The sequence below is a fragment of the Clostridium sp. OM05-6BH genome (assembly GCF_003481635.1).
Taxonomy (GTDB): Bacteria; Bacillota; Clostridia; order Lachnospirales; family Lachnospiraceae; genus Butyribacter.
The window spans coordinates 1-57,671 of the sequence record NZ_QULH01000014.1 but is presented as its reverse complement, the minus strand read 5'-3'; the positions used below and the strand labels follow the sequence as shown (position 1 = coordinate 57,671).

Sequence of the window (57,671 nt, the reverse complement as noted above, 5' to 3'; positions counted from 1 at the left end):
CCGTCTCTCATCAACTCGCAAAAACTTTCCAACGGATTACCATTTGCATGATCCTGCGTTGCCATACCGCCATCCCCATCCATGACATTCCCAGAGGATCCCGCCTTTCTAACCGATCGCTTATTTGCTTCCGCAAACTGTCCATCTTCCCCATCAAACCTCCTATTTTCCCCGGCAAACTGACTGTCTGCCTTATCAGACTGTTTCTTTCTTTTAGGCGATGTTTTTTCCGGATCATCCATCTCCCCTTTCTCATACTTTTCGGTCTGCTCCAATGATTTTGACCACGCCGTGGTACCCTCTCGAAAAAGATCACGCAAACTATCTACTCCCACCTTTGAGTTTGTGGAATCGCCCTTTGTAAATAACCGATCCAAAACATCTTCTACCGTTTCACTTGCTAAATACAACTTAATCTGACGATACAACTCCTCGCGGTCTGCCACACTCTTTATGTCCGCAATTGTGCAGGAAATGTCATGGATACGATATAAGTCAATATTTGCGGAAGACGCTGCCTTATCCTGCTGTCCCAAAGCTATCTGCAACTGCCTTTCGATATTTCGCGACAATTCATCCTGATTCTTCTGACTATATCCTCCATAACCAAACAACCCATAATCTTCATACAATTCTCGATTGTATTCTCCAAACACTGCATATAAAGCTCCTTTGGCCGAAAGTCTGGCATAACTTTCCCCTGTCAAAAAACGTACGTTCTCAATTGTGACTAGAACTAATGACAAGATCATCCCAAACAGCAGCGTCATAAATACGGTAATTGCACCTTTCACAAAACACATCCCTCCTCTCACTTCCGGTTCCCTGCAAAATACATCCACCTTCACCCTTTCCGGATTTCTTCAGAAAACTTCCTCTCACTTCCACACCTCAAACTCATGCTCTACTTCTTTTTGATCGATATCCCTGTATTGATCTTACTTGCACCGGAATTAATCTGTTGAAATGCATTTGTCACAATCGCCGTAATCTGCTCTCTGAAAATAACAACCAGCATGATCAACACAACCAAAATCAATATGATCTCTACAACTCCGATTCCCGATTCGTCTTTCCAAAATTGTTTCCATCTGTTCTTCATATTCTTTCCTTTCTGCTACATGGAGCGAAATGCTGCATATAAAATCATCACAAACACAATCAGCAGCATTAACATCATAGGAAACAGCATTTTTGTTCCTGCCTTTTCTCCTGCCTCCTTAGCCTGTTCCTTGCGTTTTTGAAACGCATCCTGTGCTTCCTGTTCCAAAAGGCGCAACATATCTGCTGAACCTTTCCGAAGATTTTGTGTCAAAAGTGCACTGAATTTCATATAGCAAAGAATGCCTGTCCGCTTTGCAAATAATTCATAGGCACGTTCTTCACCCATTCCATTCTGCATCTCACGTTCTGTCACACTCATCTCCTCATACAAATAACGTTTTGCTTGCTTTCTATCCAGACCCGATTGATAATCGTCTGTCATTTTGATCCATGCGCTCTTGATCGTCATGCCGGCCCCCACTAACAGAACAAACTGTTCCACCATTTCCGGGTAATCCTTACATAGTTCCTCATCCCGTTTACGGACATTTTGCTGCATCTGACTATTGTAAAGCAGCATTCCTGCAATCGCTGCCAAGATCATCCCCACCACGCATGGCACCAAATAAGAATCTGTTTTATCGCGATAAGTAATCTCTCGTCCCTCCACCCTTGTCGGAAGAAAGATTCTTTTATCGCTTGCAGTATCCTCAAGCCGCTTATTAAATGCAGCCTCCCATTTTTGAAGCCACTGTTCAAACTTTGTCCGTTGTGGCGGCTGTATGGTTAATTCTAAAACGACACTCTCCTGCGTATCTTCACAAGACAACTCTGCAGTGATTTCTGTTTTATACGGCTTAATAATCTCAGCCCATACAATCTCGCCATTATCTGTAATCAATCCCTCCTTATCTAACTGCCATGCTACTTGCACCATTGTATCCGGAACTGTTTCTATCAGATTTAATGAAGATGTGATATTATCCGCCGAATTATTTTCACCAAGATATAACTTTTGCACCTTTTCTCTCGCGATCGCAAATTGCTCCTTGATCTCATGCTTTGTCAATTTACGTGCAGGAAGTTTAACCGTATAATCCTGCTTACCATCCTCTGTCTCAATCTGCATTTCAATGGTCTTATCCCTGCCACCAGCCTCAGAACGCTCCATCATATTTCCATGCCAAATCTCATGCTTTTTTGATGAAGATATAACAAACAATGCACATAACACTCCTGCGAACACCATTCCGGTCAATGCATACCTGGCACTCTTTCGAAGAAATATTACAAACAATTCCTCCGTTCCTTTACCAACATACAACTTAGATAACGATGTCAACTGTTTCTCGCAAAACCTTGAACGCAGCCACGATATGATAACTGAAAATGAATGTTCCAATTTGTTTGATCTTCCCTGATAATTCATATCTCAATACGACTGATGCGATCGATCCAATATGCTGCTGCCAGATAAACAAGTAAAAGAACTGCCATAACAGGGCGTCCTTCCCAACGATATAACGGATCTAAAAATCCCGGAGAGAACACCCAGAAATACAATATAATGGCTAACGGCATCAGTTTCATAATCTGTGCCTCCATTTGTTTTCCCGCGATCATCACCAATATTTCCCGTTTGACCTCCATTTTTTCACTAATCCTATCTGCAGTCATTCTTGTAATCGCTATCAAATCTCCTCCTGTTCTCTTTGCAATATGTAAGACTTGCGCAAAACGCATAACGTCCTCCACTTGCGTCAATTGCCCAAACCGATAAAAAACCTCTTCTATCGGTTGATTTAACTGCAATTCATATGACATCCTCTGCATCTGTGGCACCAAAACGGAATGTTCCCCGTAAAGCAATACCAGATCTTTTTGTGATTCTTCCAAAGCATTTTCCATAGAATAACCGGCCTGTAATGCGGCTGCGATTCCCTGTAATCCTTCACGAAACTCGATACTGATCTGGTTTTGCCAGCGTCTTTTGGCTCGTTTCTTCTCTGTGATCACGCCATAGATCGCAGTCGCCAAACTCACAAGTACACACAACCATAGACTTCGAAAGAAAAGTAAAACAATTCCAGCCCCCTGTATGCTCCATATTCCAAAGCATTTGATGAGTTCGAAATATCTGCTGCGTCCTTTCACCAAATCACCCCTTTTGTCGAAATGTACTGTTGCATTCCCTCCATCAGATCTCCTGCCTATGAAAATATTACGATTTTTCCATCATCTTCCCCTATCCACAAGGAACTTTTACACCTGCTAATTCTAATTTTGTGGTTTGACTTAATTTAGCGCCCGTCCACTGCAGATTTCCTACGACAGTTCCATCCTCTGCTTCCCCTCGTTCCTGAAATTGAAATATGTCCCGCAGAACAATATGCCCTTCTTGCATCCCTGCGACCTCGGCTATCGTTAAGACTTTCCGGCTGCGATCACGCAACCGCCCCAATTGCACCACAATATCAATTGCAGAAGCTATCTGGCTGCGTACTGCTTCAAGGGGAATGTCCATCCCCATAAGTACCAATGTCTCCAATCTGTTCAACATATCCTGTGGACTATTGGCATGCCCTGTAGACAAACTTCCATCATGTCCGGTATTCATTGCTGTCAGCAACTCACACGCTGCCGCATCTCTCACCTCTCCCAAAATGATTCGATCCGGCCGCATGCGCAATGCTGATCGCAACAAATCCCGAATAGATACTGCATTCTTCCCCTCCAAATTAGCCTCCCTGGCTTCCAGTCTGACTAAATTGGCAATTCCCTGTATCTGCAGCTCCGCAGAATCCTCTACGGTGATCAAACGTTCCGTCTCCGGAATGAAGCATGACAGTGCATTTAAGAAGGTAGTCTTTCCGCTGCCGGTACCTCCACTTATAAATATGTTGTATCCGGCTATAACAAGACTTTTTAGGAATTCTGCCGCCTCTCGTGTTATCGAGCCAATCTCGATCAATGTTTGGATCGTGATCGGCTGATTCGGAAATTTACGAATTGTCAAAATAGGTCCATTGATCGCAACCGGAGGTAATACCACATTTACACGTGATCCATCCTCCAGCCTGACATCCACAATCGGACTTGCCTCATTGACAACACGATTCATTCTGCTGACAATCTGTTGAATAACATCCTCTAATTTCGACTGACTGGAAAAACTATGTGGATAGCGGTATAGTCTTCCCGCCTTTTCGATAAAGATTGTCTGATAGCCATTCACCATGATCTCTGTGACATCATCTTGTTCCAGAATTTCCTGTAAAATATCCAATTTACGCAGTGAATTAAAAATCCCCTGTATCATTTCCTGTTTCTGAGTAACGGAAAAATACATTTCATGCCCCAGATCAAGCACCCGCTGCTGGATCATGTCCTTGATTTCTTCATCAGAAACAACACGTTCGCGATTCATGCATCGGATAATATCTTCCCTGATACACTCCTTGATCTTTGTCAGATCCTGCCGCGATTGACTGCCACATACTGCATCTTTGCCAGACACTCCTCCAATCCCTCCTTTTTAAGCAATGCCTCCCAGGATTTACACTTGCATTGCTGAGATCTCGTCGCAGGCTGCGGCACGAATAACTTATCCATGCATTTCAACAATTCCATCGAACCATCCCCGAAAAATCCAATATCAAAGACAACTTTTTCATACTCTGTATCTTCTGCCAATACGAGCAGCAGTCGTTCCAAGTCTTTCGCAGATAATTCATACAGATCCCTGTAATCCTCCACTGCAGCAATCCCTTCTATTGTTCCAATGCGACGAATAAGCGACTGTAACTTGACCGCTGTTTTCTCCTGTCTCTGCCGCAGAAAAAAGATCAGGTCTGACATTCCTCTGCACATATTGGCATTCCATATGTCATGATTGCGCTCATCATCTATCAGAACCTTTCCATCAAACACTTCAAAGTTCAGATAAAGACAACGGGTCTGTGCACTATACTTTTGAGCCAATTGTAGTGCCATCGATGTCACACCAGCTCCACCATACGGTGCAAATACTCCGACAAACTCCGTCCCCTTCATCTGCTTTTTGGGAAGGGGAACCTTAAGTTCCTCATCGTCAGCCACGATCGCCAGTACCTCCTGCAACATACTTTCCGCAGATTGATACTTAAACAACACGGCCTGTCCATTGTCTTCTCTGACACATTGTCCATCGGACAGCAATATTAAGCGGTGAATACCATGGTTGATCCCGCGAAACAGTTCCCAGTCCCGCTCTCCGGTAATCAACAGCTCCGTTCCCTGTCCTATCAAAAATTTGCGCAGGCTCTCTTCACTTGTAAACAACCGGACATCAAACAAATTCTTTTGATGCTGACAAAAGTAGTCAGCCAAACGTCTCGTATAACCTTCCTCATCATACATTGCTACAACGATCTTCTTCACCTACACACCTCCCATTTACAACTTGACAGTAAGATTACAGTTCCCATTCGTATCTTCACCGTCTCCGTCCCTATTCGCTATCCCAAGCTTTCCGGCTGCAGGTACTCCCAACATGCCTTTGCACTCCTGCAGACATCAGCTTGGTGAAGCGTGCCGCAACTATAGCACCCCACTTCCGGCCCTGTCAACTGGTACAATTTTTGTGCAAATATGCCAAATCTATATCTAGACTATTAGTAAAATCCAACGAAAACAGTATAAAAGGAACACCCCTGCCAACCCGAAAAATGCCGAAATTGTCAGGCTGATTTCGTTAATATTGACGATAAGATTTTCGTTCAGATAACACATAAAAAAATTGCAGACATATAGAACAATAAGGCCTGACAGACATCGGAGCAACACTTCCGAAAGGTACTGCATCCAGGACAAAGCCCCATACCCAATTACCTTGACCACCAAAAACGCAATTACCACAATCAACATGGCAAACATAGCAATCTACCCCTTTCTTTCTGTCATTTTTTTCAGATAACACTATATATTTATTCGTTTTATTCTTTTTTAGGACAGGAATAAATTAACAGTATTTGGTCTATACTATTACAAAAGATGGAGGTAGAAAGGATGAATGTAGCCATGAGATTATTGGAAAAGAAAAAGGAACTTCCCAAAAAAGAAAAGTTCCTTAAAAAATCATTATTAGAAGCACAAAAAAATCTGACAGATGCGTATGCCGGGCTGGATTCTGTGCAGGAGCCTGACTTGATCGACAGTTACATCTATCAATTGAACGCTGCCTATCTGCGTTACCGCGTACTTTTGCGCGATGTAAAAGCACTTACTTCGGACGAAGTGCATCAAACACCCCATATAGATTCAGAAATCCATATCCCCACATTCGATTTGGAAACTCGCGCCCTGTCCGATCTGTCCCCCGGATCAAATACTTTTTAATAGTTGTCGTATCCATGGACAAGTCGTTGCGTTTCACAATTCCCCATTCTGCCAGTAGGGCTACTGTGCCCGCCGTCAAAGCTGCAGCAATGCTGGAACCATTTCGCATACCATAACGTGCCTCTTCCGCTCGCTGTCTCTGCGTATCTGCCGGCGTCATTCCGGTAAATGCAATTGGTCCTAAAACCTGAATGCCCGGTGCCGCCACGTCCGGCTTGATGTAATCATCACGACTGTAACCACGGCTGGAATCAACTGCAATGCCGCGCGTTGTTGAATCATAATAAGCCACTGTAATAACTCCAAGATTATTCGCCGGATCACAGATTGTCGTATTGGGATCTGAACGCAAAAATCGTGTATCTCCCGGAAGTAATTCGTACATCGGCAGCCATATATGAAATCTGCCCGGCATATTTTGTTCATTAAAAACACGAATTTTCCAAACACCTTCCTGCGGCTGCAAAAAACGCAGCAAAATGCATTCGTCCCCGTTTTCCTGATCGATCAAAAGATTCTGAATTTCCACGACTGTATTTTCAAATAGGAAAGAAATCACTCGCTTTTCTGCCTGTCTCGGCACCGTTTTTCCGCTATATTCGCCGCTTGGTGAGATCAAACCTATCGAAAATACCTGCGTTGCATCGCTCCACAGCTCCATCACAAATCCGTCTCTTCCCTCGGCAACCTCTAACTCAACCTCTTCGCTGCCTCCCTGCAAAATAACGCCACTTTCATAGTGTCTCGCTGTGTTCGCCTCATTCCCTGCTGCCGTTACCACAAAAGTACCGCGATAATCCCCATAATCCCGCAGTAATTCTCCAATCACACCGCCACGGACATGACCTCCCAAATTCGTACCAACACCAAGGCACAACACAAGAGGCATTCGCATTTGCACTGCTTGCCGCCAGAGGTAACAAACGCCCAAAATCAAATCTGCTTCACTAAAACAAGTAATTTCCGAGGATATCTGATAATAATCTCTTAAATTTTGTTTTGCCTGCTTACATTTCACAACACAGATTGCTGCAGAAGGTGCCACTCCTGAAAATTGCCCATCTTCCGTCTCGTTTCCACAGGCAACTCCTGCCATAAATGTTCCATGCCCCTCCGTATCTCGGCTCGGAACGATCTCATAAGGATTGCTCGCCGAGATTGCTTCATTGATCTGTTCATTGCTATACTCACAGCCATACGCAAAACCTTTCGGCTTCTTCTCACCACCTTCTATCGTTTGATCCCATATACTTAAGATCCTGCTAGTCCCGTCTGCATTCATAAACGCCGGGTGCGTATAATCGATCCCCGTGTCGACAAACCCTACCAATACACCATTTCCAAACAATTCGAGTGCCGGAAGTCTTCTGACTGCCGACACTCCTATTTCGTTCAATATTTGTTCCGAGGAGAGCAGACCGTAGCAACGCGGCCTTTGTAGAAAACGTGCACGAATTCCCGCATCCTCAACTGTTGCCGCTTGATAGATCACTGCAAACCTCCGGCTGGCGAATTGTACACAATCCGTACCATACCACTGCTTGATCAATGCTTCGTCACCAGTGTGTTCTATCAAATAATCCTGATATTCATTGGAATAAATCTGCTGTTCACAGTCGGTCATAGGTATTTCACCTCACAAGGAAATACAATCACTTCTATATATATGCTCACCGTGATCATATTATTCTTGTCGTTGTGTCAATAATTTTGCTTCTCCGCTTTCCCGCATTTCAATACGAGGCGCCCCCTCATGATTAATATAATCTTCCGTGATCGTCACGCGACCGATCAGATCATCTTTCGGGATCTCATACATAATATCCAGCATGAATTTCTCAATGATCGCACGCAAAGCACGCGCGCCTGTCTTTTTCTCTGCCGCCTGCTTAGCAATCGCACGGATTGCACCATCATCAAATTGCAGATCCACCTCATCTAAAGCAAGTAGTTTCTGATATTGCTTCAAAATCGCATTTTTAGGCTGTGTAAGTACTTGTGCCAGCATATCCTCCGTCATTGCCTGGAGCGTAAACACCACCGGAAGACGTCCCAAAAACTCCGGAATCATACCAAATTCCCGCAAATCCTCTGTTGTCACCTGCTCCAAAATATTGGCATCATCATCATATTTGTCTTTGAGTTCTGACATAAAACCAATTGCGGACTGTTTGGTCAAACGATTTTTGATCGTTTTATCCAGCTCCGGAAATGCGCCACCGCAGATAAACAATATATTTCTCGTATTAATTGTTGTCATTGGCACCATGGCATTTTTATTCGTTGCGCCTACCGGCACTTCCACATCGGCACCCTCTAACAGCTTCAACATTCCCTGCTGTACTGACTCGCCGCTGACATCTCGACTCTTGGAATTCTGCTTCTTGGCGATCTTATCAATCTCGTCGATAAAAACAATGCCTCGCTCTGCTTTTTCCACGTCATTGTCTGCCGCAGCAAGCAATTTCGACAAAACACTTTCCACGTCATCACCAATATATCCCGCCTCAGTCAAGGACGTTGCATCTGTGATCGCTAACGGCACCTGCAACAGCCTTGCAAGTGTTTTCACCAGATATGTTTTACCACAGCCGGTTGGTCCGATCATCAGCATATTGGACTTCTCAATCTCAATATCGTCCATAGTATCCGTCAGCACGCGTTTATAATGATTATAGACCGCAACCGACATTACTTTCTTGGCATATTCCTGACCGACTACATATTCATCCAGTCTTCCTTTGATCACATGCGGTGCCGGCAAATGCTGAATATCAAAAACCTCTTCTCCCTCTGCAGCTTTTTTCTTCTCTTTGGGTTTCTTCTTTTTGAGCTTTTGACGTTCCGGAATATCCTCATACTGTGGCGGCTGTGCCATATTAAACATATCCATATACGGCATTCCCATATTCGGAAGTCCCGTCATGGAGTCAAAGGTCTTCTGCATACAATCATTACAAATACAGATTCCCTGTGGCAAACGCATCATTTTACCGGCCTTACTCTCCGGTCTTCTGCATACGTAGCATATATCTTCGTATTCATTATTTTTATCTTTATTGTTGTTCTCTTCTGCCATACTGTTCACTCATGTCCTTTCTATTGTAGCACTGCTCAATCTGCTTTGCATTTCTTGACGCACTCCCTGCACTATGCTAAAATTAGTGCTGTGTGCTCTCATAGTTAAATGGATATAACAGCCCCCTCCTAAGGGGCAGTTGTAGGTTCGATTCCTACTGGGAGTGCTTTTCTTTTCGCATAAAGTGGCTTGTTACAGTATAGCACATTCGGATACGTTTCTTAAACCACTTTATACAAATTTAAGAAGTTCTTACTTTTTTGATATTTGCGTCTCCGCGTACTTTGCGCAAATATTGTTCCACCGCTGTTATTACAGTGGCTTATCTTAAGAGGTGCGCAGAACGGAGGAAAACGTTGAAGCTAAAACGAACGGTTGCTTTGCTGCTTTGTGGTGTCATGCTGCTAACCGGTACCGGAATCACAACCTTAACCATCCCTGCCAACGCTGCAACGGCTCAGGCGACACAGACCAAATGGCCATCCGGACCAAAAAAGAACTCTTTGTCCAGTGATTCGGCAATTGTTATGGAATTGTCAACGGGCACAATATTATATGAAAAAAACTCTCACAAAAAACATTATCCGGCAAGTATTACTAAGATCCTGACATCCATGCTCTTAGCAGAAAATACTTCCATGAATGAAACCGTAACAGTCTCATCAACTGCTGCATATGGTATCGAAACCGGCAGCTCCACTATTTTTTCCGAGCCCGGCGAAAAGTTATCAGTAGAGCAATGCTTGAATGCGATCATGTTGGAATCTGCCAATGAAGTATGTCTGGCAGTTGCCGAACACATTTCCGGCAGTATCAGTAACTTTGTCGGATTAATGAATAAACGCGTAAAAGATCTTGGATTAAAGGATACACACTTTAACAATCCAAATGGCTTGCCTGATCCGAAGCACTACACAACCGCTTATGATATGGCAGTGATCGCCCGACAGGCAATGAAATCTTCCGCCTTTCGCAAAGCCTGTGGTACAAGACGATATGTCTGTGCCAAAACAAATAAGCACAAACAGGAACGCACATGGCAAAATCATCATCAGATGATCAATGGATGGCGGTATCCTAAATACGAATACAAGTATGCCATTGGCGGCAAGACAGGTTACACCCACGTTGCTCAAAACACATTGGTCACTTATGGTGAAAAAAATGGAATGGAACTTGTCTGCGTCATCATGAAAGCTGCCGGACCAAAACAGGGCGAGCCAAACGAATACACGGACACGACCAAATTGTTGAATTATGGGTTTGAAAAGTATCAAAAATACACCGTAAATCAGGAAAATGAGCAGATCAATGCCGATCTGTTTAACAACTATGGCAGTTACTTTAATGCAGACGAGTCTCCGGTCCGCCTGGCGGATGGTGCCTGTGTTGTTCTCCCAAAGGGAATACCACTTTCTGCTGCAAAGCAATCGATCACCTACAATAAAAATGTGAAACTTCATGATGGTGACAATGTGATCGGCCAGATTACTTATACGTATGGCAATAAAACTGTTGGAGCTTCTAACATTATATATACGAACTCTGATTCGACAAAACACTTAGATGAAGCTTCACGAAATCTGGTGAACGCCAAGATTGCAAATATGGAAGCCAATAATTCCAAGCATAAAATACAAAAAAAACTGTTCCGCAATATTGCAGATGCTGCGAATCAGTTGTCCCGCAAGGTAGGAAGCGTTTTTCACAATCAACTTTTAGGAAGTGTGATCATTATCATCATCGCATTGTTATTGATCATCATTATCGCGGTACTGTTGCGCAACCTGACACCAAGCCACAGACGCCGAGGACGCAAACGAAGCGGTGGCTACCAAAGTCGTGGCGGTCGACGTCATCATGCGAAGCAGAAAAAAAACCGCAGCCGCGACGATTTTGCTCCAAGATCAGAACGTCGAAACCACAGCAAGCATTATGAGAAACATACTCCTCGAAAAGAAAATACTAAAAAACGCAAAAAAGGAGTACAGTATCATAAACGACATAAGCGAACCAAGGAAAGTTTCGGCAAAAACTTCTTTGATTTCTAACTACAAACATCATAAGATAAGCTTTTCAAAATAACGATCCAACGCTTATCCTGCAATAATAAAGAACAACAAAACAGCGCCTCCTCTGAAGTTAATAGAGGAAGCGCTGTTTAATTTGTTTTTACGGTATTTTAATTATATGATGATATTGAACTTTTGACATCTTGATCATTATATATGATCAACCAAGGATTCTGCGGGCACAGCATGGAGTACGATAAAATGCATTAGCTGTCACAATACCCCATTTCTTACCGGCTGCATGAACAATACGTCCCCCACCAATATACATAGCCACATGGCCAATGCTGCTGCCATGTTTGTAAAACAACAAATCTCCAGGCTGCAAGCTGCTCATACTTACGCTGCGTCCATATCCGGCCTGTGCTGCTGAGCTGTGTGGAAGGCTATATCCAAACTTCTCATAAATTCTCATAGTAAATCCGGAACAGTCTGCACCACCAGTCAAACTGGTTCCACCCCAAACATAAGGATTGCCGACAAACTGTAATGCATACTTAACAACTGCGCTGCCGCTCTTGCCGGATGGTTCCTGTGCTGTAGATGTTGACTTTGCACTCTCAGAAGCTTTCTTCTGTGCTGCAGATACTGCATGCTTAAATTTCAGTGTTGTAGACACATACTCTTTTGCCACATAACCAACTTTTCCACTGTCTGTCTTAATCTTTACCCAGTCCTTTGAGATACTCTGCACGATAGCATCATCTCCATCTGTAATCTGTGTTACGATATCGGACTTTGTATTCTTTTTTTCGCGCACATTTAAGGTATCTGTTCCCTTTTTAACAACAGCGTAATTCTTACCAAAACGTGTGGACAATTTCTCTGCACGAGCTCCTGTAGCCACGTACTCTTTCTTAACATATCCGGTTACTTTACCGGAACGGATCTTAACCCAGTCACCTTTTACTTTTAAGATCTTTGCAGAACTTCCACGATGAAGTTTCCCCATCACCTTACTGTCTGTACTTCTGCTCTTACGCACATTAACATAATCTTTAGCAACGGATAAGACCAGGCTGCGATATCTTTTGGCAACAGGCTTTACCGTTGGCTTTGCCGTTGGTGCCGGTGTTGTTGTCGGCGTTGTTGTCGGCGTTGTTGTCGGCGTTGCACTTGGAAGCATCGGTCCTACGAACTCATCCGAAACAACTTGATTTAATGTTACACGTTTCTGATTATTAATAGATATTGGTGTCGGTGCAATTGCCGGAGCGACTGTAGCATTCGTAACCTCAGCTCCTGCTGCTGTTTTTATCAGCCCCATCTGCTGAAATAAGGTGCTCTCCTCCGGGCCTGCAATCACAACATTCATTCCTATAGTAAGTGCACAAGCAACGCTGACCCCCGCTGCTTTCTTCACTAAATTTTTTCTAATCACGATAGTTACCATACCTTTCACCTGTAATTTGTTACAAATATGTTACATTTCATTACAAATTATAACAACATCATTAAATTTTGTCAAATAATATTACATAATTACCAAAAAAAGGCAGCGCCCGATCGTATATTAACCATGAAATCCCTATGGGAATACATCATTCCCTTTATACATATGATTTTCGTACAACTCTTCTATTTTGTAAGTTTCCATATATTATTATCTTCTGCAAAATTGCTCATTTCATACAAAAATAAGATTTCCGCATCTTTCTTCTGCTGTAGAATGTTTATTACAGATTTTCGGTAATACCGTAAGTCGATCATAGTTACCTGATCATATTGTTCTAACAAAAAAGGCACCAGACAGTTGGCAAAAGAATCCTTAAACACGATCAGATTCTTTCCTGTGTGGTTTTGTTCTGACATCTTGATCGTCACTTCCCCATAATTTCCGCCAAAAAAGTACGCATATTTATCCTTCGTACTACATCTACGGGCATCATAGATCGTATGCTTTTCTTTGCCATCGCACACCACCGAAGAGATCTCCGGTAAATGATCCGCCGCATAGATCGTATCTGCTTTGGCATCTGCACCAAGCACACGGGAATGTAATGTTCCCAAAAAGTTTTTGCTGACCATCTTAGGCTTGAAATGCTCATAGGGCTGTTTTGTCAAGTGTAACGGCTGGCAAAGCTGCTGATAACCCACATAAGCTCCTGCCAAGGTCCAGTGATGATCTGTGCGGTAATACAATTGTTCCGACTTTTTCTGTTCATTCATTGCCTGTCGAATGTCTACAAATGTAGTCTGCTTGCATACCGAACCGGCAGCACGATACAGCGCCGCAGCCTGATAAAACGGTGCCTGTGCAGGCAACTTGTCTGCCAATATCGTTCCGGCGTCAGGTACAAGAAGCAGCGTGGATTTTGACGCTCTCTGACTACCCACATATTCCACATATCGCAGATTTTCCATATAGCGAAACATATCTATAGAATCTTCGGTCTTTTTGGCTAGATAATAATGATCTTTTCCCAAATAGGTGTCTCCAATATCCTTCTGCCCCATCATACGTTTGCATATAGATGCGGTTGCCGTAAGCCCATCTCTCCCGGGAAATTGGTCATCTGCGCCTTTCTCTAATTTTTCCTGATATTGTCCCTGCACGAAACTATTAAGTGAAAATGTGGGGATCTGCTGCAAAACACGATTTTCGTTTTCCGAAAAATGTTTTGCCGGTCTGATAAACATGGTTATGCCAAGTGTAAACAGGCCTCCTATGATCAGCCCAAAATATATCATATACCAGTGACGTTTCATTCTAATCCTCCATTCCGCAGACGTTCCACGGCAAAGGACCGCTCACAAAACATGAGATTTTGCTCTGCGATCAATGCTACTTTCAAAATCTGAAGTACAAAAACGGATTATACGATCCGCTTACCAAAAATGCCACACTGCAATACAACACCAACACCGTAAATATACTTGCCGCCACAAATCGTATCTGTTCCTGACGGGACGAGATCGCATCTATAAGCTTCAGCCGTGTCCAGCCCTTACGAAGCAGCTGTTTAGTCAGTTTTGTTGACCCAATGATCAATACGATCAAAAGAGGGATGTGGGTATACCATTGATATATAGCTGTCTGGTTGTACAATGCTCCGTTCGCACCGAACATCGTAAGAAAATAACGTCCCAGGTCCGCAATATTCTCATTGGCAAAGATCACCCAGCCAAATAAAACGACCAGGCAGGTATAAACATGCTGCAGCCATCCCGGCAATTGTTCCAATTTTTCTCCTAAAAATATTTTTTCTATGGTAAGCAAAATAAAATAATAAATGCCCCACAATACAAAGTTCCAAGACGCCCCGTGCCAAAGCCCGGTCAGGCTCCAAACTACAAACAAATTCCATATCTGTCTGGTTCTGCCCCGTCGATTTCCCCCTAGCGGAATATACAAATATTCACGGAACCATGTGCTAAGCGTTATATGCCAGCGACGCCAAAACTCCGTAATACTTTTTGAAATATACGGATATTTAAAGTTTTCCGGAAATGTAAATCCGAAAATATGCCCCAGTCCAATTGCCATATCCGAATAACCCGAAAAATCAAAATATATTTGAAACATAAACGCAATGGCCCCAAGCCATGCCCCTAATACCGTCCCGGTCTTCTGCGTCGATATTTCTGTCCACAATGCACCGATTTGATTTGCAAGCAAAACCTTTTTGCCCAGTCCGATAATAAAACGCTGCAGACCTGCTGCCATTTTTGCCGGAACCAGTACACGATCGTTCATCTGCTGCTCCACCGATGCATACCGCACGATCGGCCCTGCGATCAACTGCGGAAACATACTAACATACATTCCAAATGCGATCAGGTTATGCTGCGCTTTCACTTTCTGCCGATACACGTCAATTGTGTAAGACATAGTTTGAAATGTGTAAAACGATATTCCAATTGGCAGTGCAAGCTTCCATATATGTATGTCTGTCCCCGTCAGATTCCTCAATGAAGTCAACAAAAATTCCGTGTACTTAAAAAAGCAGAGAATCCCAAGATTCCCTACAACAGATACGGTTAATACAATCTTTCTATATTTTTGATAATTGACAAAACGCTCTTTATTCGCCAAAAAATATTCCAACAATAAACCATTGGTATAATCAAATACCGTAGAAAATAACATGATCCATATATATACCGGCTCGCCCCATGCATAAAAGAACAAGCTAACTGCAAATAGCAGTCCATTACGCAATTTTGCCGGACAAATAATATACAATGCGATCACTGCCGGCAAAAATAAAAACAAAAACACAACACTGCTAAATACCATAGTTATCCTCTCTTCTGCCTTGTTACCATACAAAGATCAGCGAATCTGTTGATTAAGTTTACCAACCAGATACGAATTGCGCGTCATGGAAATGTTGTTGATAAAAAAGATTTTCTGTATCTTTTTGTCTTTTACCAAATGTGATAACTTCCCATTCCAATAACGATAGTCAATGACATATATTTTGGAAAAATGATCGGTCAAATATGGTACAAGTGCATTTCCAAACGATTCTTTCACCACAACACAACTGGAAGAATCCTTGATGTTCTTATTGGTGATCACCGTATACGCATTATCTCCCTCCAAAAATGCCAAATATTTGTTGCTGATTCCATATTTCGACGAGTCCGCAATAACATGTCCATTCACTATTTTGCCGGATTCGTTCTGATATTTCATGCTGATCTTATCGCTCACCGGGTAATAAGCTGCCAGCTCATCTTTGCGAAAATTTTTATCGCCATTGGTGTCACCATAATATGTACCAATAAAACTTCCAAATTTCTTCTTCTCATATTCTGATAACGCATGTGGTGAAATGCCAAGTTTCTCGCAAATTCCCACATATCCATAATACGCCCCTTTGGACGTCCAGTGATGATCTGTGCGATAATAAACATACTCCTGTCGGTGCTGCATCAATGCATCATACAACGATATCGTCTGCACGGATTTTTCCAGCTTTGCAAAGATTTTCTTGATTGCCTTGTCCTGCGGTGTTGAATTAACATGTGCTAATTTATTGTCCGGCATGGTGATTCCTACACTCGTTGGGATAATGATGTCATAAATTGTTGCAGAAGAACCATACAGTTTGGCCGCTTTATTAATTGCTTTTGCATAAGAAGACGCAATGGATGGCACATAGTTATAAAGTTCATAGCCGGTATCTCCAATCACAACAGTTGCCGTGTCCTCATATATCTTCATTTTGTCATGTGACGTAATTTCTGCATATCCACCCTGTGGTGTTGCTGTCGGCGTTGCTGTCGGCATCGCTGTCGGAGTCTGTCTGTTCTTCTCAGCCTGTTTTTTATGTGTTGTATTAGAACCTTTATCTTCCTTAAGCGCATGAGAAATAACCAGAGTTTCTTCTGTCTTGTGAGGCTTTGCCCGCCATAACAGGACTCCGCAAATAACAATCAAGCATACTGCCACCGCCAAACCAATTATCTTCCCTTGCCTAAACCTTCCCATACCTAACCTCTTCCGTATATACTATTTATCCGCCTCGAATGCATCCACGATCTTATTTTGGGCGGTCTCATAGTCATCTGTAACGCAAGCAACAACATACTTTCCGCATCGTATGATAACCGCATTTTCAATCTTATCTGCCTGTTTCGGAATATAGTCTTCAAAGGAATGCTTCATCTCTTTGAGATGTTGTTCTACTGCTCCCTGATCTTTCTTAGCTTTCTCTTCTGAGGAAGCGGTGACCACCAGCACTTCATCGGAATATGTTCCTTCTCCCATATATAAAGCTGCTTTGGAATCTTTCTGCAACGATACGATTCCCTCCACAACGCTATCATCCATTAAATTAAGCTTCGTTTCGTATTTTATGTCCTGAAGCAGTATCTTTGTTAACGCCTCTATATTCACCTTTTTATCGGACACGTTATTCACTTTTTTCTGTGTTGCCAGTGCTTTCTGTACAGCTGGCTCTTTTACACCTGTTGCTTGCCACTGGACAATCCCCCAGATAAATACTGCTGCAATAAAAATTGCCATCGCAGTCAACATCTGCATTCTATTATTCGTCTTTTGGTTCATTTGCGGCTGCTCCTTTAAATTGCAAGACATATATTATCATTAGTACACATCTTCATAATGTCCCTAAACATACATATTTGCGTACATTTTATCTTAGCATACTTCCAACTATCGTGCAAGAGATGCGGCGCACCGCTGATAGATATTGTGGTCAAAAAATAAGAAAAAAAGAGCTTCTGCATATCGCAGAAGCTCATAATGATCGCTCCTATAAACTAACCAAAATTAATCAGTTGTATAAGGCATAATTGCTACGTGACGTGCACGCTTAACTGCAACTGTTAACGCACGCTGATGCTTTGCACAGTTACCTGTAATTCTTCTTGGAAGAATCTTGCCTCTCTCGGAGACATATCTCTTTAACTTATTTACATCCTTGTAGTCGATATAATCATGCTCTTTGTCTGCACAGAAAGCACAAACTTTTTTTCTTCTACGCATTGGTCTTCTTCTTGAAGCATTGTTATCGCCTTTATTGTATGCCATTACGAAACCTCCTTAATAATTTGTGTCTATCAGTCCATCACACCTTGAATGGTAATTCCTCTTCAATGGCATCCGGAATATTCATAAATCCGTCGCCTGCAGCCTGTGTCGGCTCTGGTCTGGATGGTGCTGCCTGCTGATAACCGCCGGCATTATTTGCAGATGCTGCTTTGCTCTCCGCAAATTCCTGATTTTCCACTACAACATCTGTAGTATAGACACGTTGTCCATCTTTGTTGGTATAGCTTCCTGTCTGAATGCGACCCTCAGCTATGATCTTAGTGCCCTGATGAAGATAATTCTCTGCAAACTCAGCCCCTCTGCCAAAAACCACACAGTTAATGAAATCTGCAGTCTGCTCATCTCCCTGGCGTTTAAAACGACGGTCTACCGCAAGTGTATATCTTGCAACCGCTGTCTGATTCTCTCCTGAAGAATAACGAACTTCAGGATCTCTGGTCAATCTACCACATAAAATAACCTTATTCATGAAGGAAACACCTTCCTTTCTTATGCTTCCTGTCTAACGCATAAGTATCTCAGAACATTGTCCATGATTCGAACAGCCTGCTCCAACTCGCCCGGAACAGTTGCCTCGCCATCAAACTTGATGAAGTAGTAGTAGCCCTCTTTCATGTGCTGAATCTCGTAAGCAAGTTTCTTCTTGCCCCACTCTTCAACCTCTGTGATAGTACCGCCGAATTTGGTTACATAATCCTTTGCCTTCTCGACAGTTGCTACTCTTGCATCTTCCTCGATCTTAGCATCGACAACTAACGCTAACTCATATTTGTTCATAGTCGTCTGTACCTCCTTTTGGTCTCTGGCTCTTTCCCGGCTGCGATTCTGTGACTTTCGGAATCGGTGTCTTTCAAAACACATGCCCCACTGGAAAGAACAAGGAAAAATTAACATGTCACATTTTTCTATTATAGCAGAACTTTACAACCTCTGCAACAACTTTTTTTCTGCTTATTGGCCACTCCGGGATACAAATCCGCGGAACGCCTTTTCTACCTGCTTCCGCGGAAGCATTATCTGGTGGCCGCATCCGGTGCAGCGAATGCGGATATCCATCCCTACACGTCTAAGCTCCCACGCATTTGTTCCGCACGGATGTGATTTCTTCATTTTGATAACATCGCCTACTTTTAAATCCATCCATTCCCTCCTTATGGTCACATCGACAAGCACTATTTCCATCACAAAATCCTAATTTTCTGCCTTCATATCTATATTTTGAATTTCTCGCATCCAGCTATAGAACATTGTCGTATTTTTTGTCATAGACTTCGAACGGATACGGCTGCTGCTATATAACATTGTCGTACTCTTTTGGTGAACAGGTACTTCCACTATCATTGCATAAATCTCGTCAAACGCTTTTTGTGTCCATTTTTTCTGCTTTTCCTTGTTTATGGTTTGATCGGACTTGTTGATCGCTTTCATCAGCTCTGCATTTTCCAAAAATGCAAATCTCTCTGCAAGATCCGGATTGCTGCTCATCTCTTCCTCGGCGTACCACAATGCTATTGAGGATTTCTTGGCAAATACATTTCCGCGGCGAAGATTTGCGACTTTCTTATTCAATTTATCTACTGTTGTAGTATGAATTTGTATTGTAATGCCAATCCCTTGCAGATCACTCGCAACCGCCGTGGCCAGCTGATATCCGACTGTATCCGTTCCACCGGCTAATTCCATTGAAAACAACGTCTTTGCACCCGCAGGAGCTGCAGTTACTTTGCCATCCTCTACGGTATATCCCGCTTTTTCCAACCATTTAAGTGCAGTCTGCTGTGCCTCTTCCCGCTTTTGATCAACCGCATCATCTGTCTTATAGATCTGCTCTTTGCCATCCGGCGTCTCTGCATAGCAAAGTTTATCCTCATTTGGCTGCTCCGGAGACAACCACGAATCCTTTGCCGCCTGTGCATTTACACTGGTAAGTTTTGCACCTTCTGTTTCCATCTGCACTCCCCGACATGCGCTAACTACCATGGCGATCGCATGCCGTAAAGCCGCTGATTGCTCACTAAACGGCTCATTATTTATGCATACCCGGTATGGATTGAGACCCCAATATGCATATGATGCATTGGCACTTTGACAGGTGTTGATCTCATCGCCGGACATTTTCCCATTTCCGTTGATTTCACCAATTGCCTCAAGGTCAGACTGAGTCAAAGCCAAAGATGCCACATCTACTGTTTGTCCTTTCATCTCCTCGGCAAGTTTCGCTCCGGTCAGATCCTCATCCTTAAACAGTTTTGTGAGATCCTTTAGCTGCACGTACGTGATTTTTGGGCAGCCTTGATAATACAGCTCATTCGCCATGAAATATGCAATTCCACTGTCATATTTCACAAATCGATACGCTCCGGCTCCAACCGGTGAACTCTTATTAGCGCGAATTGCAGAGAGATCTCCTCTCTTAAATCCAAACTTATTTGCGTTATAACTATATTTTGTTGTATCTCCATAATAATGCAGCGGGCAGATCGGAATCTGCAGCTTTTCCTCAAATCTGCTGTCATAGCCTGTTGTATAAATACGCAATTCGTAATCATTAAGGCGTTTGATTCCTTCGATACTGTTTACCCTCGTTTTTTTCTTTGCCTGCTTCGCCATCAAATAACGCGCCTGCCTTTCGAGCGCACTTTCATACCCGCTCTCATCGCTGCTATGCTTCTGCATCCATTTCTGCAGTGCTGCCGGCTTCTTACGAATATACTTTTTCACCTGCTTGTCCGTATACGATTCTGCCCGAGCATTATTTGCCTGATAATTCAGCAGCCCACGGATATTACTGCTTTTTAGCTGCACATTGCCGTCATAATCATTGTCACAAAATGCATAAAGCGAAAAAATCACATCGTCAATAGTGATCGGCTGGCCGTCACTAAACAGAAGATCATCTCGGATCGTAATACGATATACCGTATAGTTCGCTTTGGTACGTCGTGCCTTTTTAATATCCGCAATTCCATAATACGTATAGTTCTCATCGTTGTATTCACGAAGCTCTCCATCAATCCCCTTTTCCACCAGCCGACCGGCGCGATCCGTGTCAAACAGTTTGGTCTGCGTCAAATTCATGACCTGTTCATCAGACGCAGCCTGTGCCAAAAACGGATTGAAATTTTTATCAAGTCTGCCACAGCCAATGATCAGCGGAACCTCTGACTGCTGCTTACCTTTTCCTTCTGCCTTAGCAGTACCGTTCTTAACTTCTGCTGTTGACTGCACATATGGTTTCTTCGCTTTTTTCTGCTTGCCACAGCCGGTCACCCCAAATACCATGGACGCCGCCAATAACGCAGCTAAACATTTTTTTCCTATATTAATCATGCTTGTCCTCCATTTACTCTTACCTCGGATCCTCACTACTTAACTCAAACTTCTGTCGTTTGAACAGATAATTTTGCATTGTCATATTACCATTATATTTCCAAGGTGTCAAAAGAGCTCCTGATGTCTTGCGTGGAAAACTCTTTACAGAACTTTATTCGGCTTTGAATAGCTTGATTTGACGTTGCAGGACTTTATTACTCCTTACAGAGCTTATAATGAAAAAAGCAACCCTTTCGGATTGCTTCTCTTCACGCACTGTATGTTTCAATCTGCTCCCACCCAGTACAACGAATAATATAGACTATCCGTTGTGTTAATACTTATGTACTCCTACCACCTTATGTATACATGCGCTCATATATACCGGGCATACGCAGCGACAGCCCTCACCTTTTTTTGTCTGCCTCCTGCATATGGACCGATTTTGAAAATGTCTTCTGTAGTCATTTCCAATGTAGTTCAATGAATAATCTGCGATAATTGCTCAATCGCATTTTTATTCTTACTAAAACATTTTCGTAAACTTATAATAACATATTTTATCAAAAAAGGCAATAAAATTTTACATTTTATTGCCTTTTTTTACATATTATTTCCGTATTTTTCTGCAGTTTTTTGACAAATAGTCACTGACAGATCATAGCTTCTTTTGATTCGAAAACGGATTACAGCGCGGATACCCTGTCTACAAAATCAATTACCATATTAGGATAGTAAACAGCCTTACCTGCACTCTCTGTGTAGACGCTTGCTCCGATACCACAAAGTCCATAACATGTGTTGATCAGATTACTACGTGAACGTTCACTCTCGATAGCACTATTGGCAAATCCAATGGCATCCATATTACCGATCATAATACGTTCGCCCCAGTAACGTTCTTTCCCACTGAGTGATATACCTGCGTTCTCCAATGCTGTCTTAATCTGTGCTGAATCTCTTTCGACATCGGCCGCATCAGTCTGCCTACCATCTGCAATCTTTTTGCTATACGCACGCGCCACATTGGAAACCTTTGTGTTTTTGCGTATCGCTTTGACATCCGCATCACGTACTCCGGTGTTGACCAAATATGCATTTAAAATTTCGAAGGTCTCTGTTTCCATTTCTGTCAACACATCCGCAGAATAATTCATTGGCAGCGTTGTCTCTGTACACTGCGTCATATCTGCGATCGAATATGCATTGTTGAAGATCTGAATGCTGTATACCTTGTCATCTCCATAAGCGTCCGCAAATGCAATGATCGTTGCATTGTCGACATCCTTACTGTATGCTGCCGCATCACCGGCTGTTGTTTTGTACCAGTCTATATCAACCCATCCATTAGAAACCAACGTAGCTGCAGATGTTCCATAAGACACTGTTCCATCAAAATTCATTGATGACGCATTACCGCTAATACCAACTACAATATCATCTTTCAGGTAGATCAAAATATATGTGCTGTATTTTTCATCAAAACTCTTATCAGTATCATTACCACCAGCACGGAATGCAATAACATCAAAGCCCTGTGGCGATTTTGCGGTACGTTTAACATCTGTTTTTAATGATCCAAGTACCGTGTTTACTTCATCTCTGGTCAATCCCAAAGCAAGTTGGTAACCAGCAATCGTAAACGCTTTTTTTCCATTCAGGTTAACATTTTGTCCTGCATTCCCGGATGGTGTCGCTGTTGGTTTTACCGTTGGTGTCGCGGTCGGTTTTGCCGTTGGCGTTGCTGTCGGTTTTACCGTTGGTGTTGCTGTCGGTTTTACCGTTGGTGTTGCTGTCGGTTTTACCGTTGGCGTTGCTGTCGGTTTTACCGTTGGTGTTGCTGTTGGTTTTACCGTTGGTGTCGCGGTCGGTTTTACCGTTGGTGTCGCTGTCGGTTTTACCGTTGGTGTCGCTGTCGGTTTTACCGTTGGTGTCGCTGTCGGTTTTACCGTTGGTGTCGCTGTCGGTTTTACCGTTGGTGTCGCTGTCGGTTTTACCGTTGGTGTCGCTGTCGGTTTTACCGTTGGTGTCGCTGTCGGTTTTACCGTTGGTGTCGCTGTCGGTTTTACCGTTGGTGTCGCTGTCGGTTTTACCGTTGGTTTTACTGTTGGCGTTGCGGTCGGTGTGGCACTTGGTTGCGGTGCTGCACTTGGTGTTGGTGCCGGTGTCACTGTCGGACTTGCACTTGGCTTCGCCGTCTGCGTTGGTGTTGGCGTTGGCGTTGCGGTCGGTGTGGCACTTGGTTGCGGTGCTGCACTTGGTGTTGGTGCCGGTGTCACTGTCGGACTTGCACTTGGCTTCGCCGTCTGCGTTGGTGTTGGCGTTGGCGTTGCGGTCGGTGTGGCACTTGGTTGCGGTGCTGCACTTGGTGTTGGTGCCGGTGTCACTGTCGGACTTGCACTTGGCTTCGCCGTCTGCGTTGGTGTTGGCGTTGGCGTTGCGGTCGGTGTGGCACTTGGTTGCGGTGCTGCACTTGGTGTTGGTGCCGGTGTCACTGTCGGACTTGCACTTGGCTTCGCCGTCTGCGTTGGTGTTGGCGTTGGCGTTGCGGTCGGTGTGGCACTTGGTTGCGGTGCTGCACTTGGTGTTGGTGCCGGTGTCACTGTCGGACTTGCACTTGGCTTCGCCGTCTGCGTTGGTGTTGGCGTTGGCGTTGCGGTCGGTGTGGCACTTGGTTGCGGTGCTGCACTTGGTGTTGGTGCCGGTGTCACTGTCGGACTTGCACTTGGCTTCGCCGTCTGCGTTGGTGTCGCGGTCGGTGTGGCACTTGGCTTCGCCGTCTGCGTTGGTGTTGCTGTCGGTTTTGTTGTCGGTGCAGTGCTTGGACTCGCTGTTGGCTTCACTATTGGTGCGGCACTCGGGCTCGGAGTTGTTGTCCGTGCAGGTGTCGGCAGTGGCGCTGCACTTGGCATTTTCGTTGGCGTTGCGGTCGTTGCAGTGCTTGGACTCGCTGTCGGTTTTGTTGTCGGCGCAGTGCTTGGACTCGCTGTCGGTTTTGTTGTCGGTGCAGTGCTTGGACTCGCTGTTGGCTTCACTATTGGTGCGGCACTCGGGCTCGGAGTTGTTGTCCGTGCTGGTGTCGGCAGTGGCGCTGCACTTGGCATTTTCGTTGGCGTTGTCGTTGGTTTCGCTGTCGGCACCATCGTTGGTTTCACCGTTGGAGCTATGGTCGGTTTTGCCGTCACATCCATAGTCGGACTAACATTGGTCGTCTCTGATGGTTGTACTATTGCAGTCGGCTTCGGTGTCACTACCCGCACCGGAGTGGCAACAGGCATTGGTTTTGGTCTCCTAATAACTATCTTTTTCGGCAATACTCGAACGTGACAAACCAATTTCTTTTTGCCTACTTTTGCAACAATTTTTGTTATTCCTATCTTTTTCGCCCTTACCAGTCCTTTTTTACTGACTGTCGCTATTTTTTTCTTACTGGATTTCCACTTTACCTTCTGCTTTTTCTTTAAATTTTTCACTTTGAGCTTTTTTTTGGCCCCAGCGCGCAAAGTTATCGTTTTTTTGTTGAGCTTTGGCGCCTTTGCTGCCTCGGCGAGCATAACCGATGATGTGGAAGTTACCACTAATGCTGCCGCCAGCACGCCGCACCAAGCTCTTGTGCATGATTTCTTTTTCACTTTTTTCTCCTTCCGCCAACTATCTGTCAACAGTTACATTTAATACCTCACTCTTCTTTAATAATATCCGCAAAAGTCGCCCCGGATGCCTTCGCTAAATCCTCCGGCTGCAGAAGAATCTGTACGCCTCTTCTTCCGCCGCTCACAGCAATCTTGTCCTGCTGTTTTGCGCTCTCATGAATCACCGTTGTATACTGCTTTTTCATACCGATCGGAGTACATCCTCCGCGAATATAACCGGTCACTTTGTTGATCTCTTTGACCGGCACCATTTCCACATGCTTTTCACCAACTGCACGTGCCGCCTTTTTCATATCAAGCTCACGATGCACCGGTATTGCATATACATAATAGTTGCCGCTCTTGCCCAATGTAACTAAAGTCTTAAATGTCATTTCGTAATCCTGCCCAAGTTTGTCAGCGACATCCATTCCGTCAACAAATTCTTCACATTCATAATTCATCAACTCATACGGAATCTTTTGCCGATCCAACATTCTCATCGCATTGGTTTTTACTTCTTTACCCATGATGTCATCCTCTTTTACTTAAATTAATTTTACCTTATCGATAAGATCAATAACAAGGTTTGGATAATACACTGTTCCGTCATTATATGCACCGGCGCCCAGGCCCATAACAGCGTAATCTCCACTCCATAATAATGCTCTGGCACCACTGCTCTCGATCATACTGTTAGCAAATCCGATAGCATCCATGTTGCCGATCAAAACACGCTCTCCCCATGCGCCAGGTGCTATCCCTGCGGCACGGATCGACGATCTAATATCACTACTGGATCTTGATGCATCACTTGCATCAATAATTCCTGCTGAAACAATCTCGCTGCTATAAGATTTGGCTGCTGCGCTAAGCTTCGTATTAATACGGAATGCGCTTTGTCCCTGATTTACCAAATATGCATTCAAAAGTTCTCCGCTTTCGGTTGCCATTGCGGTCTGCACCTCTGCCGGATAATTTAACTGCAATGTCGTTTCACTAACATTTGTCATATCATCCACCAAAAAGCTGTCGCTAAATGCCTGAATACAATATACCTGGTTGCTTCCGAGTGCATCCACAAATGCGATAACTTCCGTTCCCTTGATCGTCTTTGTATATGCACCGGCTGCGCTGCCTGCCAAATACCAGTCAACGCTGGTCCAGCCATTCGATGCTAATGTACTCGCCGGCGTTCCATAAGATACCTCGCCTGCATAAGACATTCCCGGCGCAATTGCTGTAATTCCGATCACTTCATTATCCTGCAAATATGCCAAAATATAAGTGCTATATTTCTGATCATATTGGTTTCCGCTCAGGCTGGAATTATTGCCATTCTCACGAAATGCGATCACATCAAATCCCTGTGGAGATTTTTCTTCACGTTTCACGTCAGTCGACTTGCTTGCCAGTGCATTATTAAACGCTGTCTTTGTCATTCCAACCGAAAGCTGTCTGTTTCCTACCGTCAGTCCTGATGAACTTGGTACTGCTGTTGGCGTCACTGACGGTGTTTTACTTGGTGCTGCTGTTGGCGTCACTGACGGCGTTTTGCTTGGAACTGCCGTTGGGGTACCGGTTGGCGCATTCGTTGGTGCCGGCGTCGGAGTACTGGTAGTGCCACTCGTTGGTGTCGCACTTGGTGATGCACTTGCAGATGGCTCCGGTGTCTTCTGTGCCGCTCCCTGTACTATGATCTTATCCGAATTCAAATAATATACGGTTTCTGTCATATTATCAACCAAACGCACATAAATCGTATTTACCGTACCTGTCTGCAAAGTAAAAGACTGATCATTTCTAGGATGATTTTTCCAAAAACCTTGTCCAAACTCTTCTCCTTCGTGACTTTTCAGTTCATCCAAAGACATCTCTCTACCGTAAGTATTCGTATAATACAAAGAGCCGTCAAAAATATCTGTGTAACCAATTCGGATCGTTGCCGCTTCGGTTACTGTTACATCCTTCAACGGTCTGTGGTATGCATTCCACGTCGTTGCGACATTATCATTCAAAATAATCTTCGCTGTCGTTGGGTCTCCCTCTTCTGAAGGTTGCGTTGTCTGCGAAGGATTATCGGACACCTGTGGATTCTTGCTTGGTAAAGTTCCCGGATTAGCAGTTACTTTCGCCGTAGCTTTTGGCTTAGCAGTTACTTTTGCCACAGCTTTTGGCTTAGACGTAACTTTCGCCTTTTTCTTTGCCTTGACAACAACTTTACAGGTATACTTCTTTTTGCCGATTTTGGCAACAATTTTAGCCGTTCCTTTTTTCTTCGCTTTGACAACACCCTTCTTAGTTACTGTCGCAATTTTTTTCTTCGAAGAATACCACTTTACTTTCTTTTTGGTCCCTTTCACCTTCAATTTAGCCTTTTTACCAACAGTCAATACAAGCTTTTTCTTGTTTAGCTTGACCTTTGCCTTGGCATCAGTCTGCTGCCCCGGTACAAACACCGATGTGATCACTAACGCTCCGACAAGCACAAGGCTCATCCATTTCTTTCTCTCTTTTTTCATGCTATTTCCACATTCCTTTCTCTGCCCGCTGGCTTGTCAGTTTTTGCATTCGCCACAGGCACAACATTAAAATCACGGATTTCATCCCAGCCACTCTAAAATGCCACTCTCACATAATCTACAAAGTCAATGACCAAATATGTGTAAAACACATCGTCACCATTTTCAAAATATGCTGCACTTCCAAGCCCCATAACGCCGAGTCCCTCTTCATCGCAAAGCTGCGCTCTTGCCGCCTGACTCTGCACAGCAGAATTTGCAAAACCAATGGCATCCATATTGTTGGCCATAATTCGCTCACCCCACTGTCCGCACTGTAAACCTGCGCCGACGATCGCCGATTTAATCTCAGAACTGCTTCTAGTCATGTCTGTCGCATCTGTTGCACCGGCTTTTGCCATCGTGTTGCTGTAGCTTTGTGCCACACCACTTAATTTTGAATTGATCGCAAGGGAACGCATTCCATAAAAAGTGAGATATGCATTGAGCAGCTCCCCACTCTCTGTTGCCATCGCCTTTACCACTGCATCGCTGTACGTACATGACGCATCCTGACTGGAAAGATTGGTCATTCCATCAATAGAATAGGCTTTATCAAACGCCTGTATACAGTAAGTCGTCTGGGTTCCATAATAATCTACAAACGCCAGCACATTCGCATTGGAGGTCTCTGTGGAATAGGCTCCTGCTCCGACTACATCTCCTCTTGTTTCATACCAATCTACCGATGACCAAGCACTTGACGATTCTAAAGCAGCTGCACCGGTTCCTGCTTTTACTAAAGAACCATATGCCATTGATTTACTGATACCACAAATACCTACGACCTTGCCGCTTTTCAGATACAGCAAAATATATGTACTAAATTTGTCATCGCGCGAAACGCTGGAGTTGTTACCGTTTGGTCGGAATGCAAGAACATCAAATCCCTGTGGAGATTTTTCCGAACGCAATATATCCGTCGAAAGTGAACCCAATACCGTGTGCACCTGTGCCAATGTCATACCAAGTGTCAGATTGCGTCCTCCAATCTGAAAGATATCCCCATTTAGTGCTACATTCTTACCCGGTGTACCAGTCACCTTCTGTGTACCGCCATTCGTTTTCGAACTGTTATTCTTACGGTTTGTGTTTTTATTGCTTTTTTTAGTGGCAGCTGCTTTTACCGTTACTTTGCAGACATATTTTTTCTTGCCAACTTTAGCAGTGATCTTAGCAGTTCCTTTTTTCTTTGCCTTGACAACACCTTTTTTCGTAACGGTCGCTACCTTCTTTTTATTGCTGGACCATTTTACTTTTTTCTTGTTGTTCTTTAGCTTTAACGTAGTCTTTTTACCAACTTTTAAAACAACTTTCGTTTTGTTTAGCTTCACCTTCTTCTTGGCGGCAGCCGCAGCATCCATGCTCTGTGGCATTATCATTGCGGCAGCTAGTGCTAATGCTAATACACGCGCCCATGGCTGTCTTCTTTTTTTCATACGCTCCTCTTTTCCATGCCGATTGTACGACATTAATTTTCATTTCTATGTTACCTTTTATTATATGATATTCTTCTCTATTTCTCAACCGTTTTCGTACAGTATTTATGCGGTTTGTACGAATTTACATCTGACACATTTCTGCCATTTTTGGAACCCCATTGATAAGCAGCTCTAACTTCCGGTATGGAAAGTTTCCTATAATGCAAAAAACAGTTTTGATATTCTCGAATGAGAATACCAAAACTGCTTATCGTATTTACCTACTCTGCGTTCACTATACATTGTTCAGGCACGAGCATTGCATCGCACTGTATTATTTACCTAGCGTGCTGACAAGATTAATTCTCGTCAGTGCCTTTTTAAGTGCTAATTCTGCGCGTACCATGTCTACCTGCTTCTCACCGCTTCCGATACGACGTTCTGCGCGGAGCTTTGCCTCTTCTGCTCGGTGCACATCGATCTCATCCGGCCACTCGCAGGCTTCCGCAAGCACCGTAACCTTATTGCCGCGAATTTCCACAAATCCATCCAACAAAGCCGCCTCACGTACTTTGCCTTCCTGATGGATCTTGACAACACCCGGTTCAACAATTGCCGTAAGTGGGATATGTCCCGCCAGCACACCGATCTCACCTTCTGTTGTCCGCATTTCAACCATGTCCACTTCCTCGTCAAAAAAGATTCGGGTCGGAGATATGATCTGCAAAGTAAATGTTTTGTCTGCCATATGACCCTCCTTTCTTATTTGGAAGCCATTCTGGCCACTACCTCGTCAATATTTCCGGCATTCAAGAAATAGCTCTCCGGAATATCATCGTGCTTACCATCTAAAATCTCTTGGAATCCACGAATCGTCTCACTAACCGGTACGTACTGTCCCGGCAGGCCTGTAAACTGCTCTGCTACATGGAACGGCTGCGACAGGAAACGCTGCACTTTACGCGCTCTATTTACAACGATCTTGTCTTCTTCTGACAACTCGTCCATACCAAGAATTGCGATAATATCCTGCAATTCCTTGTATTTCTGCAAAATCTCCTGCACGCCACGAGCCACTTTATAGTGTTCCTCACCGACAATATGCGGATCGAGGATACGTGATGTTGACTCCAACGGATCTACTGCCGGATAAATACCAAGCTCGGAAATCGCACGCGAAAGTACAGTTGTTGCGTCCAAATGTGCGAATGTATTTGCCGGAGCCGGATCAGTCAAATCGTCCGCCGGCACATAAACCGCCTGTACTGATGTGATAGATCCTGTTTTCGTTGAGGTGATCCTCTCCTGCAATGCACCCATCTCCGTCTGCAGCGTTGGCTGATAACCTACGGCACTTGGCATACGTCCAAGCAACGCAGATACCTCTGATCCAGCCTGTGTGAAACGGAAAATATTATCAATAAACAATAAGACATCTTTTCCGGAACGATCACGGAAATTCTCTGCCATGGTAAGTCCTGTAAGACCTACTCGCATACGCGCTCCAGGTGGCTCGTTCATCTGACCGAATACCATCGTCGTTTTATCAATAACACCTGACTCGATCATTTCATAATACAAGTCATTTCCTTCACGAGTACGCTCACCTACACCGGTAAATACGGAATATCCACCGTGCTCCTGCGCGATATTTGTGATCAACTCCTGGATCAATACGGTTTTACCTACTCCGGCGCCACCGAACAAACCAATCTTACCACCTTTCTGGTAAGGGCAAAGCAGATCAACGACCTTGATTCCGGTTTCCAAAATCTCTGTTTCTGTCGACTGCTCATCGAATGCCGGCGCTTTTCTGTGGATCGGGTCATATCTCACCCCTTCCGGTGCCGGTTTTTCATCAATTGGCTCACCTAACACATTAAAGATACGTCCCAATGTAGCTTCGCCTACCGGTACAGAAATCGGTGCGCCCGTTGCATGTGCTTCCATACCGCGAACCAAACCGTCGGTTGGTCCCATGGCAATACAACGAACTGTGTCATCACCCAAATGCTGTGCCACTTCCACTACGAGCTTTCCACCATCTTTCAACGGGACATTGATTGCCTCGTTAATCTCCGGCAGTTTGCCCTCTGGGAATTTAATATCGATAACGGCACTGACGATCTGCGTCAGCTTACCAACATTTAATTCTGCCATTTAATTTCTCCTTTTTATTTTGCTATGAAATCGCGGATGCTCCTGCGATAATCTCCGTCAATTCCTGTGTAATAGATGCCTGACGGGCTCTATTATATTTTAGCGACAAGTCACTGATCATCTCTTCCGCATTACTCGTTGCCGAATCCATTGCCTGCATACGTGCACCGTTTTCACTGGCATGTGACTCCACAAGTCCGCCAAAGATCAGGCTGTTCACGTACTTTGGAATAATCGCATTTAATGCTTCTTCCGGTGCCGGCTCATAATTCATCAACGTGATGCGATCGATCGGGTTCTCTTCTACGTCCTCCGCATCTGCTGTAATATCGGATGCGTTGATCGGAAGCAGTTTCATCATCGTAGGGATCTGTACCATCGTGTTCTTAAAGATCGTATAGATCAGATAAATCTCTCCGATCTCCCCCATCGTAAACTTGCTCAAAACTTCTTTGCCAATCTCCGATGCATCTGCATATAATGGTTCGTTGATCGCCTCCGAATAATCTCCGGCTATGGTGTAACCCTCACGCTCCACGCTGTCACGACCCTTTGTACCAACTGCATAGACCACTGTGTTTTCCGTAGTAAAACGTTCGTCTTTCGTCAACAGTTTCACTGCATTCGAGTTGTAACCACCTGCCAATCCGCGGTTCGATGTGATCAGGATCACTGCTTTTTTGTCAGACCGGCTTTTTTGCAAAAACGGATGGGACATTTCCCCGGACTTGGCGATCATCGCTGCCACAGCCTCATACATCGCATCAAAATAAGGTTTTGATACTTCTGCACCGACTTTTGCTTTCTGCAGCTTGACAGAGGAAACAAGTTTCATCGCTTTGGTAATCTGTCCGGTACTTTGGACACTTTCTTTACGCCGTTTGATATCTCTCATTGACGCCATTGTCTCTTACCTCCCCTCGAAACTATTTTTCAAACTCTGCTTTAAACTCCTCGATTGCCTGGATCAGTTTCTTCTCTGTGTCTTCCTTGATCTCTTTGTCCTCGCGAATGGAAGCAGGAACTTCCGGATATTTCGTATCGATATACTCAAACAATCCTTTTTCAAAGTCCATAATGTCATCTACTTCTACATCGATCAAGTACTTCTTGGTCGCCGCATAGATAATGATAACCTGATTTTCAACCGGCATCGGCTTGTACTGATCCTGCTTCAGGATCTCACGAATACGCTCGCCCTGTGCCAACTGCTCCTTCGTCTCAGGATCGAGATCCGAACTAAACTGTGAAAATGCCGCCAGCTCACGATACTGTGCAAGCTCGATACGGATCGGTCCGGAAATCTTCTTCATCGCTTTGATCTGTGCAGAACCTCCTACACGAGATACTGACAAACCGGCATTGACTGCAGGTCGGAAACCAGCATTAAACATCTCTGTTTCCAAATAGATCTGTCCATCTGTGATAGAAATAACATTTGTTGGAATATAGGCGGATACATCGCCTGCCTGCGTCTCAATGATCGGCAATGCCGTCAATGAACCACCGCCCAGCTTATCTGACAATCTCGCTGCACGCTCCAACAATCTGGAATGCAGATAGAATACATCTCCAGGGAATGCCTCACGTCCTGGCGGACGCTTAAGCAGCAAGGAAAGTGTACGATATGCCGCAGCATGTTTGGTTAAGTCATCATACACAACCAATACATCTTCGCCGTTCTCCATCCATTCCTCACCAATTGCACATCCGGAATATGGTGCAATATACTGAAGCGGTGCTAACTCACTCGCTGTTGCTGCAACGATCGTGGTATAATCCATCGCTCCATATTCTTCTAATTTTTTCACAAGGTTGGCAATCGTTGACGCTTTCTGTCCGATCGCTACGTAAATACATTTTACGCCCTGTCCTTTCTGATTAATGATCGTGTCGATCGCGATCGCGGTTTTACCGGTCTGGCGGTCACCAATGATCAACTCACGCTGTCCTCTTCCGATCGGTACCATGGAGTCAATCGCCTTAATACCTGTCTGAAGCGGTGTGTCTACGGATTTACGTGCGATAACACCGGATGCCACACGCTCGATCTGTCTGGACTTATCGGTTTTGATCGGTCCTTTGCCATCAATCGGCTGTCCCAGCGCATTCACTACACGTCCGAGCATGGCATCTCCAACCGGCACCTCAACAACATGACCTGTCGTCTTTACGGTGTCGCCTTCATTGATGTTTTTATGGTCACCCAAAAGAACCGCACCTACGTTATCTTCTTCCAAGTTCAATACCATGCCATATATCTCATTAGGAAATTCCAACAGTTCACCCTGCATCGCTTTCTCTAAGCCATGAATACGGGCAATTCCGTCGGCAACCTGTATTACAGTACCTATATCTGCTACTTCAAATTTGGTACTGTAGTTTTTAATCTGCTCTTTAATGACTGAGCTGATTTCCTCAGGTCTCAAATTCATGATACACTCGCACCTTCTTTCTGTTTATTCTAATTCGTCAACTGAACCTGCGACAACTCTTTTGCCATTCGATTCAGCTTTGATCTGATACTGCTGTCTACCACTCTGTCTCCGATACGGATCACCACGCCACCGATCAGGGATGCATCCACAGAATAGTTCATGATGAACTCCACATAAGATGTCGTGTTCAATAATTTCTGCACGATCTCCTGCTTCTCATCCTTAGACAGTTCGACAGCCGATATCACATATGCTACGCCGATCTTTTTGTATTCACGAACTTTATCAATGAAATACGTCAAAATCTTTTCGATTTCCGAAAAACGTCCTTTTTCAACGATAGTGACCATGAATCCTGTCAGCGTATCGGATGCTTTGCCAGCAAACACCTGCTCTACCAGTGAGACTTTCTGCTCAACCGGAAGCTTTGGATGTGTCAGCAGCTTGATGTACTGCTCATTCGCTTCGATCACATCAAGCACGATCTGCACTTCCTCCAGAGTGGAATCAATCGTTCCCTCTTCCACGGCAACCTCAAACAAGGCTTCGCCGTATGTCTTTGATACTAACTTAGCCATGTCTCATCACCCATCTCTTCCAAAGTGTCTGCAAGCAACTGTGACTGTTTGCTTTCGTCCAAAGAAGATGCAACGATTTTACCAGCCATTGCCGTTGCGACATTAATGATTTCCTGTTTCATTTCATCCTTGACCTTGCTCTTCTCCAGTTCAACTTCTCGATTTGCACGGGCAACGATCTGTGCGGCTTCTTCCCTCGCTTCTTCTAACATGACACTTTCTTTCTTGAGTGCCTTTTTACGCGCTTCGCTCAGGATCTCATCCGTCTCTTTTTGCACATTTTTTATTTTTTCATCATATTCTGCTTTGAATTGAATTGCATCCTGCTTCTCGCGCGCTGCCGTTTCCATCTGCTCACGAATGCCTTCCTGCCGCTTCTCCATCAGATTTCTCGCCGGATTAAACAACAGATAGGACAGAAGCAAAAATACAAAAAACATTGCTAATATGGTAATCGCTGAGTCTACTAATAACTGTGGATCTAAACCAAAAATATAATCGCCCAGTCCACTGCTCAGTGCAACCTGAATTACTCCGCTCACGTTAGTGCCTCCTTTCCGCTAGAGTCTTCCACCAAATGCTTACGCCATCTTCCGGTCATTTTTCCATTGAAAAATAGTACCGGCTGCCGGCACTTGCATTGATTAATGAAGCTTTGCGTAAAGTGGGTTCGCGAATAACAGGATCAAAGCAACTACCAGACCATACAAACCTGTTGTCTCTGCTACTGCCTGTCCAAGAAGCATTGTTGACATAACGTCACCTTTCGCACCCGGATTACGTCCTACTGCAGAAGCACCGTAACCGGCAGCAATACCCTGTCCTACACCAGGTCCGATACCGGCAATAACCGCAAGACCTGCACCAATAGCAGAACCCATCAAAACCAATCCATCGTTATCAATATTCATAATAATCCTCCATTTCTAAAGTGCTTATCCGCACTTCTTCACTTTTTTGTTTATGCCTGATCCCCAATCGCATCCGAGACAAAGCACATTGTCAACATACAAAATACATACGTCTGAATCGCACCGGAAAATACATCCAAATAAATGTGCAATGCAGCCGGCCAGATTAATGTCAAAACCTTTGGCAATAATCCGTAGATCAATCCCGTCATAACCGTTCCGGATAAAATATTACCGAACAAACGGAGAGACATAGAAACCGGTGTAGAAAATTCACTGATCAAGTTCATTGGAAAGAACAGAAAGATCGGTTCAAACAATCCCTTAATCTTACCGAATTTCTGGTACTTAAAACCGTTGTATTGAATCATCACCCAAGTAATGATCGCCAACGGAAATGTGACACCGTAATCTGCTGTCGGCGGTCGAAGCCCTAGCAAACCGGACAAGTTGCACGCCAAAATAAATAAAAACAAAGCGCTGACATAGTTACGAAACTTTGGTGCCTTACTCTCTCCCATGGAGCCCGCCACCATACCATCCAGCGATTCTACGATCAGCTCGACCACATTTAGAAACGGTCCCGGCACCTGATCCGGAGTCGCCTTACGAATCGCACGATTTGCAAAAACAGCAAAAATAAGCAGTGCAGCAATTACAATGATCATGGATATATGCGTCGTAGTCAGATACACATCTGAACCGAAAAACTTGAATTTCGTATATCCATGGATAAAAAAGTCTACCTGCTGCTCATTTCCCTTTGCCAAAAACACATTGTTTGCAAAGGAATCAAACGGCATACAAAAGACGCCACTTCCCACATTCTCACCTTCCCTTTCTATAGAATAAATTATATATACAGGCAAATATCTCTTGTTTACCATTTCATTACAAAGCGAAAATCAACGTTTCACGATACACTGCACCGCACAACCGCAATCTCCTATAAAATAAAACAACAGAATATCTGCAATACATATCTATTTTTTAAATAATTTTTCATAATGCGGGTGCATTTTCGGATACGATAATGCACTGACCTTGACTCCAAACAACGTCAGTATCGCCGGAATCGGATGTACATATTCATAAAATATCATGCATACCGCCAGCGTAACCGCCATGATCACCAATCTCTGCAGCGATGCAAGCTGCGCATGTCTGGATGCATGCGCCGGATCCATATCAAGCGCAATGTCCAGGTGGCGAAACATATGCCACAAAAGAACTAATGCCGCCGCACCACCAAACAGCCCTCCAAATAACATCGAAACTCTGCCTCGACTGATAATTACAAAAAGCAGCGTAACAATGGCTGTCCACAGAATAGAACTAATCATCAATTCCTTTAGTACCTGTTTTACCTGTTTCATGCTCTCCCGCTGCTTCCTCCCGCTTCTCGGTGAGTCCTTTCATGTAATCAAGCTGCTCATGCTCTTTCTTCATGTCAGCCTCATAAAAGGACTTGGTTAATATATATACATTTTTGAACGCAGCCCCGATTCCTAACAACAACATGAACGGAAATATGATCTGTGTACCAAACAGACGATTCAGCCAAGTGCCCAGCCAACCGCTAATAAAGATCGGCACGAGCATTGTAATACTGATCTGCGTGATCATCATAAAACTACGCAAAATTTTCTTCTCTTTCTTACTCATTTTTTAATAACCTCTCATTATGCTATTATAATTTATTCTTCTGAAAAAGTCCACCAAAGAGCGCAAAAAATCTCGTGTAGTATCAAGCGATCTGCTAACTCCTTTTCCCCTCCGATCATCCCGCAAATAATTTAATTCGATAAGCTAGAAAGTCCTTTACAAGCCAACTTCCCTAGACTATAATTATTCCACAAGAAGAAAAAGAGCAAAACCAGCGTTTTGCTATCAAATAAAAATAAGCCGCTGAAAGGAGTTTCTTCATGAGCCGACCACGATTATTTCGACGTCGCTTTATCCCCGACGAAAACATCGAATTAAAAGATGATATGATCTTAGCCTTAGAGCCTAACCTTATTATTACCAGTTGGAATGTTTTGAAACCACGACGCGATATTTCCCGTGGTGTCTCCGCTTATTTTATAGATAAAGGGATTAAGGTGAGCAAGGTTTTTGACAATGCCGGACAAATGGTATATTGGTATTGTGACATTATAGAGACGCATTATGATGAGAAAGAAAATACCTACACCTTTAACGATCTACTCATTGACGTAGTCGTATATCCGGATGGTCAAGTTGAAGTACTGGACATGGATGAATTTGCTGATGCAATGGAGCAGGGCATTTTGAGCGTTGGCACGATCGCACATGCAATGCGCGCAACCGATGATCTATTACATACGATCTATGCCGGAGAATTTGAAAAATATACACACTATATTGATGATATGTTAAAAGTGATCAGTTAATTCTGCTCTCTACGAAAAGACCCTCTTTTGATCAGAAGCTCGGATATACAGTCCGCCTTCTACCAAAAGAGGGTCTTTTTATACTGTTATTTCACGCAAGTCTCCCACGTGCCATTATTTCTTCTTTACTTCCAGAGCTTCTTTGCCACCCATATACGGACGCAGAGCTTCCGGAATACGTACGCTTCCGTCTTCCTGCAAATTGTTCTCCAAAAAGGCGATCAACATACGAGGTGGTGCAACCACTGTATTATTCAGCGTATGTGCAAAATATTTGCTGCCGTCTTCCTTACGGACACGGATCTGCAAACGTCTTGCCTGTGCGTCTCCCAAATTGGAGCAGCTTCCTACCTCAAAATACTTCTTCTGACGTGGAGACCAAGCCTCAACGTCGATGGATTTTACTTTCAGATCTGCAAGATCTCCGGAGCAGCACTCCAGCGTACGGACCGGAATATCCAGCGTACGGAACAGATCTACCGTATTCTGCCACAACTTATCAAACCAAACCGGACTTTCTTCCGGCTTACAAACTACGATCATTTCCTGTTTCTCGAACTGATGGATTCGATACACGCCACGCTCCTCGATGCCGTGAGCACCCTTTTCCTTACGGAAGCATGGGGAATAACTGGTCAATGTCTTTGGCAGATCCTTTTCATCGGTGATCGTATCAATAAATTTACCGATCATAGAATGCTCACTTGTACCGATCAGGAACAGATCTTCGCCCTCGATCTTGTACATCATCGCATCCATTTCCGCAAAACTCATAACACCGGTCACGACATTGCTTCGGATCATGTATGGCGGAATGCAGTAAGTGAAACCACGATCGATCATGAAATCTCTTGCATAGGCAAGTACAGCAGAATGCAGTCTGGCAATGTCACCCATCAGATAATAGAAACCATTTCCTGCCACTTTACCGGCAGCATCAATGTCTAATCCATCAAAACTCTCCATGATCTGTGCATGATACGGAATCTCATAATCCGGCACTACCGGCTCACCATAGCGTTTAATCTCAACATTTTCGCTGTCATCTTTACCAATCGGAACACTTGGATCAATAATATTTGGAATGACAAGCATGATCTCACGAACTTTTGCTTGGAGTTCTTTCTCCTTTGCTGCAAGCTCCTCAAGACGAGCTGCATTTTTGTTTACTTCCTGCTTCTTTGCCTCTGCCTCTTCCTTCTTGCCCTGTCCCATCAAAGCGCCGATTTCCTTAGAAATCTTTTTGCGGGAGGCACGAAGCTCATCTGCTTCCTGCTGTGTCTTGCGCGCCTCAGCATCTAATGCAATGACCTCGTCTACCAACGGAAGCTTGTCATCCTGGAATTTGTTTTTGATGTTTTGCTTTACCACATCTGGATTTTCTCTTAAAAATTTAATGTCTAACATATTTCCTCATTTCTGCACACAGCTCGTATGCGTATATTGTTGATAAGTGTAATGTGACAGCCTGCTTGAATAAGCTGCTATAGTCCTGCCCGTCCTACTGTGCTGCCGTCGCTGACGGTGCAGACGCATCTGAAGGTGCTTCACTCGGCGTCGATGACGGTGCAGGCGCATCTGAAGGTGTTTCACTCGGCGTCACTGTCGGCTCCGGTATCTGCGTCGCTTCCGGTGTCACTGTCGGCTCCGGCGTTGCTGTTGCCTTTGGCTTTGGCTTTTTCACCGTCTTTTTGTATTTGCCAATCTTGATCGGCTTTGAAAATTTACCATGCACGATGCGATAACCTTTGGTACGGAATGCACGCACCTTCACATAATACACTTTCGATGCTTTAAGCTTGCGAAGCACAACCGTGCGCTTCTTTGTCGGCATGACAATACGGTATCTCGCCTTTTTGGACGTCTTGACTGCAATCTGATACCCGGTTGCTTTGCCTCTCTTCTTTATCTTAATCTTTGCCTGTGTCTTAGACCGTTTCACCAAAGACACACTCGGTCTGGATGGTTTAGACGCTGCCTGCACCTTTGTTGTTCCTATCGAAGTTAAACATAACGCCAAGATCAGGATCAATGTTCCGAATTTACGTAACTGCTCTTTCATTGTTCTGCTTTCCTCCATTTCTGTACAATGTGCTCTCAGAATCTTCTAAACGAAGAATTTCAAAAGTACGTTTCAATATAGCCCACCCAAAAATATACCGTCATTTCCCCTGATGTGTCAAGACTCGCAGGGCATTTTTTAATCTGCCACTGCATCCGGCAGGTGTCTTCTACTACTGTAGGAAGCACTTTTCAAACACATTATTACGCATTGCTCCATAGAAGATCTCACCTTCCAACATATCGCAGCCAATTTCGCGTGCGTATTCCTCTTGAAGCTTGGTGTGGATGCCACCACAATAAACGGTCATCCCAAGCTCTTTTGCCATGATAACAATGTTTTTAAGGATCGTCTTCTCACGCTCGCCATTCTTGCCACCCGTAAAACACTCTGCATGGAACTTGATCCCTTTGACCGGGATCGTGCGCAGAGAATGCAATGCCGTGTGATGGGATGCAAATCGACTGATCACGATCTGATATCCTCTCTTGCAAAGCTGCTCCAATGCCACCTGCAGCGCACTGGTCATATCCGCAAAATAACGTTCGTGCACTTCTATGATCAAGTCCGACGGATCCATTTTATTTTGCACTTCCACAATATTTTCGATCATGGACAAAGCATTTCGTGCCGACAACTGGCTTGCCGTCATTTGAATAGCAAGCGGAACCGTTTTCAATCCCTTTGCCTTTCTGGCGCCGAAGCTACAGCACACCTGATTCAACAGGAAATAAGAAAATTTATCCAACCTTCCTCCACGTTCGATATAATGCAAAATGCCATCCGTTTCTAAATACTGTCCATCCTGCATCTGAATCCGTGCAACCGCTGTACAGCCTACAACGTTCTCTTTATCTCCCTGAATACGCGGCAAATAGCATATTTCAACTGTCTGCTTTTCCATAGCATCGAGTATTTCCTGAATGATCCGTTCCTCTCGGAAACGTTCTTGCTGAAGATCATCGGTATAAATCGCATAATGGTTACCTTTGATCCCTTTGATACTTCTTCGTGCAAGATCCGCTTTCTCCAGCATATCACCAAGCTCATTATCCGTCGGCTCAACCAGATACAAGCCATTCGTTGTATCAAACCCGATCTGGTTCTCCCCATTCGTAATCTCATCCTGATAGTGCATCATTCGAGACAATTTTTTTAGCAAGGTCTTATGATCCTGGTAAGGGAAAATAGCAACGAAATAATCTCCGTCTACTCTGGCGCACAGGCCACCTCGCTCCACAAACTTTTGAAGCACCCTGGAAAATTTCAACAGGATTTCATTACTAATGGAAAAGCCATAATGATGACTAAACTTGCGAAATTCATCAATATCAGCGCACATCAACGCATAGCGCTTGTCATCCGTTCGTTCTGCCAACATTTCTCTTGCCTTGTCCAAAAACTTTGCATACGGAATCATTCCCGTCAAAGTATCTTCAAACTTTGCCTGACTAGACTTAGCGATCCGCATTAATTTCGTACTGAGTTTCGTGTTGTTCGATGCTGCCGCGATCTCTGCTTCCGCAGAATCTGCCAGTGCATTATCCAACACACGAGTGATCCCATATACTTTCACCGGCTTATCACTCACACCATCTCCCACCGAGACACTCGCCACTTCCATATGACGATATTCTCCATGGTTGTCCTTCATGCGATAAACACCGCGATGACCGCCCAGTTCCTCTTCACGCCTCTTAAGCGCCTGACGAAAACGCTCCACGTCATCCGGGTGTAAAAATTCTCCTAACTGACTTTCGTTAAACTGCCCCTCTAAAATACTCTCGTTAGAATATGTTTCATCTAAATTGCCGCCACGACTAAGTACACGCGTCGCAATATCATAGGTCCAAGTCGTCTCACGCATGAATTTTGCAATAATGTCCGAACGCTCAGCAACTTCCTCAAACTGCTTTTCCAACTGTTTGCGCTTTGTAATATCCATAATGATGCAAAGATATACCGGTTCTCCGTTATCATCATCAATACGACATCCATTGACATAAGACCAGCAGACATCTCCTGTTTTGGAGATGATCCGATACTCAAAGCCGACCAAACCACGATTTTCTACAGAAGCCTTGACCTGTCTTTTGACCATTTCCGCATCTGCAGGATACAACACACGGTCACAATAGTCTCCAAAATTAATCTGATATTCTTCCTTGGAATATCCAGCCAGTCGATAAAATCCATCATTTGCATACAACAGCTTAAAATCTGTCATGCGCAGCTTGATCACACCACCCGGAATACTATTGGAGATCAGCTCTGCATCTCGTTTTGCCTCATACGCTTCTAACAGATTGCGTCTCGACTGTGTGATGTCCAAACATGAGGCAAAATAGACCCTCTGCCCTTTCATATCTGCCGGATGCGCTGAAACAGACACCCAGATCACTGCTCCGTCTTTGCGCCGCGCACGGTGTTCTAACTGAATCTTGCCCCCCACAGCCGTCTGTCTGGCGATCAAATTTCGTATCTTTTGACGGTCTTCCGGAAGGATCATTTCCATAACACTTCCATGATATATTTCTGAAAACTCTTCTCTTGTGCACTGCATTAATGAATAAAAGCGTTCATTCGCATACATAAGCTCAATCTGCGATCCCGGCTTTGCCACAAACATCGCACATTCGGACATATTAAGTAAGCGTCTTAAGTCCTGTTCATCTAAACCCATCTGCCCCGTTGTCTTTACTGTCTCAATATCGCTCATTCGTATCCCTCCCTTTCTGCACCAGAGTTTCTTTTCGAAAATCTCATCCTATAAATGACATGGACCGGATCCAATCTCAACGACATAAAAATCTGCCGCATATCCGATCTTATCCTTATATGCCTTGCCTACCTGTGCAATAAATGCATCAACCGCCTCATCTTTCACAATACTCACTGTACATCCGCCAAATCCTGCTCCGGTCATACGAGAACCGATGACACCATCTACTTTCCAAGCCTGTTCCACAAGCGTATCTAACTCTTTTCCTGTTACCTCATAATCATCACGCAAAGATACGTGAGAAGCGTTCATCAATTGTCCGAACAGTTCAATGTTATTTTCCTGCAACGCTTTCACTGCCTTGATCGTACGCTGATTCTCATAAACAGCATGCTTTGCTCTCTTGCGTCTGACATCATCCTTGATCGCTGACTTCACCTGTTCAAACTGCTCCTCCGTCAGATCGCCGAGCGTCTGGATCGGCATCTCCTTTTGAATCTCTGCCAATGCCGTCTCACACTCCTCACGGCGTTCATTGTACTTCGAATCGCCCAGGCCACGCTTTTTATTACTGCATGCGATCACAATCTTCGCACCGTCCAGTTGAACCGGAGCATATTCATAAGAAAGATCTGCCGTATCCAAAAAGATTGCATGATCCTTTTTGCCCATTGCGATCGCAAACTGATCCATGATCCCACAATTCACACCGTTGAATTTATTCTCCGAAAACTGGCCGATCAGCGCCAAATCCTGATTTGAAATACCAAGTCCAAACAATTCGCTCAAAATATAGCCGGTAACCACCTCTACAGATGCAGAAGATGACAATCCCGAACCGTTCGGGATATTACCAAACAACAGAAGGTCAATACCCTCATTGATCTCATAGCCCCTCTGTCCTAACGCCCAAATGATTCCCTTCGGATAATTCGTCCATCCGGCTTCCCTGCATGGTTTCAGATCATCCAGACTGGAAGTAATGATACCAAGATGTTCAAAATTCATCGAGAAAAAGCGTAACTTTCTGTCGTTTCTCTTGCGAGCCACAGCATAAGTACCTATCGTCAATGCGCACGGGAATACATGGCCACCGTTATAATCTGTATGTTCACCGATCAAATTTACACGTCCCGGTGCAAAAAATGCGTGTGCCTCTCCTTCGCCATATACTTCCCTGAATTTCTGCAAAATCGTATTCTTAATATCCTTCATATCTCCTCATTTCTGCGCTGGAAATCATGTGTTTTGTAGTATTTGCTTGCACGGACCTCTTCCCGGCATTCTTCTGCGTCCCATGCGCCGACGCAAATATTTCTTTGAACTTATATTTTACAATATTTTGTGGTCTCTTTCAAGAACAAACGCAAAGCCAGCGCTTTGCTTTTGTCACGCTACACAACAGCAGTTTCCTATTAAGGAACGAAAAGGGAAGCATCTATTTCGATGCTTCCCTTTTCGTATCTTTGTCTGATGGTGTCAATGTCACAAATCCATGCCCCTGCAGTGTACGGAAATACGCCAGCAATCTGTCATATAACGGCTCGGCATCCTCGCCGAACTCCTCCTTCACTAACAGAGCAATATCATAAATCGTATGCACACCATCTATTTGTTTCCAAATGAAACTCCCGAACTGTTCCAAGGCAATGTGGCTGACTGCCGGACGCCCAAAACATTTCTGGGCAATGCGGTTAAACACACCCTTGTTCTCGACATCCACCGTCACCCGATGCTCATCGTCTTCCGTCCAGTTCAGTTTTTCCGGAATACGCGGAACATAATCCAACAAATTATTGTCTTTCTTCACTATTTTTCTACCTTTGCTTCTTTACTCCAGATAGTAAACTTCAGGACAACCAAAATGATCACCGCCATGACTGCGAGGCCACCTGCTTGTCCCAAATTAAGGACACCAGAAAGATCCACTAAGCTTGCAACCGTCTTGCCCTTAATCGTTACTACAGCAAGAACAGCAAGCAAAATACCAACCAGTCCTTCACCCGCGATCATACCGGAGCAGCAAAGTACACCGTTATTGATAACTTTGTCTTTGTTCGCTTTGCCGTCATAAACCTTCTCTAAGATCAGACGAAGTACGCCACCTACCATAATGCAGGCAGAAAGTTCGATCGGCAAATACAAACCAATGGCAAACGGCAGAACCGGGATAGATAATAACTCGATCATAATTGCAATAAACACACCGATAAATACAAGTGCCCAAGGAAGATTTCCGCCCATAACACCTTCAACGATCATCTTCATCAAAGTTGCCTGTGGTGCAGCAAGCTCAGCCGTACCAAATCCCCACGCACTATTCAACAAGTAAAGTACAAAACCGATCGTTACTGCTGAAACAACCGCACCGATCAACTCACCGTACTGCTGCTTCACCGGAGTTGCACCAAGAATATATCCTGTTTTCAAATCCTGTGACATATCACCAGCCATTGCTGCAACGATACAGATTACAGAGCCGATTGCAATCGCTGCGATCATTCCTGACGCACCGGTATTACCCGTTGCTTTAAGGATCAAGCTGGTGATCAACAACGTTGCGATCGCCATTCCGGATACCGGGTTGTTACTGCTGCCGACCAATCCAACCATACGAGAGGAAACCGTAGCAAAAAAGAATCCAAAGATAACAATGATGACAGCACCCAAAACACCAATCGGAATGACCGGAAGTGCTGCGATCAAAATGATCAAAATAGCAAGCATTCCAAGTACTACACCCATATTCAGATCACGGTTCGTACGCTCCTCTTTGCCGATTTTTTCTTTATTGAAGATACCTTTCATCGCATCGGCGAAGGTACGACAGATCAATGGCAATGATTTGATCAAGCTGATAATTCCACCGGCTGCAACGGCACCTGCGCCGATATAACGGATATAATTCGACCAGATTCCAGACGCTCCGCTTGTTTTCCATACTTCTGCGATAGAAACTGTTGCAGGGTACAGTACCGTATGTGCGCCAAACAAATAGATCGCCGGGATCAACACCAGCCAGCCAAGAATGGCACCCGCAAACATATAAGAAGCAATCTTAAAGCCACAAATGTAACCTACACTGATCAATGCCGGATAAACCTCTGTACTGATCTCTCCGTGAATCTTATTGATCGTCAATGTTGCGACATTAGAAACAACCTTGAAACCGTCCACGATAAACTTGATCAAAGCAGAAACACCCATTCCAATAAACACGACTGCTGCATTGGCGCCGCCTTCCTGTCCGGCAAGCAAAACCTCTGCACACGCTGTTCCCTCCGGATACGGAAGGGTTCCATGCTCTTTTACGATCAATGCCTTGCGCAATGGCACCATGAAACAAATGCCTAACAGACCACCGATCATTGCAATTAAAGCAATCTCCACAATACCAGGCATCTGCGCCTTGCCTTCAGCTGCCCACAAAAACAATGCCGGCATCGTAAAGATCGCACCGGCTGCCAAAGACTCACCGGCAGAACCGATCGTCTGCACCATGTTGCTTTCCAAGATCGTATCGTCCTTCTTTGTGGAAAAACGTCCGATCAGCTTATACACCCCCATGCCAATAACTGCTGCAGGAATAGACGCTGAAACCGTCATACCTACACGAAGCCCTAAGTAAGCATTGGCCGCTCCAAAGACAATTGCCAGCAGCACGCCGATAATGATCGATGACGGCGTAAATTCCGGCAATACCTTATCTGCACTTACGTAGGGTTTGAAAGAATTGTTCTCTTCCATAATAAATAAACCTCCTTAAATTCTAAGACCAAAGCGTCAAAGTCGTAAAAAAGCCTGTCAGGCAAATCCAGACCAAATAGAACGATTTTAACACTAGAATCTTTTTGACAAAAAAAGAACTTGCGCCCTTATAACATCGATTTCTGTTCATCAAACGCAAGCATTTTCAATTGTATCATAAGAATTTTCAAAAAGCAAGAAGAATGCTATTTTTATGAAAATTCCGGCAAATTCATGAAAAAATTTCCCAACAATTTCTAATTTGTTTTCCTAAAATCGGAACACGCTACCCAAAAAAATATGCCAGGACCAGAAATCATTTTTAGGAATGCCAATATGGTTTCTGGTCTTTGTGCGAAAATCCGCGCAAAGTTTCTTGATAGGCGGCGATTTTGTGTTGATACTCTGTAACCTGTTTATCCTTTAATCGTCCCTTGTCCGACAACTCTTGAAACTTCTGTTCCAAAAGAACAAACGCCTCCTGCGCTGCATCCTTGTAATTATTGGCAATATTCGAGTCAATCTCCTGCACGATCGTCTCTAACTCCTTATTTTTGCCAAGTCCATGTATAAATTCAAACATCGTTACCTCTTTTCTATACTTCCCATCTTATAACTTTCCCTGTCTCATAACTTTCCCTGTCTTATAACTTTCCCTGCTTCCGCAAATATGCCAAAAATCCTTCACACCCATCCAACACATCTCGATACGTTTCATCAAAATTACCCGTATACCATGGGTCCGCAATCTCACCGGGACGATCTGTGAAGTCCAACAAAAGGGACACCTTCTGCTCCGGATCCTTCCCAAAAATCCGCATCATATTGCGGTAGTTCCATTGATCCATTCCGATGATATAATCAAAGTTGCAGTAATCACTTTTTCGTACCTGCTTGGCATAATGTTCCAAAACAGGGACTCCAACCTGTCGTAACTTTGCGACCGTTCCGTGGTGCGGCCCATTGCCAATCTCCTCTGTGCTTGTCGCCATGGAATCAATGTAAAAATTGTCTATGTATCCGGCACGGTTTACAAGGTCCTGTAGGACGAACTGCGCCATTGTGCTGCGGCAGATGTTGCCGTGGCAAACAAATAAAATCTTGATTTTTCTCATATTTCCAGTATTTTCGGGCTTTTCAAGCCTTTTTACCTTTCTTCATTTTTCACTTATTCTGGCATATTTTGGCATATCTTTGCATATTTTTGTCATCAATTTTGGTAAAAACTTTGGTAAATTTCAAGTCTGTACCAAAGGCAAATCTGCCATTGGGAATCGACAGGTAAGAAATTGGGGATTAAGATAAATACTGGCATTCAGCCATTTTTCTCTCATTTTCATCAGGTCATTATGAATTAATTGCTTTTTGAAAATCTTCCTGTGCATCCTGAAATTTAACATGAGTATAGGTATTCATCGTAACACTGATATCCGAGTGTCCCATAATATACTGAAGCATCTTCGGATTCATTCCCGACTTAGCCATATTAGAACAAAATGTATGGCGACACACATGTGGTGTAATCGGCGGCATCTGAACCTTATATATGCTATTGTACTTTTCCCGAATATGTTGGAAATACTTTTCCCAATGTAATGCCACCATAGGCATATCATTCTTATCAAGGAATAAAAATCCTGTCATTCCATCAACCATCGGTTCAACTTTGGGATTGACCCTGTCCTTAAGTATTCTCTTGAAACAAGCCACCACCTCATCAGACATTGGAACATATCTCTCGCCACTTTCTGTCTTAGGCTTTTCAATGATATACTGCATCTGACTTGTTCTCTGTAATTGATGATTTACCCGTATTCTTTTGTTTTTAAAATCCAAATCTGATTTTGTAAGCCCACAGAACTCTGATATACGAAGTCCTGTGTTAAAGAGAATAAATATTGCATCATAGTACTTGCAAAAATGCGCATCTTCTTTTATGAATCTTAGAAATTCCCGCTCCTGCTTTCTTGTGACAGCTTCTCTTCTCACACTATCATTCACAATAACATTGACCAGTTCAAAGCCAAATGGATTTTTGCGAATCAAGTCATCTTCTTCCGCCATCTGAAATGCCGGTCTTAATACTCCCCGGATAGTATGAATTGAACTATAACCTTTTCCATCTACCCTCTGAAGCTTGATCAACCAGGCTTTCGCATCCGATAATTTCACTTTGTCGATTCTTTTTTTGCCAAAATCATCTTTTTTCAGCAGATTAATTACCGTCTTATAACCAGCATAAGTACTCTGTCTGACCCCTATTTTAAGACTTACATATTTCTCCACTAATTCAAGAACTGTAAGTCCTCCACCTCCTGGAACAAGTCCGTTAAACATATCCTGTTCCAGCTGTTTTTCCTTTTCTCTTAAAGAAAGCTCCATTTTCTTTCCTTTAGGTATAGGATCATTATGGTCCAAACGCCAACTATATAAATTCCCTTCATTTCCATGAATATCTACATATCTAAAACGATAACGTCCATCTGCTCTCTGGTACTCTCCTTCGTGAAGAATTCTATTGCGATTATCTCGTCTTTTCTCACTCATAGCTTTGTCTCCTTTCAAAAAAGAGAGCCCTAGCATGGTTATTGTACCACATTTGTGCCCCCTTTTCTACTACTTTACATATTAAATTGCAGTTGACTCTGCCAGAAATTGCTCAAATTTCTCTTTCTTAAACAAAACTTTGTTTCCTACTAACAGATAAAACTCCCCATTTGGATGGATATCTACAATTTGTCTAAGTCTCTTTTCACCAATGTGATAAAACTGTGCCGCTTCAGTTACAGAAAGCAAATATCGCTTCCATATAGGAATATCTATACTCTGATTCTCTAATTCATTTTCATCATCCATCATATTCTCCAATCTGCAGCTGTCTGACTAACATCGCATCAACCTTTTTTATTGCATCTGTGCTGACAATCATCCCGGCAGTCTGTATTATCTGTTCCTCATTTATTGTGACAAGCTGCTCCGGTAAAAACATTGTTGTATGTCTTAAAAATCCTCTAATTTCTGAAGGCTCAATATTGAAATGTACTGGAATATAATCCTTTTTCAACTTAGTTGTCCCCGGAACAACTGTGTATACAGGTGATTTTCCGTTTGCTTTGTCGCAGCTTATTACAATACATGGTCTCCTTCCAGCTTGTATATGCCTGAGTCCACTTTTTAATTCAGCCCACACAATCATATTTCTCTTTATCTTCACTGCAGATCACCTCTCTTTGGTGGAATATACAAGTCAACCTTGGGTTCCTTCTCATCTACACTGAATAATCTATACCCAGCTTCCCTTACTGCTCCTATTTTTAAATAAGAATCTGCTATTCCGTCTGAAATAGCATCGAGATTTGTTACGATAAGCGCATCTGCCTTTCCTGCTCTCATATATCTTATTGCCTTATAAAACACTTCATCCCTTAATCGTCGTCCAAAAATTCCTCTTCGGAATACTTTCATAGGAATAAGATTGTTATTGTCAGCAAATTCCATGATTCGTTTCAACTGCTTATTTTCCTTTTTCTCTGCTGCAATACAGTCATTCTCCTCATCAGAAGACAACATCACAACACACTTTATCGGCTGTATGGTCAGTGGCTTTTTCTTTCTTCCTGCTCTTCTCATTTCAAACCACTTCCTTTCTTGCCTCTAAGCCTTCAATAAAAATCAAACATGTAGACATTGCATATTCTCTATCATTTGGTTTAAGCATCTGCAATTTATCTTCCAATACAGACAAATCTTTATTCTCATGTTTTTCCCTGCTTTCAATTCCAAACAATGTATTAGGATCTACTCCATACTTTGTTACAATCTTCAGCATAAGTTCCAGACTCATCCGATGTCTTCCCTGCTCAATTTGCGAATAATGAATATAACTTACATCAAGGCTCTCCGCCATATCATTCTGTGTATATCCATATTTATTTCTAATACTTCTCAAAGTATTACCAACTGCATAAATATCATATATCATCCTGAATAACCTCACTCTCTAACCGATTCATGATGTATTCCACTGCCTCAGCCTCTGTTGGGCATTTGATGACTGGCTTCCCATAGTCATCAAATACCACTGTTTCAGAAGCAAATACAATGTAGGAATACCTGCCTGAATTCCTAACACTCAATCGCATAATTGTTGTACCTCGCACTCATAGTACCAAGGTCAAATATTGTCACACCCAAATCATTTATGCGATCCATCATTGACTTTAAATCTTCCGGATTTCTTGTAATCTCATAAATATCTTCTACGACAAGTACCTTGTAATCTGAAATCTCAAGAATTTCCATCAGCTGTCGCATCTGAGGTCTGTCAACCGATGTAGATGCTCCATCATCTACAACAGTCTGATCACACTCAATTCCCACACTTAAAGCATATGTCTGATCAAGTTCTTTCTGTCGGTTCACATTATTCATACTCATCATTGACTTTATAAACAAAAGTCCTTTGTAAAGTTCTTTTCCGTTATACTTTTTCATGGCTATTACCTTCCTTAATTGAAATATTAAAGAAAGCATTGTGCACGCCGCTTTCAAACTCTGTGCTGTATCTCAAGCACAAGTATATTGTAATCTGCCACACCTTAATTGCCGACCGTGTACAGGCGACAATTATGTCGTGTAAACACGACAATCACTTTTCAACTGACACGCTTTTCATTGCTTTCATCATTGCAAGACACTGTCTTATCTGCAATTCATCCATATCTGAAAGAACATCCATTGCCTCAGATAATAGTTCTGAATTTTCTTCATTCTTTCCATACATTATGAAATCAACAGATACACCAAGTACGATTGCCAGATTATCTAATGTCTGTGTCTTAAAATCTCCACCATTTTCAATCGCAGATAATGCTTGTCTGCCTATACCTACTCTATGAGCTAACTCATCCTGTGATAATCCTATCGCCTTTCTCCTGTCAGCAATTCGTATTCCTCTCTCATAATCCTTTTCTCTTGTCTGTGCTTTACTGCTCATAAATCCTCCTTGCCGCCCTTGGAAACGAACAAGTCGGATTACCCTTTACATCACAAAAAAGACGCACGAGGAAACCAGTATCATAAATACTGTTCGTTTCCCCTGCGTCTCTGGTGCTTCCATCTTTCGATGTGCCCTTATCAGGTGGGCTGTAATTTAATTTTCAATCATTATATTCTGAAAGTCCCATTCTCAGAATGTTCCTTCATCATTCCCTCGGAATACTTCTTAAGTATCATCACTCGCTTGCATCTGTCACACTTAATTCCAATATTCTGAAGTGCCACAGCGAAATCATCACCGCATACAAAGTATTCCATCATTAACTTGTTGCATTTTTTACATCTAATTTCTATAACATTTCCTTTGTTCAATTCAGTTCGCTCCTTATTCATACAAAATCATCAATCTACAATTCTGTACTCGTAAAGGAAAGGGAAATCACCTTTGCAAGCCTTTTGCCGGGAGTTCCGATGAATGTCTGCACATTCCCCGGCTTTGCTGATCTAAAGCCAACTGATATGAATTGTGCTGTCAGCACACAATCACATCAGGCTCCGGCTCTTTCCATAAACCACATATTGTTATCTTCATAGAAAAGGAATATTTCCTTTCCATCTACCACACAGGTATAACGCTCTCCAACGCCGCCAGCCCTTGTACTGGCTGCTCTGCGCTTGTCTTTTACTCGTGTAATCTCATACTTTCTGCCATCTTCCCACGTTATCTCTTTGGGAATGAGCAGTCCGTCCTTTGAAAATTCTGCAAGTACATCAACATATACCTTATTGCTCAATGTAATCACCTCGTATTATAAAGTAGTAGTTTTTATAGACCCTCTCCAAGGTCTTCATAACTATTAAGGTCATAGTCTATTCTTTACCTCTTCTGCAGGTTCGACTATGATATATAAGATGCTGTGGATTGGTTTCAATCACCTACCACTTGATGGTTTTAGGAAGGCTCCAACCACAGTCTCTTTGTTCATTTGTTAATCAGTTAGATACCGCATGACGGTTTATTTAGAACGAGGATACAATCGCAAGGAGCACCCTGTGGTTCTAAAACAGCATTAATACATTTCAAAGGAGATTATTATGATTTATGTAGGAATTGATGTCGCTAAGGATAAGCATGATTGCTTTATCACCAACTCTGATGGAGAAGTGTTGTTTAAACCATTTACCATTACTAACAACCTAGATGGTTTCAATGAACTTTATCAAAAAATTGAATCTGTTACGGAAGATGCAACAAAAGTAAAAGTAGGACTGGAAGCCACTGGACACTATAGTTACAATCTTCTCGGATATCTCATTGATAAAGGTTTGGCCGCCTATGTTATCAATCCGTTACATACCAATCTGTACAGAAAAAGTCTAAGCCTTAGACAGACGAAAACGGATAAAGTAGATGCCCGCACGATTGCTTCCATGCTCATGTCTGATGTGAACTTAAAGTCCTACTCAGACATATCTTACCATAACGAAGAGCTAAAGTCATTAACTCGTTATCGTTTTGATAAAGTAAAAGAACGTGCCAAGCTAAAGTCTTCCGTCTCAAGACTTGTCTGTATCTTATTCCCTGAATTAGAAAAGCTTGTGCCAACACTTCATATGGCATCTGTTTATTCAATGCTTTCTGAATTTCCCGGTGCTAAGCACGTAGCCAGCGCACATCTTACCAGACTTACAAATCTTCTTTCGGAAGCTTCAAAAGGTCGATATAGTAAAGATACTGCCATTACTTTCAGAGAAGCTGCAAGGGCTTCTATTGGCTCAAATATGCCAGCTAAATCACTTGAACTAAAACACACCATCAAGTTGATTCAGGAACTTGATTCCGAGATTGATGAAATCGAAAATGAAATCAAAGTCATCATGGATGAAATCAACTCACCGATTCTTAGTATTCCTGGAATTAATTATCGCATGGGTGCTATGATCATTGCCGAGATTGGTGACTTCAGTCGTTTTGATTCTCCTGATAAAATCTTAGCTTATGCTGGATTCTCACCATCAACATATCAATCCGGACAACTGGATGGTGCTTACGCACATATGGAAAAACGTGGTTCCAGATACCTGCGATACGCTTTGTACAATGCCGCCAAGTATGTCTGCCACTGGGATCCAACATTTGCAGGGTATCTTGCCAAGAAACGAGCTGAAGGCAAGCACTATAACGTTGCCATATCACATGCTGTAAAAAAGCTGGTTCGAGTGATTTATCATCTTGAAAAAACAAAGCAACAATACATCAAAGTAGCTTAATCAATTTTAATTCGATACTCCTTTTTGAGCACCTGTCACGATGCTCTTTTTGTCATGCAGTTTTCAAGGTTCATGGAACTCTAACTGAGTTCAAAATATATCTAAAATACATTTCTGTATTTTATTCAAAAAATATCATTTTAAGGCTTGACTTTTAATAGTTAGTCTTCCTTACAAGATTGCTATTGCTCTGGAAGCATCCATCTTCCTTGCTATATAGCCTTTTTCTTCTAATATTTTCAGATGTGCATAAACACTTGAAGTCGATGCCACCCCTACCATCTTGCATATCTCCCTGATAGTAGGAGCATAACCATTAACTCTCTGATATTGCATAATGCTTTCATACACATTCTGCTGCTTCTCCGTCAATGGTGCTCTGTCTACCAGATCAATTCTTTCTGCTTCGCTCATGTTCCGCCTCCCTCTTCTTTAACTCTATCGCTACTCGTAGTGCAGCTCAATTCCGCTTCGCTTCATTTCGCTCACGGCAGTCGCCGTATCAGATAACCAAGTCCCATATGTTTATGTACAAGCACAACACATCTGCGCCTTGATTATCTGGCACTTCTCGTTGCTAACCTGAGAAGTACCCATGTGGATGTACTGTGTGTTCTTCTTTTGCATTGACTGCCGACAGAATCCTGTCCCGGTACATGAGTCCCCTCTGGATACTGTAAAATCCAAATCTTCTGCGTATCTCATCAACCGCTGAATCCATCTTCATCTGCTTTTCACGCTTCTCCACACTTGAGAACAAATCAATCTGTTCCCAATAATTATCTGTTACTAAGTCTGCACCTCGGACACCAATACTGCGTATTGGTTTGCTCCAGTTATAGTTTTCCTTAAATATCTGATAAGCGTATGCAGCTATCTCTCCGGTGATATTCGTTGCGTGGTCAATCTTTTTCTGACGGGTAAAAGAGAATAGCTCATTATCCCCGACACTTATCTCAACCACTCTGCACCGGAATCCATTCTCACGAAGTCTTGCTGCAACACTCTCAGCCAGAATATAAAGAACAATCTTTACATCCTCATCGCATACTAAATCCTTTGGTGTCGTTGTGCTGTTTCCCACCGATTTGATTGGAGCGTGGGTATTCTCCAGTTTGACAGGTGATTCATCATAGCCATTAGCAAATGACCATAAGATGCTGCCCATCTTTCCAAGGTGGCTGTTAAGCATCCCTTCATCTGCCCTTGCAAGATCACCTATGGTTCTGATACCGAATTTTGCAAGCTTCTGATTCGTGCTCCTTCCGACATATAGCAGATCACTTACCGGAAGTGCCCATGCCTTCTGCTTAAACTCACTCTTATACATAGTTGTGATTGCATCCGGCTTCTTATAATCTGAACCAAGCTTTGCAAATATCTTATTGAAAGAAACACCAACACTCACTGTGATGCCAAGCTCTGACTTCATTCTCTTGCTGATTTCCTGTGCAATGAGCAATCCATCCCCTTTAAGGGAGCTGCTCCCTGTCACATCAAGCCAGCACTCATCAATTCCATATGGCTCCTGCTTGTCCGTATATTCTGCATATATCTCATGCGCCATCCTTGAGAACCGAAGATATAAGTCCATTCTTGGTGAAACAAATGTTATGTCCGGACAGACCTGCTTTGCCTGCCAGAGCGCCATTCCTGTTTTCACACCGTACTTCTTGGCAATATAGTCAGCAGTTAAGACAATCCCATGTCTTGCCTCCGGGTCACCGCCTACTGCCAGTGGCTTTCCTGCAAGCTCCGGATGATGCAGATGCTCAATCGAAGCATAACAACAGTTGATATCTGAATGAAGTATTACCCTGTCTCCCATCTGCATAACCTCCTGCATTTAATCTATCACTACCATAACCTTTAGTCCAAGTATATGAGTAATGTTCCTTACAGGGCATAGTATAACCCCAAGAATAATCGACTGTCAACGGACACATGTGTCTGTTTTCTCATTATATTGGATTTTTAACTTGAATAATTGGTACTATTGCTATATACTATGGAGTGAAAAGAGACATTAGAAATCAACTAATTGGAAAGAAAAGAGGCGTATGTATGTACTCAATCGGAGAAATCATTTCAACATATAGAAAAAAGAAAGGCTTGCTCCAGCAGGATCTCGCTGATGAACTGGCAAAAGAAGGCATCAAGATTTCCTATAAAGCCATATCCAACTGGGAGAGAAATCTTGCTGAACCAAGCGTTACCATATTTTACAAAGTGTGTAGAATCCTTGGTATCACTAATATGTATGAAGCATATTTTGGAGTAAATCCTGCTGATCCTTTTTCATCACTTACTGATGAAGGCAGGGAAAAGGCTATGGATTATATCAATCTGCTCCACGCATCCGGAATGTATGAAAAGCAAACTGCTAAGATAATTCCATTCAGAAGCATTGATATTTTTGAAAATGCAGTATCAGCCGGAACCGGTAACTTTCTCGTAGACGGACCTAAAGAGACTGTACGCATAGATGAATCTATTCTGCCGGAAGATACAACTTTCGGTGTACGCATTAGTGGTGACAGTATGGAACCTGAATTCCACGATGGTCAGATTGCATGGGTATTGCAACAGGAATCTGTTGCTAATGGAGAAATCGGCATCTTCGCTCTGAACGGAGAAGCCTATATCAAGAAGTTAAAGGACGACAAAGACGGAATTTTCCTTATCTCACTCAACGAAAAGTATGCACCTATCAAGGTTGGAGAAAATGACCGCTTAGACATATTTGGAAAAGTTCTTGGAAAATCTGATGCTTCTGCTCTTACCGATCATTGCCGATAAAAACGCAAGTCCTTTTTATTGGACACATTTTTTTGCATAATTGACAATAAGAAAATATCTATAGAACTGAAAGAAGGGATTTTTTATGGTGGTCACAAATAATATCAGAGAAATCCGTGAACAGCGTGGCATTTACCAGAATGACCTTGCCGCTGCTATCGGATTCAGCACCAAAACTGTCAGCAGGGTAGAACGTGGGGACGGCGCCCCATCTGCCGAATTTATGCTACGAGTATCTAAGTACTTTAATATGCTGGTGGAAGATGTATTTCATGTAGAGGAATAACGTGGAGCGAGTGAGCTCAATATTCAGCTCGCTCCGCTATCTTTCTTAAACTGAAAATCTTCTTTTATCTATTCCATATTCACACCAAATATGTTCTATCATACCATCTCCTCGTCCCAAAAAATCAACTTGTTCGCGCCATGCATTAATACCAGCTTCATCAAGCAACTTTTCAAATTCAACATATTCATCACTATTCAAATTTTTCCTCATAAGATTTTTTAATAATGTATCCTCCTCAGATTGAACATAATCTACACTTATTGGTTCGTCTTTTATTAATTCTTTTATAGCACAGTATGTATTAAATATCGAATCGTTCTTTTTAAGTGTTTTCTCAAGGACTTGCTGAACCAATTGCTTCTCATAATATTTTACATACACTTTATCAACCGCTGGATAAATAAACAATTCTTTAATATTTGTATAATCATCATCAGTGGAAAATACATCGTCATCATAACTTAAAACACATTTACCATCAATATAGTATCTTTTTTCCATAGTTCTCCTTTCGCAAATTAACCATAAATTGCTTTCAACTTTTTAAATCTAACAAATAGTCTCTTATCCTTAGGACACATCTTTTCAAGTTTCTCAAGACTATATCTTTTCAAATCATCCTTGCTTTTTATCCCCATTCCAAACGCATCCAAACATAGAAAGTCATCAAATATGACTCCATGTTCCCTATCATTCAGATCTTCTACACTACGAAGCTTTATGCCTTGCTCTTCACAAATCTGATATAATTCCTGCAATGTTGCCTGCCCCATATTGCGAAACTTTATAAAATGCTCCTTTGGATATTCTCTCAATCCTTCCAATGACTCAAATCCATTTCTTCTTAGGATATTCCGTAATCTGCTCGACATTTCAATATCATCATAATCTGTTTTTTCAGCGTACATAAAAGCTCCCTTTCGTCATTTTATTTGTCGTATAACTTATCAACCTCAGCTTCGTACACTGATTCAGTATGAGTATCAAATAGCACCCATTCCACCAGATCAAAGCTATCCGGATTGTCCTGCAAAAATCTGTTTACTGTATGTACTGCAATCTTTGCCGCTAACTCAACCGGAAAACTATATACTCCCGTTGATATGGAAGGAAATGCAATAGACCTAATTCCATTATCCATTGCCAGATTCATAGAATTAAAATAGCAGTTAGCAAGAAGTTCCTCTTCTCTATCCCTGCCACCATTCCATATCAGTCGGTCATTTTTTGCGGACAGTTCATACATGCTATCCTTTTCT

The 57,671-nt window shown here is 43.1% G+C and carries 61 protein-coding genes, 1 tRNA gene and 1 pseudogene (1 of these 63 running past the window's edge); 7 read left to right on the top strand and 56 right to left on the bottom strand.

Annotated elements, in window-relative coordinates:
- The 8 genes from DXB73_RS11110 to clpX form a co-directional block, all read right to left on the bottom strand.
- Window positions 1-794, bottom strand: partial view of a DUF5702 domain-containing protein gene (locus tag DXB73_RS11110; RefSeq protein ID WP_147354480.1) — the 5' portion only. It extends 865 nt beyond the left edge of the window; only the first 794 of its 1,659 coding nucleotides appear in the window; it begins with the start codon at window positions 792-794; its stop codon lies beyond the left edge, outside the window.
- Between the two features lie 110 nt (window positions 795-904).
- On the bottom strand, window positions 905-1,102 hold the full coding sequence (locus DXB73_RS11105; protein WP_022025099.1) for a Flp1 family type IVb pilin: 198 nt from the start codon (window positions 1,100-1,102) through the stop codon (window positions 905-907).
- 15 nt (window positions 1,103-1,117) lie between these two features.
- Window positions 1,118-2,446 carry a type II secretion system F family protein gene (locus tag DXB73_RS11100; protein WP_182448313.1) on the bottom strand — a complete coding sequence of 443 codons (1,329 nt, stop codon included), beginning with the start codon at window positions 2,444-2,446 and terminating at the stop codon, window positions 1,118-1,120.
- A 23-nt stretch (window positions 2,447-2,469) separates the two neighbouring features.
- Entirely contained in the window at window positions 2,470-3,087 is a 618-nt protein-coding gene (locus DXB73_RS11095; protein WP_147352607.1) for a type II secretion system F family protein, read from the bottom strand.
- A 202-nt stretch (window positions 3,088-3,289) separates the two neighbouring features.
- The gene (locus DXB73_RS11090; protein WP_118506983.1) at window positions 3,290-4,471 is read right to left on the bottom strand and encodes a CpaF family protein; all 1,182 of its coding nucleotides are present in this window, start codon (window positions 4,469-4,471) and stop codon (window positions 3,290-3,292) included.
- Window positions 4,472-4,512: 41 nt separating this feature from the next.
- Window positions 4,513-5,463: a hypothetical protein gene (locus DXB73_RS11085; protein WP_118506949.1), complete on the bottom strand. Its 951-nt coding sequence runs from the start codon at window positions 5,461-5,463 to the stop codon at window positions 4,513-4,515.
- A gap of 841 nt (window positions 5,464-6,304) precedes the next feature.
- Window positions 6,305-8,044 (bottom strand): S8 family peptidase, encoded by a 1,740-nt coding sequence (locus DXB73_RS11070; protein WP_118691162.1) that lies wholly within the window; start codon window positions 8,042-8,044, stop codon window positions 6,305-6,307.
- A gap of 60 nt (window positions 8,045-8,104) precedes the next feature.
- Window positions 8,105-9,499, bottom strand: coding sequence for an ATP-dependent Clp protease ATP-binding subunit ClpX (gene clpX, locus DXB73_RS11065; protein ID WP_118506984.1), 1,395 nt, complete (start codon window positions 9,497-9,499; stop codon window positions 8,105-8,107).
- 94 nt (window positions 9,500-9,593) lie between these two features.
- Between clpX and DXB73_RS11060 the strand changes: the two genes are divergently transcribed.
- Together DXB73_RS11060 and DXB73_RS11055 are read left to right on the top strand one after the other, a co-directional pair.
- Window positions 9,594-9,665 (top strand) — tRNA-Arg (locus tag DXB73_RS11060).
- A 190-nt stretch (window positions 9,666-9,855) separates the two neighbouring features.
- Complete coding sequence (locus tag DXB73_RS11055; protein ID WP_118691161.1) at window positions 9,856-11,550, top strand: D-alanyl-D-alanine carboxypeptidase family protein; 1,695 nt, start codon at window positions 9,856-9,858, stop codon at window positions 11,548-11,550.
- A gap of 181 nt (window positions 11,551-11,731) precedes the next feature.
- Here DXB73_RS11055 and DXB73_RS11050 read toward each other — a convergent pair whose 3' ends face one another.
- The 11 genes from DXB73_RS11050 to DXB73_RS14940 form a co-directional block, all read right to left on the bottom strand.
- Window positions 11,732-12,964: a C40 family peptidase gene (locus DXB73_RS11050; RefSeq protein WP_118691160.1), complete on the bottom strand. Its 1,233-nt coding sequence runs from the start codon at window positions 12,962-12,964 to the stop codon at window positions 11,732-11,734.
- Window positions 12,965-13,149: 185 nt separating this feature from the next.
- On the bottom strand, window positions 13,150-14,280 hold the full coding sequence (locus DXB73_RS11045) for a DHHW family protein (RefSeq protein WP_022025089.1): 1,131 nt from the start codon (window positions 14,278-14,280) through the stop codon (window positions 13,150-13,152).
- 82 nt (window positions 14,281-14,362) lie between these two features.
- Window positions 14,363-15,811, bottom strand: coding sequence for an MBOAT family protein (locus DXB73_RS11040; RefSeq protein WP_118691159.1), 1,449 nt, complete (start codon window positions 15,809-15,811; stop codon window positions 14,363-14,365).
- Between the two features lie 36 nt (window positions 15,812-15,847).
- Window positions 15,848-17,011 carry a DHHW family protein gene (locus tag DXB73_RS11035; protein ID WP_022025087.1) on the bottom strand — a complete coding sequence of 388 codons (1,164 nt, stop codon included), beginning with the start codon at window positions 17,009-17,011 and terminating at the stop codon, window positions 15,848-15,850.
- 21 nt (window positions 17,012-17,032) lie between these two features.
- Window positions 17,033-17,590, bottom strand: coding sequence for a DUF4358 domain-containing protein (locus tag DXB73_RS11030; protein ID WP_182434138.1), 558 nt, complete (start codon window positions 17,588-17,590; stop codon window positions 17,033-17,035).
- Between the two features lie 225 nt (window positions 17,591-17,815).
- Window positions 17,816-18,076, bottom strand: a complete 261-nt coding sequence (gene rpsR / locus DXB73_RS11025; protein WP_022025085.1) for a 30S ribosomal protein S18 — start codon at window positions 18,074-18,076, stop codon at window positions 17,816-17,818.
- Between the two features lie 37 nt (window positions 18,077-18,113).
- On the bottom strand, window positions 18,114-18,566 hold the full coding sequence (locus DXB73_RS11020) for a single-stranded DNA-binding protein (protein ID WP_022025084.1): 453 nt from the start codon (window positions 18,564-18,566) through the stop codon (window positions 18,114-18,116).
- Window positions 18,567-18,586: 20 nt separating this feature from the next.
- On the bottom strand, window positions 18,587-18,874 hold the full coding sequence (gene rpsF, locus DXB73_RS11015) for a 30S ribosomal protein S6 (RefSeq protein ID WP_118506956.1): 288 nt from the start codon (window positions 18,872-18,874) through the stop codon (window positions 18,587-18,589).
- Between the two features lie 174 nt (window positions 18,875-19,048).
- Window positions 19,049-19,237, bottom strand: coding sequence for a DUF951 domain-containing protein (locus tag DXB73_RS11010; RefSeq protein WP_118506957.1), 189 nt, complete (start codon window positions 19,235-19,237; stop codon window positions 19,049-19,051).
- A 51-nt stretch (window positions 19,238-19,288) separates the two neighbouring features.
- Window positions 19,289-21,427 carry an ABC transporter substrate-binding protein gene (locus tag DXB73_RS11005; RefSeq protein WP_118691158.1) on the bottom strand — a complete coding sequence of 713 codons (2,139 nt, stop codon included), beginning with the start codon at window positions 21,425-21,427 and terminating at the stop codon, window positions 19,289-19,291.
- A gap of 668 nt (window positions 21,428-22,095) precedes the next feature.
- Window positions 22,096-23,580: a hypothetical protein gene (locus tag DXB73_RS14940; protein WP_243104711.1), complete on the bottom strand. Its 1,485-nt coding sequence runs from the start codon at window positions 23,578-23,580 to the stop codon at window positions 22,096-22,098.
- On the opposite strand from DXB73_RS14940, the gene DXB73_RS14935 reads away from it, so the two are divergent.
- Window positions 23,534-24,736, top strand: coding sequence for a hypothetical protein (locus DXB73_RS14935; protein WP_243104710.1), 1,203 nt, complete (start codon window positions 23,534-23,536; stop codon window positions 24,734-24,736). The two genes, DXB73_RS14940 and DXB73_RS14935, sit on opposite strands and share 47 nt — an antisense overlap.
- A gap of 65 nt (window positions 24,737-24,801) precedes the next feature.
- On the opposite strand, the pseudogene DXB73_RS15180 reads toward DXB73_RS14935, so the two are convergent.
- The 14 genes and pseudogenes from DXB73_RS15180 to DXB73_RS10935 form a co-directional block, all read right to left on the bottom strand.
- Window positions 24,802-24,963 (bottom strand): annotated as a pseudogene (locus tag DXB73_RS15180) (Ig-like domain-containing protein); the annotation flags it as partial.
- A gap of 125 nt (window positions 24,964-25,088) precedes the next feature.
- On the bottom strand, window positions 25,089-25,571 hold the full coding sequence (ybaK, locus tag DXB73_RS10995) for a Cys-tRNA(Pro) deacylase (protein ID WP_118506961.1): 483 nt from the start codon (window positions 25,569-25,571) through the stop codon (window positions 25,089-25,091).
- A gap of 18 nt (window positions 25,572-25,589) precedes the next feature.
- Entirely contained in the window at window positions 25,590-27,563 is a 1,974-nt protein-coding gene (locus DXB73_RS14925; RefSeq protein WP_243104072.1) for an Ig-like domain-containing protein, read from the bottom strand.
- Window positions 27,564-27,658: 95 nt separating this feature from the next.
- Window positions 27,659-29,041 (bottom strand): Ig-like domain-containing protein, encoded by a 1,383-nt coding sequence (locus tag DXB73_RS10985; RefSeq protein WP_182448311.1) that lies wholly within the window; start codon window positions 29,039-29,041, stop codon window positions 27,659-27,661.
- 316 nt (window positions 29,042-29,357) lie between these two features.
- On the bottom strand, window positions 29,358-29,771 hold the full coding sequence (gene atpC, locus DXB73_RS10980; protein ID WP_022024765.1) for an ATP synthase F1 subunit epsilon: 414 nt from the start codon (window positions 29,769-29,771) through the stop codon (window positions 29,358-29,360).
- Window positions 29,772-29,785: 14 nt separating this feature from the next.
- Window positions 29,786-31,183 (bottom strand): F0F1 ATP synthase subunit beta, encoded by a 1,398-nt coding sequence (gene atpD / locus DXB73_RS10975; RefSeq protein WP_118691155.1) that lies wholly within the window; start codon window positions 31,181-31,183, stop codon window positions 29,786-29,788.
- A 22-nt stretch (window positions 31,184-31,205) separates the two neighbouring features.
- On the bottom strand, window positions 31,206-32,087 hold the full coding sequence (gene atpG, locus DXB73_RS10970) for an ATP synthase F1 subunit gamma (protein WP_118691154.1): 882 nt from the start codon (window positions 32,085-32,087) through the stop codon (window positions 31,206-31,208).
- A 22-nt stretch (window positions 32,088-32,109) separates the two neighbouring features.
- Window positions 32,110-33,618: a F0F1 ATP synthase subunit alpha gene (gene atpA / locus DXB73_RS10965; RefSeq protein ID WP_118506965.1), complete on the bottom strand. Its 1,509-nt coding sequence runs from the start codon at window positions 33,616-33,618 to the stop codon at window positions 32,110-32,112.
- A gap of 29 nt (window positions 33,619-33,647) precedes the next feature.
- Entirely contained in the window at window positions 33,648-34,199 is a 552-nt protein-coding gene (gene atpH / locus DXB73_RS10960; protein WP_022024207.1) for an ATP synthase F1 subunit delta, read from the bottom strand.
- Entirely contained in the window at window positions 34,187-34,741 is a 555-nt protein-coding gene (atpF, locus tag DXB73_RS10955; RefSeq protein ID WP_022024206.1) for a F0F1 ATP synthase subunit B, read from the bottom strand. Before atpF ends, atpH begins: the two co-directional genes overlap by 13 nt.
- Before the next feature lie 102 nt (window positions 34,742-34,843).
- Entirely contained in the window at window positions 34,844-35,110 is a 267-nt protein-coding gene (atpE, locus tag DXB73_RS10950) for an ATP synthase F0 subunit C (protein WP_022024205.1), read from the bottom strand.
- A gap of 50 nt (window positions 35,111-35,160) precedes the next feature.
- A complete protein-coding gene (gene atpB, locus DXB73_RS10945; RefSeq protein ID WP_347559537.1) occupies window positions 35,161-35,934 on the bottom strand; it encodes a F0F1 ATP synthase subunit A in 774 nt (257 codons plus the stop codon).
- 159 nt (window positions 35,935-36,093) lie between these two features.
- Complete coding sequence (locus tag DXB73_RS10940) at window positions 36,094-36,486, bottom strand: ATP synthase subunit I (protein WP_022024203.1); 393 nt, start codon at window positions 36,484-36,486, stop codon at window positions 36,094-36,096.
- Window positions 36,446-36,775, bottom strand: a complete 330-nt coding sequence (locus tag DXB73_RS10935; protein WP_022024202.1) for an AtpZ/AtpI family protein — start codon at window positions 36,773-36,775, stop codon at window positions 36,446-36,448. Before DXB73_RS10935 ends, DXB73_RS10940 begins: the two co-directional genes overlap by 41 nt.
- Before the next feature lie 260 nt (window positions 36,776-37,035).
- Between DXB73_RS10935 and DXB73_RS10930 the strand changes: the two genes are divergently transcribed.
- Window positions 37,036-37,524 carry a DUF402 domain-containing protein gene (locus DXB73_RS10930; RefSeq protein WP_022024201.1) on the top strand — a complete coding sequence of 163 codons (489 nt, stop codon included), beginning with the start codon at window positions 37,036-37,038 and terminating at the stop codon, window positions 37,522-37,524.
- Window positions 37,525-37,638: 114 nt separating this feature from the next.
- Here DXB73_RS10930 and serS read toward each other — a convergent pair whose 3' ends face one another.
- From serS to DXB73_RS10840, 18 genes are all read right to left on the bottom strand, one after another.
- Window positions 37,639-38,931, bottom strand: coding sequence for a serine--tRNA ligase (gene serS, locus DXB73_RS10925; RefSeq protein WP_022024200.1), 1,293 nt, complete (start codon window positions 38,929-38,931; stop codon window positions 37,639-37,641).
- 94 nt (window positions 38,932-39,025) lie between these two features.
- The gene (locus DXB73_RS10920) at window positions 39,026-39,586 is read right to left on the bottom strand and encodes a hypothetical protein (protein ID WP_118691153.1); all 561 of its coding nucleotides are present in this window, start codon (window positions 39,584-39,586) and stop codon (window positions 39,026-39,028) included.
- Between the two features lie 172 nt (window positions 39,587-39,758).
- Complete coding sequence (locus DXB73_RS10915; protein ID WP_118691152.1) at window positions 39,759-42,305, bottom strand: EAL domain-containing protein; 2,547 nt, start codon at window positions 42,303-42,305, stop codon at window positions 39,759-39,761.
- A gap of 48 nt (window positions 42,306-42,353) precedes the next feature.
- A complete protein-coding gene (locus DXB73_RS10910; protein ID WP_022024197.1) occupies window positions 42,354-43,523 on the bottom strand; it encodes a galactokinase in 1,170 nt (389 codons plus the stop codon).
- A 223-nt stretch (window positions 43,524-43,746) separates the two neighbouring features.
- Window positions 43,747-44,118 carry a PqqD family protein gene (locus tag DXB73_RS10905; protein ID WP_243104070.1) on the bottom strand — a complete coding sequence of 124 codons (372 nt, stop codon included), beginning with the start codon at window positions 44,116-44,118 and terminating at the stop codon, window positions 43,747-43,749.
- The gene (locus tag DXB73_RS10900; protein WP_118691150.1) at window positions 44,118-46,055 is read right to left on the bottom strand and encodes an oligopeptide transporter, OPT family; all 1,938 of its coding nucleotides are present in this window, start codon (window positions 46,053-46,055) and stop codon (window positions 44,118-44,120) included. The genes DXB73_RS10905 and DXB73_RS10900 overlap by 1 nt, the downstream gene beginning before the upstream one ends.
- A gap of 322 nt (window positions 46,056-46,377) precedes the next feature.
- The gene (locus DXB73_RS10895) at window positions 46,378-46,638 is read right to left on the bottom strand and encodes a hypothetical protein (protein WP_118691149.1); all 261 of its coding nucleotides are present in this window, start codon (window positions 46,636-46,638) and stop codon (window positions 46,378-46,380) included.
- Between the two features lie 61 nt (window positions 46,639-46,699).
- Window positions 46,700-47,170, bottom strand: a complete 471-nt coding sequence (locus tag DXB73_RS10890) for a low molecular weight protein-tyrosine-phosphatase (RefSeq protein WP_118691148.1) — start codon at window positions 47,168-47,170, stop codon at window positions 46,700-46,702.
- A 232-nt stretch (window positions 47,171-47,402) separates the two neighbouring features.
- Window positions 47,403-48,602, bottom strand: coding sequence for a site-specific integrase (locus DXB73_RS10880; protein WP_117918736.1), 1,200 nt, complete (start codon window positions 48,600-48,602; stop codon window positions 47,403-47,405).
- 81 nt (window positions 48,603-48,683) lie between these two features.
- Window positions 48,684-48,911, bottom strand: a complete 228-nt coding sequence (locus DXB73_RS10875; RefSeq protein ID WP_243006712.1) for an excisionase — start codon at window positions 48,909-48,911, stop codon at window positions 48,684-48,686.
- Window positions 48,904-49,269: a type II toxin-antitoxin system PemK/MazF family toxin gene (locus tag DXB73_RS10870; RefSeq protein WP_117918740.1), complete on the bottom strand. Its 366-nt coding sequence runs from the start codon at window positions 49,267-49,269 to the stop codon at window positions 48,904-48,906. The genes DXB73_RS10875 and DXB73_RS10870 overlap by 8 nt, the downstream gene beginning before the upstream one ends.
- Complete coding sequence (locus DXB73_RS10865) at window positions 49,266-49,685, bottom strand: recombinase family protein (RefSeq protein ID WP_117918743.1); 420 nt, start codon at window positions 49,683-49,685, stop codon at window positions 49,266-49,268. The genes DXB73_RS10870 and DXB73_RS10865 overlap by 4 nt, the downstream gene beginning before the upstream one ends.
- Window position 49,686: 1 nt before the next feature.
- Complete coding sequence (locus DXB73_RS10860; protein ID WP_117918745.1) at window positions 49,687-50,037, bottom strand: helix-turn-helix transcriptional regulator; 351 nt, start codon at window positions 50,035-50,037, stop codon at window positions 49,687-49,689.
- Complete coding sequence (locus tag DXB73_RS14575; protein ID WP_182002590.1) at window positions 50,027-50,197, bottom strand: hypothetical protein; 171 nt, start codon at window positions 50,195-50,197, stop codon at window positions 50,027-50,029. Before DXB73_RS14575 ends, DXB73_RS10860 begins: the two co-directional genes overlap by 11 nt.
- Window positions 50,181-50,549: a recombinase family protein gene (locus DXB73_RS10855; protein WP_117918747.1), complete on the bottom strand. Its 369-nt coding sequence runs from the start codon at window positions 50,547-50,549 to the stop codon at window positions 50,181-50,183. Before DXB73_RS10855 ends, DXB73_RS14575 begins: the two co-directional genes overlap by 17 nt.
- A gap of 154 nt (window positions 50,550-50,703) precedes the next feature.
- The gene (locus DXB73_RS10850) at window positions 50,704-51,051 is read right to left on the bottom strand and encodes a helix-turn-helix transcriptional regulator (protein WP_117918749.1); all 348 of its coding nucleotides are present in this window, start codon (window positions 51,049-51,051) and stop codon (window positions 50,704-50,706) included.
- Window positions 51,052-51,221: 170 nt separating this feature from the next.
- A complete protein-coding gene (locus DXB73_RS10845) occupies window positions 51,222-51,446 on the bottom strand; it encodes a hypothetical protein (RefSeq protein ID WP_117918751.1) in 225 nt (74 codons plus the stop codon).
- 155 nt (window positions 51,447-51,601) lie between these two features.
- On the bottom strand, window positions 51,602-51,856 hold the full coding sequence (locus DXB73_RS10840) for a hypothetical protein (protein ID WP_004611568.1): 255 nt from the start codon (window positions 51,854-51,856) through the stop codon (window positions 51,602-51,604).
- Between the two features lie 292 nt (window positions 51,857-52,148).
- Between DXB73_RS10840 and DXB73_RS10835 the strand changes: the two genes are divergently transcribed.
- Entirely contained in the window at window positions 52,149-53,324 is a 1,176-nt protein-coding gene (locus DXB73_RS10835; RefSeq protein WP_117715743.1) for an IS110 family transposase, read from the top strand.
- 171 nt (window positions 53,325-53,495) lie between these two features.
- On the opposite strand, the gene DXB73_RS10830 is transcribed toward DXB73_RS10835, so the two are convergent.
- Window positions 53,496-53,738, bottom strand: a complete 243-nt coding sequence (locus DXB73_RS10830; RefSeq protein ID WP_117918753.1) for a LexA repressor — start codon at window positions 53,736-53,738, stop codon at window positions 53,496-53,498.
- A 163-nt stretch (window positions 53,739-53,901) separates the two neighbouring features.
- Complete coding sequence (gene dinB, locus DXB73_RS10825) at window positions 53,902-55,152, bottom strand: DNA polymerase IV (RefSeq protein WP_118691172.1); 1,251 nt, start codon at window positions 55,150-55,152, stop codon at window positions 53,902-53,904.
- A 236-nt stretch (window positions 55,153-55,388) separates the two neighbouring features.
- Here dinB and DXB73_RS10820 point away from each other — a divergent pair, with 236 nt between their 5' ends.
- Window positions 55,389-56,123, top strand: coding sequence for an XRE family transcriptional regulator (locus tag DXB73_RS10820; RefSeq protein ID WP_117613581.1), 735 nt, complete (start codon window positions 55,389-55,391; stop codon window positions 56,121-56,123).
- A gap of 85 nt (window positions 56,124-56,208) precedes the next feature.
- The gene (locus tag DXB73_RS10815; protein WP_022171364.1) at window positions 56,209-56,409 is read left to right on the top strand and encodes a helix-turn-helix transcriptional regulator; all 201 of its coding nucleotides are present in this window, start codon (window positions 56,209-56,211) and stop codon (window positions 56,407-56,409) included.
- A gap of 45 nt (window positions 56,410-56,454) precedes the next feature.
- On the opposite strand, the gene DXB73_RS10810 is transcribed toward DXB73_RS10815, so the two are convergent.
- The 3 genes from DXB73_RS10810 to DXB73_RS10800 all read right to left on the bottom strand — a co-directional run.
- The gene (locus DXB73_RS10810; RefSeq protein WP_117613580.1) at window positions 56,455-56,913 is read right to left on the bottom strand and encodes a hypothetical protein; all 459 of its coding nucleotides are present in this window, start codon (window positions 56,911-56,913) and stop codon (window positions 56,455-56,457) included.
- A 17-nt stretch (window positions 56,914-56,930) separates the two neighbouring features.
- Entirely contained in the window at window positions 56,931-57,320 is a 390-nt protein-coding gene (locus DXB73_RS14920; RefSeq protein WP_242999696.1) for a DNA-directed RNA polymerase subunit alpha C-terminal domain-containing protein, read from the bottom strand.
- 20 nt (window positions 57,321-57,340) lie between these two features.
- Window positions 57,341-57,671, bottom strand: a 331-nt coding sequence (locus DXB73_RS10800) for a macro domain-containing protein (protein ID WP_182448510.1), incomplete at its 5' end; no start/stop codon positions are given.

What these genes read in the sequence shown, in the direction of transcription:
- DXB73_RS10850 (WP_117918749.1), bottom strand. Translation starts at nt 51,051, where the DNA reads ATGAGCAGTAAAGCACAGACAAGAGAAAAGGATTATGAGAGAGGAATA.
- DXB73_RS14925 (WP_243104072.1), bottom strand. Translation starts at nt 27,563, where the DNA reads ATGAAAAAAGAGAGAAAGAAATGGATGAGCCTTGTGCTTGTCGGAGCG.
- atpD (WP_118691155.1), bottom strand. Translation starts at nt 31,183, where the DNA reads ATGGCAGAATTAAATGTTGGTAAGCTGACGCAGATCGTCAGTGCCGTT.
- rpsR (WP_022025085.1), bottom strand. Translation starts at nt 18,076, where the DNA reads ATGGCATACAATAAAGGCGATAACAATGCTTCAAGAAGAAGACCAATG.
- DXB73_RS11090 (WP_118506983.1), bottom strand. Translation starts at nt 4,471, where the DNA reads ATGAATCGCGAACGTGTTGTTTCTGATGAAGAAATCAAGGACATGATC.
- DXB73_RS10855 (WP_117918747.1), bottom strand. Translation starts at nt 50,549, where the DNA reads ATGAAAAAGTATAACGGAAAAGAACTTTACAAAGGACTTTTGTTTATA.
- DXB73_RS14575 (WP_182002590.1), bottom strand. Translation starts at nt 50,197, where the DNA reads ATGCGATTGAGTGTTAGGAATTCAGGCAGGTATTCCTACATTGTATTT.
- DXB73_RS10930 (WP_022024201.1), top strand. Translation starts at nt 37,036, where the DNA reads ATGAGCCGACCACGATTATTTCGACGTCGCTTTATCCCCGACGAAAAC.
- atpA (WP_118506965.1), bottom strand. Translation starts at nt 33,618, where the DNA reads ATGAATTTGAGACCTGAGGAAATCAGCTCAGTCATTAAAGAGCAGATT.
- DXB73_RS10860 (WP_117918745.1), bottom strand. Translation starts at nt 50,037, where the DNA reads ATGATATATGATATTTATGCAGTTGGTAATACTTTGAGAAGTATTAGA.
- rpsF (WP_118506956.1), bottom strand. Translation starts at nt 18,874, where the DNA reads ATGAACAAATATGAGTTAGCGTTAGTTGTCGATGCTAAGATCGAGGAA.
- DXB73_RS11105 (WP_022025099.1), bottom strand. Translation starts at nt 1,102, where the DNA reads ATGAAGAACAGATGGAAACAATTTTGGAAAGACGAATCGGGAATCGGA.
- DXB73_RS10845 (WP_117918751.1), bottom strand. Translation starts at nt 51,446, where the DNA reads ATGAATAAGGAGCGAACTGAATTGAACAAAGGAAATGTTATAGAAATT.
- DXB73_RS10985 (WP_182448311.1), bottom strand. Translation starts at nt 29,041, where the DNA reads ATGAAAAAAAGAAGACAGCCATGGGCGCGTGTATTAGCATTAGCACTA.
- DXB73_RS10815 (WP_022171364.1), top strand. Translation starts at nt 56,209, where the DNA reads ATGGTGGTCACAAATAATATCAGAGAAATCCGTGAACAGCGTGGCATT.
- DXB73_RS11010 (WP_118506957.1), bottom strand. Translation starts at nt 19,237, where the DNA reads ATGGATTTAAAAGTAGGCGATGTTATCAAAATGAAGAAATCACATCCG.
- DXB73_RS11070 (WP_118691162.1), bottom strand. Translation starts at nt 8,044, where the DNA reads ATGACCGACTGTGAACAGCAGATTTATTCCAATGAATATCAGGATTAT.
- DXB73_RS10910 (WP_022024197.1), bottom strand. Translation starts at nt 43,523, where the DNA reads ATGAAGGATATTAAGAATACGATTTTGCAGAAATTCAGGGAAGTATAT.
- DXB73_RS11040 (WP_118691159.1), bottom strand. Translation starts at nt 15,811, where the DNA reads ATGGTATTTAGCAGTGTTGTGTTTTTGTTTTTATTTTTGCCGGCAGTG.
- DXB73_RS11045 (WP_022025089.1), bottom strand. Translation starts at nt 14,280, where the DNA reads ATGAAACGTCACTGGTATATGATATATTTTGGGCTGATCATAGGAGGC.
- DXB73_RS10895 (WP_118691149.1), bottom strand. Translation starts at nt 46,638, where the DNA reads ATGTTTGAATTTATACATGGACTTGGCAAAAATAAGGAGTTAGAGACG.
- atpG (WP_118691154.1), bottom strand. Translation starts at nt 32,087, where the DNA reads ATGGCGTCAATGAGAGATATCAAACGGCGTAAAGAAAGTGTCCAAAGT.
- DXB73_RS10865 (WP_117918743.1), bottom strand. Translation starts at nt 49,685, where the DNA reads ATGAGAAGAGCAGGAAGAAAGAAAAAGCCACTGACCATACAGCCGATA.
- DXB73_RS10935 (WP_022024202.1), bottom strand. Translation starts at nt 36,775, where the DNA reads ATGAGTAAGAAAGAGAAGAAAATTTTGCGTAGTTTTATGATGATCACG.
- DXB73_RS11020 (WP_022025084.1), bottom strand. Translation starts at nt 18,566, where the DNA reads ATGAATAAGGTTATTTTATGTGGTAGATTGACCAGAGATCCTGAAGTT.
- DXB73_RS10915 (WP_118691152.1), bottom strand. Translation starts at nt 42,305, where the DNA reads ATGAGCGATATTGAGACAGTAAAGACAACGGGGCAGATGGGTTTAGAT.
- DXB73_RS10920 (WP_118691153.1), bottom strand. Translation starts at nt 39,586, where the DNA reads ATGAAAGAGCAGTTACGTAAATTCGGAACATTGATCCTGATCTTGGCG.
- atpH (WP_022024207.1), bottom strand. Translation starts at nt 34,199, where the DNA reads ATGGCTAAGTTAGTATCAAAGACATACGGCGAAGCCTTGTTTGAGGTT.
- atpC (WP_022024765.1), bottom strand. Translation starts at nt 29,771, where the DNA reads ATGGCAGACAAAACATTTACTTTGCAGATCATATCTCCGACCCGAATC.
- DXB73_RS11005 (WP_118691158.1), bottom strand. Translation starts at nt 21,427, where the DNA reads ATGATTAATATAGGAAAAAAATGTTTAGCTGCGTTATTGGCGGCGTCC.
- DXB73_RS10900 (WP_118691150.1), bottom strand. Translation starts at nt 46,055, where the DNA reads ATGGAAGAGAACAATTCTTTCAAACCCTACGTAAGTGCAGATAAGGTA.
- DXB73_RS14920 (WP_242999696.1), bottom strand. Translation starts at nt 57,320, where the DNA reads ATGTACGCTGAAAAAACAGATTATGATGATATTGAAATGTCGAGCAGA.
- DXB73_RS11035 (WP_022025087.1), bottom strand. Translation starts at nt 17,011, where the DNA reads ATGGGAAGGTTTAGGCAAGGGAAGATAATTGGTTTGGCGGTGGCAGTA.
- DXB73_RS10940 (WP_022024203.1), bottom strand. Translation starts at nt 36,486, where the DNA reads ATGAAACAGGTAAAACAGGTACTAAAGGAATTGATGATTAGTTCTATT.
- DXB73_RS10820 (WP_117613581.1), top strand. Translation starts at nt 55,389, where the DNA reads ATGTACTCAATCGGAGAAATCATTTCAACATATAGAAAAAAGAAAGGC.
- DXB73_RS10835 (WP_117715743.1), top strand. Translation starts at nt 52,149, where the DNA reads ATGATTTATGTAGGAATTGATGTCGCTAAGGATAAGCATGATTGCTTT.
- serS (WP_022024200.1), bottom strand. Translation starts at nt 38,931, where the DNA reads ATGTTAGACATTAAATTTTTAAGAGAAAATCCAGATGTGGTAAAGCAA.
- DXB73_RS11030 (WP_182434138.1), bottom strand. Translation starts at nt 17,590, where the DNA reads ATGAACCAAAAGACGAATAATAGAATGCAGATGTTGACTGCGATGGCA.
- DXB73_RS10875 (WP_243006712.1), bottom strand. Translation starts at nt 48,911, where the DNA reads ATGGATGATGAAAATGAATTAGAGAATCAGAGTATAGATATTCCTATA.
- DXB73_RS10830 (WP_117918753.1), bottom strand. Translation starts at nt 53,738, where the DNA reads ATGAGCGAAGCAGAAAGAATTGATCTGGTAGACAGAGCACCATTGACG.
- DXB73_RS11050 (WP_118691160.1), bottom strand. Translation starts at nt 12,964, where the DNA reads ATGGTAACTATCGTGATTAGAAAAAATTTAGTGAAGAAAGCAGCGGGG.
- DXB73_RS10810 (WP_117613580.1), bottom strand. Translation starts at nt 56,913, where the DNA reads ATGGAAAAAAGATACTATATTGATGGTAAATGTGTTTTAAGTTATGAT.
- clpX (WP_118506984.1), bottom strand. Translation starts at nt 9,499, where the DNA reads ATGGCAGAAGAGAACAACAATAAAGATAAAAATAATGAATACGAAGAT.
- DXB73_RS10890 (WP_118691148.1), bottom strand. Translation starts at nt 47,170, where the DNA reads ATGAGAAAAATCAAGATTTTATTTGTTTGCCACGGCAACATCTGCCGC.
- dinB (WP_118691172.1), bottom strand. Translation starts at nt 55,152, where the DNA reads ATGGGAGACAGGGTAATACTTCATTCAGATATCAACTGTTGTTATGCT.
- DXB73_RS10880 (WP_117918736.1), bottom strand. Translation starts at nt 48,602, where the DNA reads ATGAGTGAGAAAAGACGAGATAATCGCAATAGAATTCTTCACGAAGGA.
- ybaK (WP_118506961.1), bottom strand. Translation starts at nt 25,571, where the DNA reads ATGGGTAAAGAAGTAAAAACCAATGCGATGAGAATGTTGGATCGGCAA.
- atpE (WP_022024205.1), bottom strand. Translation starts at nt 35,110, where the DNA reads ATGAATATTGATAACGATGGATTGGTTTTGATGGGTTCTGCTATTGGT.